38 protein-coding genes, 1 riboswitch and 2 other annotated features (2 of these 41 running past the window's edge) are annotated in these 57,671 nt (G+C 51.8%); of the genes, 8 read left to right on the top strand and 30 right to left on the bottom strand.

Annotated features, from left to right (window positions below):
* On the bottom strand, nt 1-490 hold the 5' portion of the coding sequence (locus ABEA66_RS00935) for an endonuclease/exonuclease/phosphatase family protein (RefSeq protein ID WP_345585190.1). It extends 389 nt beyond the left edge of the window; 490 of the gene's 879 nt are visible here — the first part of the coding sequence; the start codon lies at nt 488-490; its stop codon lies beyond the left edge, outside the window.
* A 267-nt stretch (nt 491-757) separates the two neighbouring features.
* Between ABEA66_RS00935 and ABEA66_RS00930 the strand changes: the two genes are divergently transcribed.
* Nucleotides 758-1,840, top strand: coding sequence for a hypothetical protein (locus tag ABEA66_RS00930; protein WP_345585188.1), 1,083 nt, complete (start codon nt 758-760; stop codon nt 1,838-1,840).
* Between the two features lie 137 nt (nt 1,841-1,977).
* Entirely contained in the window at nt 1,978-2,628 is a 651-nt protein-coding gene (locus ABEA66_RS00925) for a hypothetical protein (protein WP_345585186.1), read from the top strand.
* Between the two features lie 101 nt (nt 2,629-2,729).
* Here ABEA66_RS00925 and ABEA66_RS00920 read toward each other — a convergent pair whose 3' ends face one another.
* Nucleotides 2,730-5,342 carry an Ig-like domain-containing protein gene (locus tag ABEA66_RS00920; protein ID WP_345585184.1) on the bottom strand — a complete coding sequence of 871 codons (2,613 nt, stop codon included), beginning with the start codon at nt 5,340-5,342 and terminating at the stop codon, nt 2,730-2,732.
* 661 nt (nt 5,343-6,003) lie between these two features.
* Between ABEA66_RS00920 and abc-f the strand changes: the two genes are divergently transcribed.
* Nucleotides 6,004-7,950 carry a ribosomal protection-like ABC-F family protein gene (gene abc-f / locus ABEA66_RS00915; RefSeq protein WP_345585182.1) on the top strand — a complete coding sequence of 649 codons (1,947 nt, stop codon included), beginning with the start codon at nt 6,004-6,006 and terminating at the stop codon, nt 7,948-7,950.
* A 22-nt stretch (nt 7,951-7,972) separates the two neighbouring features.
* Here the strand turns inward: abc-f and ABEA66_RS00910 are convergent, their stop codons facing one another.
* The 21 genes from ABEA66_RS00910 to ABEA66_RS00810 form a co-directional block, all read right to left on the bottom strand.
* Nucleotides 7,973-10,537: a hypothetical protein gene (locus ABEA66_RS00910; RefSeq protein ID WP_345585180.1), complete on the bottom strand. Its 2,565-nt coding sequence runs from the start codon at nt 10,535-10,537 to the stop codon at nt 7,973-7,975.
* A gap of 413 nt (nt 10,538-10,950) precedes the next feature.
* A complete protein-coding gene (locus ABEA66_RS00905; RefSeq protein ID WP_345585369.1) occupies nt 10,951-11,766 on the bottom strand; it encodes a class I SAM-dependent methyltransferase in 816 nt (271 codons plus the stop codon).
* A gap of 102 nt (nt 11,767-11,868) precedes the next feature.
* Nucleotides 11,869-13,425, bottom strand: coding sequence for a 2-isopropylmalate synthase (locus ABEA66_RS00900; protein WP_345585367.1), 1,557 nt, complete (start codon nt 13,423-13,425; stop codon nt 11,869-11,871).
* 75 nt (nt 13,426-13,500) lie between these two features.
* Nucleotides 13,501-13,752 (bottom strand): hypothetical protein, encoded by a 252-nt coding sequence (locus ABEA66_RS00895; RefSeq protein ID WP_345585178.1) that lies wholly within the window; start codon nt 13,750-13,752, stop codon nt 13,501-13,503.
* Nucleotides 13,753-13,983: 231 nt separating this feature from the next.
* Nucleotides 13,984-14,250 (bottom strand) — a binding site (T-box leader).
* A 195-nt stretch (nt 14,251-14,445) separates the two neighbouring features.
* Complete coding sequence (locus ABEA66_RS00890) at nt 14,446-15,843, bottom strand: NCS2 family permease (protein ID WP_079913823.1); 1,398 nt, start codon at nt 15,841-15,843, stop codon at nt 14,446-14,448.
* A 173-nt stretch (nt 15,844-16,016) separates the two neighbouring features.
* A riboswitch (purine riboswitch) is annotated at nt 16,017-16,117 on the bottom strand.
* 190 nt (nt 16,118-16,307) lie between these two features.
* A complete protein-coding gene (locus ABEA66_RS00885; RefSeq protein WP_345585175.1) occupies nt 16,308-17,528 on the bottom strand; it encodes a flagellin N-terminal helical domain-containing protein in 1,221 nt (406 codons plus the stop codon).
* A gap of 208 nt (nt 17,529-17,736) precedes the next feature.
* Nucleotides 17,737-19,275: a glutamine-hydrolyzing GMP synthase gene (guaA, locus tag ABEA66_RS00880; RefSeq protein ID WP_192704647.1), complete on the bottom strand. Its 1,539-nt coding sequence runs from the start codon at nt 19,273-19,275 to the stop codon at nt 17,737-17,739.
* A 390-nt stretch (nt 19,276-19,665) separates the two neighbouring features.
* Nucleotides 19,666-22,116, bottom strand: coding sequence for a transglutaminase TgpA family protein (locus ABEA66_RS00875; RefSeq protein ID WP_345585168.1), 2,451 nt, complete (start codon nt 22,114-22,116; stop codon nt 19,666-19,668).
* Nucleotides 22,079-23,314, bottom strand: a complete 1,236-nt coding sequence (locus ABEA66_RS00870; RefSeq protein ID WP_345585166.1) for a DUF58 domain-containing protein — start codon at nt 23,312-23,314, stop codon at nt 22,079-22,081. The genes ABEA66_RS00875 and ABEA66_RS00870 overlap by 38 nt, the downstream gene beginning before the upstream one ends.
* A 12-nt stretch (nt 23,315-23,326) precedes the next feature.
* Nucleotides 23,327-24,304, bottom strand: a complete 978-nt coding sequence (locus ABEA66_RS00865; protein WP_345585164.1) for an AAA family ATPase — start codon at nt 24,302-24,304, stop codon at nt 23,327-23,329.
* Nucleotides 24,305-24,607: 303 nt separating this feature from the next.
* Nucleotides 24,608-25,780: an alpha/beta hydrolase family protein gene (locus tag ABEA66_RS00860; RefSeq protein ID WP_345585162.1), complete on the bottom strand. Its 1,173-nt coding sequence runs from the start codon at nt 25,778-25,780 to the stop codon at nt 24,608-24,610.
* A gap of 145 nt (nt 25,781-25,925) precedes the next feature.
* Entirely contained in the window at nt 25,926-28,307 is a 2,382-nt protein-coding gene (locus ABEA66_RS00855; RefSeq protein WP_345585160.1) for a glycosyl hydrolase family 95 catalytic domain-containing protein, read from the bottom strand.
* 40 nt (nt 28,308-28,347) lie between these two features.
* Nucleotides 28,348-29,658 carry an ABC transporter substrate-binding protein gene (locus tag ABEA66_RS00850; protein ID WP_345585158.1) on the bottom strand — a complete coding sequence of 437 codons (1,311 nt, stop codon included), beginning with the start codon at nt 29,656-29,658 and terminating at the stop codon, nt 28,348-28,350.
* Nucleotides 29,659-29,735: 77 nt separating this feature from the next.
* Nucleotides 29,736-31,349: an extracellular solute-binding protein gene (locus ABEA66_RS00845; protein WP_345585156.1), complete on the bottom strand. Its 1,614-nt coding sequence runs from the start codon at nt 31,347-31,349 to the stop codon at nt 29,736-29,738.
* A gap of 53 nt (nt 31,350-31,402) precedes the next feature.
* Complete coding sequence (locus ABEA66_RS00840; RefSeq protein ID WP_345585154.1) at nt 31,403-32,269, bottom strand: carbohydrate ABC transporter permease; 867 nt, start codon at nt 32,267-32,269, stop codon at nt 31,403-31,405.
* A 32-nt stretch (nt 32,270-32,301) separates the two neighbouring features.
* Nucleotides 32,302-33,258 carry an ABC transporter permease gene (locus tag ABEA66_RS00835; RefSeq protein WP_345585152.1) on the bottom strand — a complete coding sequence of 319 codons (957 nt, stop codon included), beginning with the start codon at nt 33,256-33,258 and terminating at the stop codon, nt 32,302-32,304.
* A gap of 239 nt (nt 33,259-33,497) precedes the next feature.
* On the bottom strand, nt 33,498-35,711 hold the full coding sequence (locus tag ABEA66_RS00830; RefSeq protein ID WP_345585150.1) for a helix-turn-helix domain-containing protein: 2,214 nt from the start codon (nt 35,709-35,711) through the stop codon (nt 33,498-33,500).
* 87 nt (nt 35,712-35,798) lie between these two features.
* The gene (locus ABEA66_RS00825) at nt 35,799-37,130 is read right to left on the bottom strand and encodes a polysaccharide deacetylase family protein (protein WP_345585148.1); all 1,332 of its coding nucleotides are present in this window, start codon (nt 37,128-37,130) and stop codon (nt 35,799-35,801) included.
* A gap of 205 nt (nt 37,131-37,335) precedes the next feature.
* Nucleotides 37,336-37,806, bottom strand: a complete 471-nt coding sequence (gene bcp / locus ABEA66_RS00820; protein WP_345585146.1) for a thioredoxin-dependent thiol peroxidase — start codon at nt 37,804-37,806, stop codon at nt 37,336-37,338.
* A 66-nt stretch (nt 37,807-37,872) separates the two neighbouring features.
* Complete coding sequence (locus tag ABEA66_RS00815; RefSeq protein ID WP_345585144.1) at nt 37,873-39,168, bottom strand: serine hydrolase domain-containing protein; 1,296 nt, start codon at nt 39,166-39,168, stop codon at nt 37,873-37,875.
* A gap of 152 nt (nt 39,169-39,320) precedes the next feature.
* On the bottom strand, nt 39,321-40,001 hold the full coding sequence (locus ABEA66_RS00810) for a hypothetical protein (protein WP_079913808.1): 681 nt from the start codon (nt 39,999-40,001) through the stop codon (nt 39,321-39,323).
* A gap of 231 nt (nt 40,002-40,232) precedes the next feature.
* Nucleotides 40,233-40,523, top strand: a binding site (T-box leader).
* Nucleotides 40,524-40,574: 51 nt separating this feature from the next.
* On the opposite strand from ABEA66_RS00810, the gene metG reads away from it, so the two are divergent.
* The gene (metG, locus tag ABEA66_RS00805; RefSeq protein WP_345585136.1) at nt 40,575-42,212 is read left to right on the top strand and encodes a methionine--tRNA ligase; all 1,638 of its coding nucleotides are present in this window, start codon (nt 40,575-40,577) and stop codon (nt 42,210-42,212) included.
* A gap of 114 nt (nt 42,213-42,326) precedes the next feature.
* Here the strand turns inward: metG and ABEA66_RS00800 are convergent, their stop codons facing one another.
* From ABEA66_RS00800 to ABEA66_RS00790, 3 genes are read right to left on the bottom strand one after another with little or no spacing between them, the layout of a single operon-like run.
* A complete protein-coding gene (locus ABEA66_RS00800; RefSeq protein ID WP_345585134.1) occupies nt 42,327-43,112 on the bottom strand; it encodes an ABC transporter permease in 786 nt (261 codons plus the stop codon).
* Nucleotides 43,113-43,116: 4 nt separating this feature from the next.
* On the bottom strand, nt 43,117-43,911 hold the full coding sequence (locus ABEA66_RS00795) for an ABC transporter permease (RefSeq protein WP_079913805.1): 795 nt from the start codon (nt 43,909-43,911) through the stop codon (nt 43,117-43,119).
* Nucleotides 43,904-44,956: an ABC transporter ATP-binding protein gene (locus tag ABEA66_RS00790; RefSeq protein ID WP_345585130.1), complete on the bottom strand. Its 1,053-nt coding sequence runs from the start codon at nt 44,954-44,956 to the stop codon at nt 43,904-43,906. The genes ABEA66_RS00795 and ABEA66_RS00790 overlap by 8 nt, the downstream gene beginning before the upstream one ends.
* Nucleotides 44,957-45,395: 439 nt before the next feature.
* Here ABEA66_RS00790 and ABEA66_RS00785 point away from each other — a divergent pair, with 439 nt between their 5' ends.
* The 4 genes from ABEA66_RS00785 (at nt 45,396) to ABEA66_RS00770 (ending at nt 54,283) form a co-directional block, all read left to right on the top strand.
* Nucleotides 45,396-46,487 carry an LCP family protein gene (locus tag ABEA66_RS00785; protein WP_345585128.1) on the top strand — a complete coding sequence of 364 codons (1,092 nt, stop codon included), beginning with the start codon at nt 45,396-45,398 and terminating at the stop codon, nt 46,485-46,487.
* Between the two features lie 327 nt (nt 46,488-46,814).
* Nucleotides 46,815-47,612, top strand: a complete 798-nt coding sequence (locus ABEA66_RS00780; protein ID WP_079913801.1) for a PhzF family phenazine biosynthesis protein — start codon at nt 46,815-46,817, stop codon at nt 47,610-47,612.
* A 49-nt stretch (nt 47,613-47,661) separates the two neighbouring features.
* On the top strand, nt 47,662-49,014 hold the full coding sequence (locus ABEA66_RS00775; protein WP_345585125.1) for a glutamate-1-semialdehyde 2,1-aminomutase: 1,353 nt from the start codon (nt 47,662-47,664) through the stop codon (nt 49,012-49,014).
* A 730-nt stretch (nt 49,015-49,744) separates the two neighbouring features.
* Nucleotides 49,745-54,283 (top strand): glutamate synthase-related protein, encoded by a 4,539-nt coding sequence (locus tag ABEA66_RS00770; RefSeq protein WP_345585365.1) that lies wholly within the window; start codon nt 49,745-49,747, stop codon nt 54,281-54,283.
* Between the two features lie 841 nt (nt 54,284-55,124).
* Here ABEA66_RS00770 and ABEA66_RS00765 read toward each other — a convergent pair.
* From ABEA66_RS00765 to kduD, 4 genes are all read right to left on the bottom strand, one after another.
* Nucleotides 55,125-55,604, bottom strand: a complete 480-nt coding sequence (locus tag ABEA66_RS00765) for a hypothetical protein (RefSeq protein ID WP_345585123.1) — start codon at nt 55,602-55,604, stop codon at nt 55,125-55,127.
* A gap of 244 nt (nt 55,605-55,848) precedes the next feature.
* On the bottom strand, nt 55,849-56,514 hold the full coding sequence (locus ABEA66_RS00760) for a bifunctional 2-keto-4-hydroxyglutarate aldolase/2-keto-3-deoxy-6-phosphogluconate aldolase (RefSeq protein WP_079913797.1): 666 nt from the start codon (nt 56,512-56,514) through the stop codon (nt 55,849-55,851).
* Nucleotides 56,515-56,609: 95 nt separating this feature from the next.
* Entirely contained in the window at nt 56,610-57,587 is a 978-nt protein-coding gene (locus tag ABEA66_RS00755; RefSeq protein WP_079913796.1) for a sugar kinase, read from the bottom strand.
* Nucleotides 57,587-57,671 carry the 3' end of a 2-dehydro-3-deoxy-D-gluconate 5-dehydrogenase KduD gene (gene kduD / locus ABEA66_RS00750; RefSeq protein WP_079913795.1) on the bottom strand. Its footprint extends 671 nt past the window's final position, so only the last 85 of its 756 coding nucleotides appear in the window; the start codon falls outside the window, past its right edge; it ends in the stop codon at nt 57,587-57,589. The genes ABEA66_RS00755 and kduD overlap by 1 nt, the downstream gene beginning before the upstream one ends.

Below are 57,671 nucleotides of genomic sequence, written 5' to 3'. Positions count from 1 at the left end.
TTTCGGATGTTAAGATAACGCGCGGCTCCTTCAGGCCGGGAAGCGGATAGCTGTGAGGATTCTTCAACGGGTAACGGCTCAATAGTGCAATCCCATATTGGGAGATGCCCTGCCGATTGGCCGGAGCATAGATCGAGGTCATCTTCAATGATCGGGCCAACGCCTGTGCTTGGTCCTGAAAACCGCTCCGCTCCTGAAAGCGGTCAACCTCCTGAAGTGCAACAAGGTCGGGATTCCCCTGCTGAATGGCGTCCCGAACCGGCTGCAGACGAACTTGACCATCTAAACCTTTAGCATGGCGAATATTAAAAGTCATAATAGTAAGCTTATTCGTAAACGGAACCCATGCACGGCTTCCGGCTGCTTTTGGGGCAGCTAGGGCATCCGTCACCAGGCTGGAAGCTACGGCAAAGGTTAAGCATACAATTAGAAGAGTTGCGTTGAAACGGTTCCTTCCTGTACTCCGCTGTAGGTTGGTCTGCAGCTGCATGATATTCACCCCGATTTCTATAGACAAGCCTAAGCGAATTCTTCTGCCCGGCTGCGACACTTCTACTTATAGGCCCTACTTTAACCCTACTGCTCGAGCATACGATACCGGTTTTGAGTTTGTATACACGGAAACGGATGGTAAATTTCTTTCAGCGCACTTTCAGCTAACATTAATGAGAGGTTAAGCTAAGCTTCATAGGTTTTTCATAAACGCGACCTATACTTCAAAGTGTAAGGAAAATCATTCATAAAGGTGGAGAAACGTATGAAGCAAATCGGCAAAAAAATACTTACAGGCACAATCGCAGCGGGATTCCTGCTTGGCGGCGGATTGACCGCAGTACTTACTCAAGCTAACGCACAGGATACAAGCTCGGCTGTTCAAACTAACACCGATTCCACTGTTAAACAAGATAAATCAGGCTTCTTCAAAAAAGGAATGGAAGGACGCGGCGATCGTCGAGGTTTCGGCGGCGGCAGTGTGCTGAAGGAAGCGGCAACCGTGCTGGGTGTCGAGCAAAGCGTCATTATGGATGAGCTGAAGCAAGGCAAGACTCTGGCTCAAATCGCTCAAGACAAAGCCGGTTTAAGCCAGGACGATTTCCTGCAAAAGCTGGTCGCTGCTGAAACAACCGCTATCGACGCAGCCGTCACCTCCGGCAAGCTGACCCAAGAGCAAGCCGACAAGCAAAAAACGAATCTTACCGACCGCTTGACTAAAGAAATTACGAATACCGGCTTCGGTAAAGGGCCTCAAGATGACAAAGGACTGGGACGCGGCGGCAATATTCTGCAGCAAGCGGCTACTATTCTGGGAGTTGATCAAAGCGTTATCCAGGAAGAGTTAAAGCAGGGCAAAACTTGGGTGCAAATCGCTCAGGATAAAGCAGGCTTAAGCGAGGACGATTTCCTGCAAAAATTGGTGGCGGCCGAAACGACCTCAATCGATGCAGCTGTGACTTCCGGGAAGCTGACTCAAGAGCAAGCCGACAAGCAAAAATCCGGTCTGTCCGATCGCTTGAAGAAAGTCATTGAAAATACTCAAAAGCAAGGCCTGAAGGGCGACGGCTTCAACAGACCTGAGCATTTTGGCGGAGCCTTCGGCAATTATGACACATTGGCCAAAATCCTCGGAATCACCAAAGAAGAGCTGACCAAGCAGCTGCAAGCAGGCAGCTCCCTGGTTGAGATCGCCCAATCCAAGGGCATCACAGAAGACCAGCTCGTAACCCAAATTAAAGACAACATGACAGATTCGATTAAGCAATTTGTCGAAAGCAAAGGGAAGCAGCCTAGGGAGAAAAAGAGCCAGGCAACTACAAATTCTTCTACAGAGGTCTCCCAATAATAGCGATCCTGTGAGGAGGAGCAGTGTTTTCCTTCTATAACTTTCATATAGTGAGAGCTGCCTATTGGAGGCGGCTCTCCTTACTGTGCCGGAAAAACAAACTGATTCGGATTATAAGGGCGAAAGGAAGAAATGATGTGAAATACAAACACGTTCTAGGGACTTGCGCGCTGCTTGCTGTGATTTTGAGCGGGTGCGGCACCGCTTCAAATGGGCAGGCTAACAACACGGCGAATGCCGCCGGTTCAAGCACCAATCCAGCACAGCAGGAGCAAAAGCAGGATCAGGATGCGAAGCAAGCCTCTCAGGATAAGCAGCAGCGGCCGGCAATGAACCAAAGCCAACGCCAAATGATGATGACCTTCTCTTCGTTGGTTCAAATGGATAAGCAAGAGGGACTTGCCATCACGAAGGATCAGGCGGCTCAAATGCTTCCTGTCGTGCAGGAAAGCATTACCAAGGGGGAAATGAGCACCGATAATCAGACCAAGCTGCTTGAGAAGCTGACCGCAGAGCAAAAGAAATTCATCGATGACGCGGCTGCTCGCACGCCTATGAGGCAAGGTAATTCGAATGGTAGCAGCAGCGATACCAAGCAAAAGCAAGCCCTCACCGAGGATCAGAAGAAGCAAATGGAGGAAGCCCGTCAGCAAAGAGAACAGCAAAGAGCGGATGCTGCAGTCAACGGGCAGGACAATAAAGACAAGCAGCCTAGAAACGGCGGTCCAGGCGGAGGCAAAGAGATCGGTCAGCAGCTCGTAGAACTGCTCCAATCCAAGACCAAGTAACGTAGGCTTTTTTCTGAAACCATAACGAAAGGCTGTTGTACATACAAAAGGATCCGCCTGTGCGGATCCTTTTGGCATTACGTATTAGTGCTGCTTGCGAATTAATTAACGATGACATACACTGTCGTTTTCTTTTTAGCATAAGCAACCGTGATGGTAGCCTTCCCTTTGCCTGTTGCTTTAATGATACCGTCCTTTACATCCGCAACGCGAATATTGGAAGATGTCCACAGTGCCGGAATCGTAACATCCTCTTCCGCCAGATCCTCGAAGGTTGCCGTTGCTTTAACCTCCGCCGTGGAGCCCGCTTTGAGTTCGACCGTAACCACGTCGGTCTTCAAGTATTTCAGCTTGTCAATCTCAACAGGAATAGCCACGCTCTTGCCGCCGAACGATGCCGAAATAGTGGCACTGCCCGCAGACACGCCGGTGATCAAGCCCCCGTTGACATCCGCGATTTTATAATTGTTGGACTTCCATTGAGCAACATCGGAAACGTCCTTCTTGCTGTCATCCGAAAGCGTTGCTGTCAAGACGATTTGTACGGAGGAACCGCTCTTCGTCGAAACGTAGCGTTTGTCCACTTCCAACGCCTGAACGACACCGATTTCCACCGCGATGGATACCGACTTGCCGCCGTATTTAGCCGTAATCGTCGCTTTCCCTCTCGAAACCGGAGTTACCACACCGTTCTCTACGGTTGCAACCTGCTGATTGTTGGATGCCCATTCCGCCTGGGAGGTTACATCTATGGCATTTCCGTTGGAATCTGTAGCGCTTAAGGTAATGGTTTTGGTCTCACCCAAATCAAAATTAATGAATGACGGCTTGGCAGTCAGCTTGTCCGCCATATCGACTTGAATGTTGAACGTAACCGCCTTGCTCTCGAACGATGCCGTTACGGTAGCCTCACCGGAGCCTACAGCCGTAACGATACCCTCTTCTACCGTAACTACCTTCGCATTGGAGGTTGTCCATACGGCGTCTTTTTTAAGATTATCCGGCGTTGTGCCGTCTGTATAGGTTGCCGTCAGGTTCAGTTCCTTTTTGTCGCCTTTTTTCAGGGTCACATTCGTGTCTCCGGTTGCCGTCAAGCTTTTCAGGACACCGACGGAGACTTGAACCGTGGCGGTTCTGGTACCATATTTGGCCGTCACCGTCGCTGCACCGGTTCCTACGCCGGTAATAACGCCTTTGCGGACCTCAGCGATCTCGGGAGCGCTGGTCGACCATTCCGCTTGCTCTGTAATATCTACAGTCTTACCATCATTATAAATAGCGTTCAAGGTCACCTTTTCGTAGCCTCCGACCTGGAAGCTTACACTTTTCTTAACCGGCTTAATCACATTCGGAATATCAACAGACACCTTGATCGTTACGCTTTTCTCAGCGTAGGTTGCTGTAATCGTCGCTTCTCCGGCTTTATAAGCGGTGACTTTGCCTTCGTTTACTTTCACGATGGCTTCATTATCTACAGACCATTTTGCTTGCTTGGCGACGTCTTCTTTGGTGTTATCCAAATAAGTAGCCCAGAGAACGATGGTTTCTTCCTTCCCAGTGTTGAGGAACATCGTATCCTGCTCGGCTTCCAGTCGTCTCGGCACTTCTACATCCACCACCGTAGAAACGGTTTTGTTGCCGTATTTGGCCGTAATTGTCACTTCACCGATAGCATTAGCGAACAATTTCCCTTTTACAACACTGACTACAGCGTCATTGCTGGAAGTCCACTCTGCGCGGTCCGTAATGTTTTCCGGATCTCCATCCGCGTAAGAGGCCGTCAGCGTCAATTGCTCCGTACCGTTTTTCTTCATGTAGACATTCTCGGTACCCAGATCCAGCTTCACTGCGTTATCTACATCGACTTTAATCGTAGCCGATTTCGTTCCATAGGTTCCTGTAATGGTCGCTTGACCAGGACCGTAGGCAGTAATTTCCCCTTTAAGCACGTCCGCAACCGCAGGATTATCGGATTCCCACTCCGCCAGGTTCGTTACATCGACCTTGCTGCTGCCGTCCGGATAAGTCGCGTACAAGATGACCGGTTCCGATTTGTTCAATAACAGGGAGATTTGCGATTTACTAGGATCGACCCTTTTCGCGATTTCTACGCTGACCGGGATGGATACGGTTTGATTATTGTATTTGGCGGTCACGATAGCCGTACCGGAGTTTTGCCCCGTCACTTTACCGTCGACTACAGTGGCCACGTCATCTTTATCTACGCTCCACTCCGCCTTGGAGGTAACATCCTCCTTCTTGCCGTCATCATAATAAGCAGTCAGGTTGATTTGCTCCTCGCCGTTTTTGCGCATTTCAATCTTCTGCTTATCCTTCACGAGGGAACGCACATGCTTGATAACCGTAACATTGACAATGACGGTTTTGTCCATGTAGCTGGCCGTCACCGTCGTCGTACCTTCCGCCTTGGCGGTTACAACGCCCGCATAGACAGATGCGACGCCCTTGGCTTCCGGTGCCGGGTTTGAGGTCCAATCAGCCTTGATCGTCACGTTCTCGGTAGCTCCGTTCACATACACGGCGGTAGCCGTCAACGACGCGGTTTCTCCTACTTCCAATTGAAGCTCGTTTTTATTCAAGACGAGGTTGGATATTTCCTGGGTAGCCGCCATAGCGCTCATCACGCCAAAGCTGCTCGTCACGAGACTTAAAATAAGGAACAGAATACAAAGTCTTGTTGCCCGCAAACGCATTGTTTCATCTCCTACTCTATGTACTTTTATTGGACAGCATCCTACGGTAATAGAATCCTGCTTCAAGTGACTCTTGCTGTTCAAAAAGCCGATATGCTATCGATATCGACTATGACTTAAGCTTGCGCCGTCATTCGTTCTTGCACCGCAGTCCTCCTTTTAGGTGATAGTCTTCTCCGCCGGCATACAACGCCATCTAAGCACTATGCAGGGACATCGTACCTGACCCGGGCGGACGAATATACCTTATCGGTACAGTACATCTAGTTTATCGACAAAAAGCATCAAAAACTTTAGTTTTTTTACCTGAAAGAATGCTGAACGTTTGAGGCCCTCTGTCTCCTCATGTGGATAAACCAGCCTGTGGATATGTTGACAGGTATAGCTGAATCTATACACAGACTTTGCTTGAGGATTGTTAATTTGTGCATAAACCTGTGTATAATTGACCTGATTTGGGAGATCAAAGCCTGTTCTTCTATAAAAATCGATAGAATAGGCTCTATCAGATGCTTTCTTACGGGGCGGGCTGAAAATTTGCCGGGAACATGTTACACTAAGGTGATGAGACTATAACCGGAGCTTACGTAAGATAAACCAGTTTTATCCGATTGTAAGCACGTCGGGCGCGAAGGAGCGCACAACCAATAGGAGGCTAATCATGCTGCTGCAAGTATCGGGCATTACCAAAAGCTACGGGATTAATACCGTGCTTTCCAATATATCGCTGCAAATCGAGGCCAGGGAACGGATCGGGCTGGTCGGCGTGAACGGCGCGGGCAAATCGACGCTGCTGCAAATTATTGCGGGAGAAATGTCGTATGATTCAGGAGATATTTTCAAGGCAAAGGAAACGAAAATCGGATATCTGAAGCAAAACAGCGGGCTCGTATCGGACCGTTCGATATGGGATGAAATGAAGAGCGTGTTTGCCCATTTGGAGGAAGCGGAGCAGGAGCTTCGCAAGCTCGAAATGATGATGGCGGATCCGGACGTATTGGCCAGCGACAAGCAGACGGAAGAAACGATGAAACGGTACGCAGCCTTATCGGAATGGTTTAAGGAGCAGGGCGGATATGAGGCGGAGGCGCGCATTCGCGGCATTTTGCACGGAATGGGCTTCGGGGATTTTGCTCCCGAGACACCAATCCACACCTTAAGCGGAGGACAGAAAACAAGGCTTGCCCTGGCGAAAATGCTGCTGCAGGCGCCTGATCTGCTGCTGCTCGACGAGCCTACGAACCATCTGGACATCCCTACTCTCACCTGGCTGGAGGGGTATCTGCGCTCTTATTCCGGAGCGATTCTGGTCGTATCCCATGACCGCTATTTTCTCGACGCTCTCGTTAATGCCATCTACGAAATCGAGCGTACGACGTCCAAGCGATACACGGGCAATTATACCCGGTACGTAGAGACGAAGCAGGCCGAGTATGAAATCCAGATGAAGCAGTTCGAGAAGCAGCAGGAAGAAATCTCGAAAATGGAGGAGTTTGTTCAGCGCAATATTGTTCGCGCCTCCACTACCAAACGGGCGCAAAGCCGCCGCAAAGCGCTCGAAAAAATGGAACGGCTGGACAAGCCGCTAGGCGATTTGAAGCGTGCCAGCTTCGCCTTCGAGGTGGAGCAGCCGTCAGGCAAAGAGGTTCTTCAAGTCAGCGACGTGTCCATCTCCTATGACGGACGCAAGCCGCTGCTGCATAATGTATCGTTCCAGCTTCGCCGCGGAGACACGGCCGCTTTGATCGGACCGAACGGTATCGGCAAATCGACGCTGCTGAAGACGCTGATCGGTTCCCGGCAGCAGGATCAGGGAGAGATTCGCTGGGGAGCAAATGTGCGTATCGGCTACTATGATCAGGAGCAAAAGGGCCTAAATCCTAACAACACCGTTCTCGATGAAGTGTGGAACGAGTTTCCGAATTTGGAGGAGGCCCGGATACGGACCGTGCTCGGCAGCTTTCTGTTCAGCGGTGAGGATGTCTTCAAAAAAATCGCCGCGTTAAGCGGAGGCGAAAAGGCCCGCGTCTCATTGGCCAAGCTGATGCTGCAAAAAGCCAATGTGCTGATCCTTGACGAGCCGACCAACCATTTGGATTTGTTCAGCAAGGAAGTGCTCGAATCGGCTCTTATCGATTATGAGGGCACACTGCTTTTCATCTCCCATGACCGGTATTTCCTGAATAAAATGGCCGAATCCATGCTGGAGCTGAAAAGCGACGGCGTCACCACGTATTTGGGCAACTACGATGATTATGTGGAGAAAAAGCAGGAGCTTGCCGAAATGGAACAGCAGCGGCAGGCGGCGGAAGCAGCCAAGCAAAAAGGCTCCAGCAGCAAGACATCTTCTGCCCCGGCCGCTCAAGATAACAGCTACGAAGCTAACAAAGCGGCCAAGCGTGAGGAACGCACCAAGCAGCGCAAGCTGGAGCAGCTCGAGCAAACGATCGCCAAGCTGGAGGAAGAGCTGGCTCAGCTTGAGGAGGAGCTGGCGCTGCCGGAAGTGTACAACGACTATGTGCTTGTGCAGCAAAAAAACGAAACGATCGAACAGAAAAAAGCCGAATTGGCCGACTGCTACGAGCAGTGGGAGCAATTGGCGGAATAATAGAACGAGGGCGTCTGTGTATTCAGACGCCCTCTAGTTTTAGGAGCAGCAATGGAATGCTGCTGTAGACAATCATCGTTGCCGCGGCGACGATGCCGGAATCATTGAGCAGCAGCGCCGCAATGGCGCCGATGACATTGGCCGCGCACCCGTACATGATGTACGGGTAGCGCCTTTGCCAGCGGCGGAACAGCCCGCGCGGCCGAAGCACGAGCACCGCCATGACGATCAGGCTGGTGAGCAGCACCTTGCTCCAGGCGGAGACGCCGATCAGATGCCAATTCATCTCCAGCTTGCGCATGATGATGACGCCGATCAGATCGAAGCGTCCCTGGAGCAGCGTGTGAAAGGCGCGGCCGATATGGCTCTGCTTATCGGCTGAGCCGACCATGGCTGCGCTGACGTTCAGCAGCCAAAGGCCGGCGAGCGCTGCCGCCAGCAGCAGCGCAAGGGCGGGCACGGCGCGCACCCAGCGGCGACCGCCGGCCAGGCGCGCGCCGAGCGCGCCGAAGGCCACCGCCGCGGACAGCGCTCCGCCGGCGTTGGTGCCGAGCGTCGGCGCCGCGAGGTAGCCGGCGACGGCGGCGCCGACAGCCGCTGCCGGCCAGGTGCGCCACGCGGCACCGGCGCGGGCCGCAAGGCGGCTGCCGCGCAGCGCGCCCGGGGCTGCAGCCGCGCGTGCGGCCAAGCCGCTGCCGGCGCGAAGCAGCGGCGCGAGCCGGCCAGCCGACGGCAGGCGCCAGGCCGTCACGGCGGCGGGCTCGGAGGCCGGGCCGTGCAGCAGCGTGGCGGCGTAGGCATCCGGCGGTAAGGCTCCGGACGAAGCCGCCGGCGGGGCGGCAGAGTCCATGCCTCCCTTCCCCGTTCTGGCGGAGCGGCGTTTTCCTAACCGCAGCGATTGCTGCATGGCGGTAAGTCCAAGCAGGGAAGCCCCAAGCAGCACCCCCATACACTCGTTGCCCATCCCGTAATACCGGGCACCGATCATCGGATCATAACCAAGGACTGACCTCTGCATCGCCTTAGCCCCGTGCATGCCGTCGTACAGCAGCAGCAGCGTAACCACGATGCCTATCCCTGCCAGGCAGACCACGGTCCTCCCCGGCTTGGAAGCGGCATAATACGCGCAGCACACGCTGATGGCAAGTACAGAGCCCAATGCCAGTATAGTGCTGAAAACAGGAAGCTCGCTTGGCAGCCATCCCATAGATAATAACCCGGCAGGCGCCAGCAGCAGTGAAAACAGCAAGCCGATGCACACCACCACAGATCTTCTGCCCATCAATCTGCTCCCGAACATGACCGCGGCCAGTACGGCTAGCATCACGGCGATCTCATAAATAGCGAGGCCATATAAGAGCGGAGGCCTTAAGGCGTAAACACTCTGCATGCTGCGCACCTGCTGAAGCAGCGCCGGAAGCGCCTCCTCCTTCCGTTCGGAATGTATCGGCAGCCCCAGCATCGCTTCGGGCTTTTCGATTCCGAATCTCTCCAGCAGCGTGGGAGCCAGATCAATCAAGGAAACGATCCCCGATCGGCGTGTGGTAGCCGAAGTCAGCAGGGCTTCTTCCGCTTGGACCGACGGAGCATACATCAATAACGGAGCCAAGTAGGCTTTGGCTCTCACCGCATCCGCATTGACTTGCGGACTAAATAGCCACAGCTCGTTGTGCTCGGATGCCGGTGCTTGATTTATCATTCGAACAGCTTCGCCAACAAAGCGGTCCAGCTCCGATAAAACCGCCAGCTTCATTCGTTCAAACGCCGCCCTGGAATAGGCTCCTTTCTCATCGTACAGCCTTGCAAGGTCCCCTATTTCCATTAAGGTAACGGATGATGCAGGCTGCTCGCGCCATCTATCCAGCATCCATCGGGTATCGGTCCGCAGCCCTGCAGGCCAGTAGGGGTCATTCAGCTGACCGCCGCTGACATCCCCGTGGGCTACTTCATTCATGTCATTCATCAGCATTAGCGGGGCGTACCGGCGAAGCGTACGATTCGAGTCGGCGTTCCATCCTCCTGCCGGTCTTGCACGATCCGCGTTGCCCCATACACTTACTTGTACGCCTGCCGCTTCCAGTTTCTGCCCGAGTGTTCCCGGAGCAGCCCGATAATAATTCGTTGCATTCATTCTGCGCATGACTTCGGCATCCTTCACGAGGATAGCACTTTCGGATGGACGGCCGGTAAGCCGCTGAATCCATTGGGCTGCCTCCTGGCCATATATCAGCTCGCTGCGCTGCAAGCCCTGCACCCCCGGCCCTCCTTCGGCGAAATGACCCGCACCTATCGACAAATACACATCCTCCAGTCCTTTTCCCGGAGTCCGAATGTTCAGCGAGCCCCAATGAGCTCCTTCACGAAGACGCATCAAAGAAGGCAGAGCCTCATTCCAGGCAGGCGAAAGCTCCACGAATGAAAGACCAGGGACGGAAAGAATCCATACTTTTTTATGAACTGCCTGATCGGATGAAGGGTACGCTTGAGATAAGGACAACGAAGGTTCTGCCCCGGCGGCAGCTTGTCCGAACGGTAACAGGCAAATGCTCAAAGCAAGAATGATACGAGTTATCCACTGTGGATTCATGCAGCAATCTCCTTTTTCCATGAATAGTCTCCGCAGCCATCAGCCTTGCTGAGGGCAACAACAGTCCCCAGACGTTATCCTGCTTATCCAAGTACATTCCCCCAATTTCCTCCTTTCTATCCAGACTGTGCATATTTCCACTCGCAATTCAACCTATCCACAAGCTTATTCACAACAACAGAAATCATTTTTCCCTAGAAAACCAACGTTTTCCTGTGGTATCCACAAGGATATCCACATTATCCACAAGTTGGCTGTTCATAGTTTATCCACGCTCATTCCTTTCCTTTGGGTATAATGAACGTTGATTTACCGCACCTTTACAAACTTATGCACACTATACACAGAGGCTGTGGATAACTATTATCCACAGCCTGTAGATGTACTCTATTCAGCTCTATAGTTTCAGTCGTCTACTCCCGTCGTTTTCCGATATAGAGCAGGTGCGGTGAAACCCCCAATACATAGGGATTTTCCGCGGTCTGCTTTATCAAATCCAGCACTTTCGAGAATTCCTCCTCGCCTCTGCTTCGCCAATAATTCCACTGCTCCGGTTGAAGCAAGGAAGCTATATTGGAGGAACCGATCATTTTTATCGTCTCGAAGCCGTGAGTCTCCATAAAGGGCTGGATATCCTCAATCGGATAATAGTACGCCCCGGTAAACCGCTTTTCATCCTGATGATCGAACGTGCCTTGCTCCATAAATCGAATGAGGTTATCCGCCGTATCATTAGGCTTCCAGTGCTGAGGCGTCATCAGGGAGGTCAGCAAATGCCTCACCCTAGGCATGAAGGCGACAAAAATGATCCCGCCAGGCTTCGTTACCCGGTACAGCTCCTTCACGGCGGCTATCCGGTCCTGCTCCTGCTGCAAATGGTATAACGGTCCAAGCATGAGGGAGGCGTCGAAGCTGCTATCCTTCAGTTGGTGCAACGATACCGCATTGGCTGTATAGAAGCCTTCGAACCGTTCGGCGATGCCTGACTCCGCCGCCTTCATCCTGGCCGCTTCGACCAGTTTGACCGTTAAATCCGTCAGCGTAACCCGGTAACCGGCCTCCGCCAGCTTCATCGCATATTTGCCGGGACCGGCTCCATTATCTAATACATGCCCTTCCTGGGGGAGATACCTTCGTATGAAATGCCAGTTGATCCAAAATTCAATCGGCTCGCGGTCCAAACGGCCCCACTCATCAAAAGACTCATAATACTCAACGACACGATTCATCATGTCTCACTCCTTTTCCAACTTGGTGAGGGAAAGCTTCTTCGGAGAGTCTTGATGCAAAAAAATACATTAGGTGCTCCACCTATCGGTTAACTGAAGCTCTTAATGACCTGCGGCAGATACTCCCTCTGTCGTCTCACTGAACGCCCCTTGCTCACGAACCGCCTGATTGCATGCCGCCATGAAGGCCTGGGCTACAGCCATCAGCACATCGCGATGCTCCGAGACGCCTCTGTAGCTTTTTCCGCCCGCCTTTACCGTTACGATCGCTTCTCCGCTCGCTTCCTCTCCGGAAGACAAGGAATACAGCTCCAAATCGTCAAATTCGACTTGGATCGGCAGCACTTGCCTCATCCCCGCCACCAAGGCTTCAACAGGAGCCTCTCCTGTTCCCGAACAGATCCGTTGCTCGCCTGTAGCGTTATTGGTAATCGTGCAAGAGGCCATCCGGTGACCTGTCGTTCCGGTAAGCACTTGGGCATGAACCAAGGTATACGGCTCCAGTACCGCATTCACCGTACTGCCAACCAGCCCCATCAGCTGATGATCTTGAACGATCTTTTGCTGATCCGCCAGCTCTTTAAATCGGGTGTACAGAACTTCCATTTGGTCATCCGTCAGCTCCATCCCGAATTGGCTTACGCGATGCTTGATCGCATGACGTCCTGAATGTTTGCCCAGTATGATCATGCTTCGCGGAATCCCCAGCCGGTCAGGATCCATAATTTCATACGTATTGCGGTTTTTCAGCAAGCCGTCCTGATGGATACCCGCTTCATGCTGGAATGCATTGCGTCCTACAACCGGCTTATTGAAGGCGATCGGAAAGCTCATGGCGCGGCTTACCTTCTGAGATACGGAATAAATATGCTCCGTCCGGATTCCGGTCTCCGCTCCCAGCGCTTCTTTGCGCGTTTCAATCGCCATCGCCAGCTCTTCCAAAGAACAGTTGCCGGCACGTTCGCCTACGCCGTTCACGGTGACCTCCACTTGGGTGACTCCCGCGCGAATCGCAGCGAGACTATTAGCTACAGCAAGCCCCAGATCGTTATGGCAGTGGGCGCTGAATTCCACCTGGCTGCTGCCGCGAACGTTCTTCATAACCCGGGTGAACAGGGCGCCGTATTCTTCCGGAAGGGCGTAGCCTACCGTGTCCGGAATATTAATGATCGTGGCTCCTTCCGCAATCACCGCTTCGATTATTTCGAATAAAAATTCGTCTCCGGTTCTCGTCGCATCCATAGGTGAGAATTCTATGCGATCCACAAACCGCTTCGCATACGCCACCATGGAGCGAGCGATTTGAATCACCTGCTCTCTGGATTTACGCAATTGGAAATCCAAATGAATATTCGAGGACGACAAGAACAAGTGCAATCTCCTGCGCTCTGCCGCTTCCGTAGCGCGGACCGCCGCATCGATATCCTCCTTAACCGACCTGGCGAATCCGCAAATTTCTACGCCTTGAACCTCCCGGGAAATCCGCTGAACCGCCATGAAGTCTCCAGGGCTTGAAATCGGGAAGCCCGGCTCGATAATATCGACGCCCAATTGGGCAAGCTGCTTAGCGATCACGATCTTTTGCTCCGGATTCAACGACGCCCCGGGTGCCTGCTCTCCATCTCTCAAGGTCGTGTCAAATAGATGGATCCTTCTCATTTGGCCTGCATGTGCCGCTTGATTATCGTTATGGTTTGCATTATGGTTTGTCATTGGTAACGCCTCCTCTAGGTTTTAAAAAATGCTCATATCGGACTGTGGAACCATTCCCCCAAAGTAACGCGAGCTTTGAGACAGCTTACAGGGACTACCGGTGAAAAATAAAAAACCTGCCGCCTCTACAGAAGAGACGACAGGCCTTCGGCCGCCGCGGTACCACTCTCGTTGACCCTCTCCGTCCGGAAAGGCGTCCACCTCGTTCGCAAAAGGGGCCTGCCGGTAAGCATATGCTGACCGATGACCTGCCTTATCGCGTCCCCCGTTCACGTGGGGCTACTCCGTCGAAACCTAGTTTCCAGCGATTACCTGGATTTCAGTCCCGCCGCTCCCGGGCGAGCTTCATGCATCCGTCGACTGCGTCGCACCACCCCGCAGCTCTCTGTCCTCCGGATTGCTTTACTACTCCCGTTCCTAGCGTTTTCTGGATATCTATTTGTCTTTCCTTCGTTTGTATGAATCGTGTTGTTTTAAAACCAAAAAAGGCCTGCCATCTCCTGTAAAAGAGACGACAGACCTTATCTATCGCGGTACCACTCTTGTTGGTTCGGCTGCACAGCCTAAACCCACCTCGTGTGCTTACGGCATGAATCCCTAAGCACGCCTAATCACGGAGGCATCCGTTGAAACTTACTTGCCGATGCAGCGCTACATCGTTTCAGTTCCACCGCTCCCGGGCGAGTTTCACAGGCTTCACTGACTGCGTTGCACCATCCCGCAGCTCTCTTAACAGTTCGGCCGACTACTGCTCCCGTTCCCAGCGTTTTTGATATTGTTTGCAATTATAGTATGCGCTTTTTGAAAAGTCAATGCATGGTTTGGAATTCTTTTTCCAGCAATATAATTTTACAAAATAGGGTCGCTGCTTTAAAGCTGTTTCATCTCTTTTGCAAGAGGACCTGGATTTTAAAAAAGCCCCGGTCTTCCCAAATAGGAAAACCGAAGCATTTACCACCCGAAGCATTATCCTTCGCTGCCGAAAAATACATAACGCAGCACGATCAAAATAGCAAGAACCCACATCAGCCAGTGAACCTTGTGCGTGTTGTTTCCGCCCAAACGGGAGAAGGTTGCCAGAATCACGTACGTCACAACGCCGAATGAAATTCCGTTGGCGATGTTGTAAGTGAACGGAATGAAAGCGATCGTGAAAAACGCTGGAATCGCGACAACAAAATCTTGAAAATCGATTTCTTTAACCGATTGCATCATCAGCACGCCGACAATGATCAAAGCCGCCGCCGTAGCGGAGCCCGGAATCAGAGCCGCAATTGGAGCCAGGAAGAGAGCAAGCAGGAAGCATACGCCTGTAGTTACAGCGGTCAGGCCCGTACGTCCGCCCTGTGCCACACCTGCAGAGCTTTCGACGAATGCCGTCACGGTGCTTGTACCCACCAATGCGCCGCCGCTGACCGCAAATGCGTCAACCATCATGGCTTTCCCTACTTTTTTGTTGCCTTCTTCTTTATTTTTCATGAACCCTGCACGGTTCGCCGTACCTACCAGCGTACCAAAGGTATCAAACAATTCGACAAAAGTAAAGGTCGCAATGACCGAAATAATCCCTGTATTCAGAACGCCCTGGAAGTCAAAATGGCCAAGAGCCAGCTTGGACAAATCAGGAACCCACGTCGTTTTCGCATCTGTCAAAGTACCCAGGTTGACTTGACCCATGAGCAATCCAACAACCGTGGTCAGCAAAATACCGAACAAAATCGCTCCGCGAACACGAAGCACCATCAGGATGGAAATCAACAAAATCCCGACGATACAAAGAACCACATTCGGATCCTTCAAGCTGCCCATGTGAATAATCGATTCGAACGAAAGCAGATCCGTATATTGATGAGCCTTCACATCGTTGCTCGTTTCTACTGCGATCGTCATCATCCCGCTGTTTTTCAAGCCGACGATCGTAATAAACAATCCGATACCCACTGTAATCGCGTGCTTCAAGCTGTCAGGCACAGCGACCAGCAGCAATTGACGAACCTTCGTTACCGTTAACAAGATAAAAATCAAACCGGAAATAAATACGGCCGCTAATCCCATTTGGTACGTGAATGTACCCTGCGAAGCCAAAATCACCGTAGCGAAATAAGCGTTCAATCCCATACCTGGAGCCAAAGCGACCGGGAAGTTAACGAAAAGTCCCATCGCGATAGTCATTACGCCCGCAGCAATGGCCGTTGCCAAAAATACGGCAGTCCAGTCCATACCGGTAGCGCCCGAGCCAAAGTTACTGAGAATGTTCGGATTTACGGCCAAAATGTACGCCATCGTCATGAACGTGGTCAGACCCGCCATAATTTCCGTGCGGACGTTGGTACCGTTTTCCCTCAGCTTAAACAATCGATCCATTCCCCAAATCCCTCCAATGGTTTTTGGAACAACGAAAAAATCCGGCTTTGATCGATGATCAAACGGCCGGATTCACAAGCAAAGCGGGATCAGGGCTTGTCAATGCCCCCAGAAACCACAGAAAAAGGCTTGCTTTTAAGCCCTCTTGTGTCATTTCAGGGGAGCACTGTGCGCCTTCCGCTTTGTTTGCTCGTAGCCAGATCATTTACGGTGATCTCGTAGAGACTCCCAGGCCAATTCCCGGGATTATACGAAACAGTTATTCCCTAATATTCATCATTTATTCTAAAATTCATGACGAAACTTGTCAATGGATTTTTCCGAACATTAACGAAAGTTTTTTTATTCTCGTTCGTTTATTTTGCTCGAACTCCTCTAAGTGGAATCGCTTTAACCAAATTCGAATGGCTTCTTTATGAAAAAAGAGCCTCTCCTCTTTCATATGGAGAGACTCTTAATCATTTCTATCCTAGTAATCTCAATACATTCTGTGGTAATACATTAGCTTGAGCCAGCATTGTTTGTCCCGCTTCCGCAAGAATTTGACTTTTGGTATATTCCATCATTTCCTTTGCTAAGTCTGTATCTCTTATCCTAGATTCTGCTTTGGAAAGGTTCACTGAATAATTCGTTACGTTGTTCATTGTATGTTCGAGGCGATTTTGATAAGAACCTTGTTTTGCACGCTCTGATGAAACTGTATCGATTGCATTGATTATGGAGTCAATAGCTCCAGTTGCTCCTGTCACAGTCGAAACATCGATATCTGAAACTCCTATATTTGAAGCCGCTACTCTAGGCATATCAAGCGTTAGAAAATCGCTGGCATTAGTGCCTATTTGCAAATTCAAGCCGCTTTGATCACTTTGAGCTGCCTTAAAGGAAAACTTTAACGTATCTCCACCGTATGTGCCCCCGATATCTCCGAGAACTATAAAATCATTCTCATTAATATATTCTGAGAACTTATATACGTAGCTATTTCCGCTGCTTCCCTCAAAGAATAAATTTGGACTTCCCCCACTTAAGGCAAATCCATCACCACTGGTGCAGGTAATGTATAATAAATCGTTTGAAACAGACATGGTGAATTTTTCTGCAACTCTTTTTGAATCCGCATCACCAGTTCTACCGTTTTTTGCTTCGTTAAAGGAAGTAACCAAATTTCTTAAAATTTCTGAGACATCTTTTCCAATTGGTGATGTTATAGTCACAAGCTTATTGTTTGGATGATTATCGATTGATTTAGCAGAGCCGATAACTGACGTGTTGCCATTCAACAAATATATTCCGTTAAAGCTTGTACTTTCTGCGATATTATCGATTTCGATCTTTAATTGCTCAACTTCTTTTTGAATGTTTGCCCTGTCGCTATCATTATATGTTCCATTTGCCGCTTGTATTGCCAGTTCATTCATCCGCTGCAGCATGGAATGAACCTCTTGCATTGCGCCTTCCGCCGTTTGGATAAGAGAAATTCCATCTTGTATATTTCTAGATGCTTGATTTAATCCCCTTATCTGTCCTCTCATCTTTTCGCTAACTGTCAGCCCAGCTGCATTATCAGCGGCTCGATTTATTTTTAGTCCTGATGAGATTTTTTCCATAGACTTTGATTTTTTATCAGTATTGATTCGTAATTTATTTTTAGCATTTATGGCTTGAATATTTGTTCTGATATACATTTTATTACCTCTCTAGGGAAAATGTTGCTTAACTTCTCTATCGGATAATTTAGAATAGTTCTTTAGACATATCGTAAAATTTCTAGCTACCCCCTTGCACTATGCCAAAACGGATATTCAATAGCGTTAGCGTAACGGTAATAAAAAACTCCCTTCTATCTGCTATATATCGCAGATAAAAGAGAGTCATTTTTTCATTCGTTTAGTTCTATTCCCACTCGATCGTTGCAGGCGGCTTGGACGTAATATCGTACACGACGCGGTTGACGTTATCCACTTCGTTGACAATACGAACGGAGATTTTCTCCAGAATGTCCCAAGGAATACGAGCCCAGTCGGCGGTCATGCCGTCGATGGAGGTTACTGCACGAATACCTACGGTGTAGGAGTACGTACGGGCATCGCCCATGACGCCTACGCTCTTCATGTTCGGCAAAGCCGTGAAATACTGCCAAATTTCGCGGTCCAGACCGGCTTTGGCAATCTCGTCGCGCAAGATCGCATCGGATTCACGAACAATCTCCAGCTTCTCTTCGGTTACTTCGCCCAACACACGGATTGCAAGACCCGGGCCTGGGAAAGGCTGACGCCATACGATAGCCTCCGGAAGGCCGCACTCCAGACCTACTTTGCGCACTTCGTCCTTAAACAAAGCTTTCAAAGGCTCTACCAATTCAAACTTCATATCCTCAGGCAGCCCGCCTACGTTATGGTGAGACTTGATCGTATGAGCTGTTGCGGTTCCGCTCTCGACAATGTCAGTATACAAAGTACCTTGAGCAAGGAAAGCAAAATCGTCGAATTGTGTCGATTCTTCCTCAAACACGCGGATGAACTCGTTGCCGATGATTTTACGTTTTTGTTCCGGATCGTCTACGCCGGCTAATTTGCTCATAAAACGTTCGCGAGCGTCTATTTTGACCACTTTCATGTCGAATTTGCCGACAAAGGTGTCCATAACGCCTTCCGCTTCCCCTTTGCGCAGCAAACCATGGTCGATGAACATACATGTCAATTGATCACCGATCGCTTTATGAACCAGCATCGCCACAACAGAGGAATCCACGCCGCCGCTCAGCGCGCAAAGGACCTTCTTGTCGCCCACCTGGTTGCGGATATCGCGGACCGTATCTTCGATAAAGCTTTCCATGCTCCATTGGCCTGCGCATTCGCACACGTTGTATAGGAAGTTTTGGATCATGTCGTTGCCGTATACCGAGTGACGCACTTCCGGATGGAATTGAACCGCGAACATCCGTTTCTCCGGATGGCTCATAGCCGCTACAGGAGCATGCTCCGTGCTGGCATCGATGATAAACCCGGTAGGAGGCTCTACTACCAAATCGCTGTGGCTCATCCACACCGTTTGCTTCTTGTCCAGGTTATGAACCAGTCTGCAGTGGTCGGCAAAATCGACCTCGGCTTTTCCGTACTCGCGCTTCGAGGCTCTTTCCACTTTCCCTTGCAGTTGATGGGCCATCAGCTGCATGCCGTAGCAAATGCCGAGAATAGGCACGCCCAAGTCATAAACCGCAGGGTCTACCAGCGGGGAGTCCTCGCCGTATACGCTGGCCGGTCCTCCGGAGAACACGATCCCTTTGGGTTGAAGCTGCTTCAGCTTCTCCGCTGGCGTGTTGTAAGGCAAAAGCTCGCTGTAAACTCCCAAATCCCGAATCCGGCGGGCGATCAGCTGGTTGTACTGTCCTCCAAAATCGAGCACAACAATAATTTCATTCGGCTTGTCCATAATTTCCTCCTTAGAGTTTTTGAAAAAAACTTACTTCGTAAGCATTGCTTGAGTTTTTGAAAAAAACTTTCTTCGTAAGCGTTGCTGTGTTTTTGAAAAAACTTCCATTAGTAAGCCTTCGCGGGCGCAAAACCAGATTCACACGCAAGCTCCCGCCTTTTTGTTTCACCATCAAGACTTGAAGCTCTGCTCTAAATCAATAGACATTATTATAAGCTTCCATTACAGAAAGGGCAATGCCTCCATCGAAAATGCATAATTAGGCAAAGAATAAAGCGCTTCATAGCTAGTATTTCCCATTGTTTTAAAGATAAATGACGATCATCATGAAGTCTCACGAAGCTGTACTATTTAAACGGCAAAAAAGCCTGCGGCCTTTGCGTTAAAGGCTCACAAGCTTTTGCGTATATTTTGCCATGCTTCATGAAGCTGGTGTCGGGTTACCGAGGATGCACCCGCATGGTATCGAATCCGCTCCTGCAGCCGGATAAACCGAAGGAGCATCTCCCGCTGGGTATCGTTGCTGTAGGAACGGGTCAGCGCATATTCCCGCAGCGTTTGTGACGGTTCGGCACGGCCCCATCGCCGCTGCAGCTTCCTCCAAAGACGTTCGGAAGCACGTTGAACGGCATAAGCACGAACGCCGTGCAGCCTCGCGGCCCTGGATAAGAGCGAGAGTCCGGCTTCCTGTCCTTCCTTCTGGTAGGCGGAGGCTTTTGCCATTCTCTTCATCCACAGGCGGATAAGAAGAGCTGCTAAGCAGCCTGCCGTTATCCAAATGGATAGCGGCAGCCAAGGCCGCATCCCCAGCCATGCATGGCGGGTACGTTCGGGCACATCACGAATCAGGGTGGACAAAGCCTCCAAGAGGCTCCGTCCGGTGTGCATAAGCTGGGTAAAAGAAGGAGCAAGGCCCAAAACCTGCTGCCATAAGGAGGCGTCCGACCCCTTGTCAGGGGATGATGCCGCTGCAGCAGAAGCCGTCCGGGCGTTGCTATCCGCCGAGGCAGCCCCACCGTATCCGGGGGTAGGGTCAAAAGGCACCCACCCCGCGGAAGGGAAATAAACCTCAACCCAGGAATGCGCGTTTTTATTGCGAACCTCCACATGGTACATAAGTGCTCCGTCCGCACCGTTCGTTTCCGTGGAAAGGACCTGCCCGGGAGAAAAGCCCTTGACCCATCGGGCAGGGACGCCGACCGAGCGCAGCATGACCGCCATCGCGGTAGAGAAATGATCGCAATAGCCCATTTGCTGCTCGAACAAAAATTGATCGACGAAATCCTGCCCCTCTCCCGGCGGCCGCGACTGCTCCATACTGTAGGTATAGTGGCTCCTTAAATACTGTTCTATTGCTTGAGCTTTGGCATACGGTGTCGGACTATCCTTCGTGATGCTGTAGGCTAAATCGGTGATCCGCGACGGAAGCTTGTCGGGCAGCTGCAGATAAGCTGCATCTGCTTCAGCTCCCAGGTCATTCTCCTCGACGTGCTTCCCCTGCCCTTGGGAATTCCAGGGCGTTACCTGAACGGTGTAAGACGATAACGGATCTGCCAACGCGGGCAAGAAATACCGGCCGGACCATCGATCTCTCCACACCCAATCCGGAGAAATGCTATCCCCATCCTGGGATATGAGCGAATCGATTCGGGTCAATTCACCGCCCAAAAACAACTGAGTAAACCGCTGTTTAAGAACAATTTGCTGAGTGATGGCCGGTCGAACCGCTACTTCCGGGAGAACTGCCGTTTTTACTTCCGATGGTTCAACCCCGCTTTCCTTGGGCGGAGAGGTTACTCCAGCTTGTACCGGATCGGAATCCGATGCATACCATCCTTTGCCGGTATAAGTTGCCTTGGAATCGCCTCTCCAATAGGTCAGCTTTGGCGTTGTGGCCAAGAAGACGACGGTATCATCCTGGGTTAACGGATACCCGAGACGGGAATCATCCGAGCTGTAGCCTGTTCTGGCAGCGGAGGCCGGCCGGTTGTCCGTACCTTTCCCCTCAAGAAAATGAAGCCGCTCCTGCCATGAGGCAATCGGACCCGACCAATCGATAGGCTTCCCCTGAACCGGATGCTGAAGCGCACCGGCCCATGCTCCCAGCATGAAAAGTGCCGTCAGCACGCAGCTTGCCGCAATGGGAGTCCACAGGACTGACCGGTCCGGATGAGGCGAAGATAAAACGTCGTTATGTACACTCGCGCCATGAGTCCCGATTCGCTTCCAGCGGGTCCAGCGCTCTGCTTGAAGCCATCCCTGGAGCAGCAATCCAGCCCCGGCAGCACTGATCAGCCCGGTTGACATATCCGTGTCAAAAATCAGCTGCAGCGCCACAAGATAAATCAGTGTCATCAAAATAAACCAGAGCAGCTGCTGGCGGTCCGCCACAAAGGACTGCAGCACCCAGATGAAGAAGGCCCATCCCGTTAAAAACAGCATCGTGCGGGTCGTCGGCGAGATGTAGGCCAGCTGCCCCCGGACTGCGTGAACCGCGTCGTTACTCAAATCATGCAGCCAAGATACCCACCATCCGGCTCCCGGCAGCCATTGGCCGCTATGAAGCACCGAGGTTGCCGCCAGAATGATCGCCGCCCTGATTCCCCAGGCAGCCGGTCCCGGCATACGAAGCGTATCTATAGCAAGGAAAAAAGCAAAGGCAATTAAGAATGGCGCGATCCGGTAAACCTCCGTGAATTCGGACAGCTGCTGCAGCGGTACGAGCCAGGCGCGGATCAGCCAGAACAGAAGCAGCGCGTAGCCTATGCGCAGCGCCCAGGGTTGGTCCGGCTCAGCCGCATCGTTAAGCGCCGGCTGCGGCATGCTTGGCTTCGGAGCCATAGCCCTCACCTCCCCCGGCGGCGCGCCGATTCGCTGCGCTGACCGCCGTGAACCGGCAGCCGGCGGCTTCCGCCTGCCGCCGCCACTCTTTCACGGCGTCGGGAGATACGTCCCCGCCGTGAACGTACACCATGTGAACGGCGCGCTCCCGCAGCCGGAACAGGACCCGCAGCAGCTGCTCATCCGGCTGCGCCGTGATGACGGCGATGTCAGCCCCGCGTCCGCCGTGCAGCGCCTCGCGCTGTACAGCGGATGCCAGGGGGCTATCGCCGTCGCACGGCAGCTGCGCAAGCAGCTCGAGCAGCTCCGCGAAGCGCTCGCGGCCGCGCGCTTCGATGGACCGCCCTTGCCGGTCCGTGGCGGCAAGGCGCACGCCCATGCCCAGCTGCAGCGCACGCTGGGCGAGCCCTGCCGCGGCCTCAACCGCCGTCCCGAACGCCGCAGCGTTCGGCACGCCCTTGGCCGCGTCGAGACAGATGAGCAGCCGGTCGCTGCCGGGCTGCTCGGTTTCCTTCGCGCGCAGAGCTCCTGCGCGCGCGGTCGAGCGCCAGTGGATCCGGTTCAGCGGATCCCCCGGCGCATAAGGCCGCGTCCCGTACGCCAGCGTGGACGCGGCCTGCCGCTGCAGCCGAGGCTGCGGCCCCGCGGGCGGGAGCTCCTCTCCCGCCCCTATAGCAGCCGTCTGCAGCTGCAGCGGCCTTGGCAGCACCAGGATGCGGTGCTGGCCGGTTTGGATGCTGCGGCGCCGGATACGCAGCAGCCCGAAGGCGTCGATGATCCCGACGCCGGACTCCTCCAGCCGGTATAAGCCTCGCGGCATACCGGGCAGCCGCAGCACCGCTTCCCCGGTGCCGTTCAGCTGCAAACGCACCGTATCGCGGACGACGATCATTTCACCGGTACCGGTATTCATCCAGCGCTCCTCCACCAGCAGCCAGCCGAGCGGCATGACCATGGCGCCGTATCTCAAGCGCAGCTTCAGCTCCAACGCCTCCCCGCTCCAGCAGCGAATCGGCTCCTTCGTTCGTTCTACACGAACCGGACGCAGCAAGCCCACGGCTCCGGCGCCGATGTACAGCAGCAGGAAGCTTAAGCCGTAAAAGCATATCCATGCCGAACGCCCTCCCAGGGCATTCGCCCAATACCAGGACGCCCCCCAGCTCAAGAACAAGAACAACATCATCAGCACATTGCGCATCGCTGCTCCTCCTTACTGTGCCGGGGCATAGCGCCGTGCCGGAATCGGTGTCGCCGCGGCGATGGATTCCAGAATCGGTTCGCCCTGTTTGTCCGCCAATGAAGCCTCTGCGGTCAGCATCAGGCGATGGGCAATGACTGGAAGCAGCATCTGCTTCACGTCATCTGGAATGACAAAGCTTCTTCCGGACAAAAATGCCCGTCCCTGGGCTGCCCGCATCAGAGCAATAGACGCTCTCGGGCTTGCCCCAAGCGCAATTTCCGGATGTCTCCTCGTCGCGGCCGCCAGCTGAACGATATAGTGCTTTACCGTATCATCCACATGGACCCTTGCCGCTTCCTTTTGCAAAGAAGCGAATTCCTCCGGCAGCATCAGCGGACGAAGCTGACTGATGGGATGCCGCTCCTCCACCCGGTTAAGCAGCTCCACTTCCTCGGCCGCGTCGGGGTACCCCAGACTTAATTTCATCAAAAAACGGTCGAGCTGGGCTTCCGGCAGCAGGAAGGTCCCGGCAAAATCGATAGGATTTTGCGTAGCCAGCAAAAAGAAAGGCTCCGGCAAAGGGTACGTTGCGCCGTCCACCGTAATTTTATTCTCCTCCATGGCTTCTAGAAGCGCCGACTGCGTACGCGGTGTCGCCCGGTTCAGCTCATCGGCCAAAACGAGATTCGCCATCAAGGGACCGGGGCGGAATTCAAACTGCGACGTTTGCTGATTAAAGATGCTGCTTCCCGTCAGATCCGACGGCAGCAGATCCGGTGTGCATTGAATGCGCTGGAAGCTGCAGTCTATCGTCCGGGATAAAGCGCGGACCAGCATCGTCTTGCCGACACCCGGCACATCCTCCAGCAGAACATGCCCTCCGCACAACAGAGCGACCAGCAGCTTTTCTATGACATCCCGCTTTCCAATAATTACTTTCTCCATTTGATAGATAACTCGTTCAAGCATAGCCTGCGGCGGATCAAAGAAAGATGAATGCACCTGCATAATGAACCTGCCTCCTTCAATAGATTGGTTTCTATTGAATCTATTATTTCCAATCTACAAGGCATTTAGACTCTGCTATAAACGGACAAGCCTTGTTTGACCCGCCTTCGAACCGGACATCCATGATCTGCATAACCCAAGTGTGATAGATTGCATGCTGCCAGTTGAACTTTTTTATAAGAGTAGTCCCCAGCCATTATTGAATGCACGCCAAATAAGGGAGTGCTTTTAACAGCACCCCCCTGCTACTTCATACTATAAATCTTTCATCCTATAAATCTCTTCTCCTCTACCTTGGTTGTTCTACCCGAGATGCTGTATGGAAGAACAAACGGTATAATCCCGATCATCCGTAACGAGAATAAAATAAGCCCGGGTCCCCACGGGAATATCGGCTCTAATCTCGCGCTGCAAGGGGTCAACGGCGGCCTCGGCCACCTCCCAATTCATGTGGAACCAGTCCGAAGTATCCAGTGTATAACGCAGCTCCGCTGTTATCAGCGATCCTTCAGCCATGTAACGAGCCAAAGCTTGCCCGTTGCTCTCCACGAGCTCAGTCAATTGAGCAAGCGGCTGCCCACCTCTGACAATCTGATCTGCAAAGGCATAGATCTCCTTGGGACTCCATCCTTTGGCATGAGAATGGCCTAATCCGAATTGAATGCTGAGCAGCGATTCGCTGCGGCGGCTTCGGGATACTTCATATGATTTGCTGGTTAAATGCAGCGGAAAATGCGCATCTGCGTCCCCGTTCACCCACAGCATAGGCATCGTACTATGCGGCAAGTAGGTTGACGGGTCCCACCATCGTTTGATTTGCTCCGCATACGTTTCGGGCATTCTGGCGAAGGCTTCGCCATATCGGTTTGACGCCTCATATAAATAACCGCATCCGTATACGGGGATAGAAAAGGCAAAACGGTGATCCACTCCGGATACTATACTTGTGACAATGCCTCCCCAGGATATTCCGTGAATCCCTACTCTGCCGGAATCCACTTCAGCCAGCGAGCGCAGGAATGAATGCGACTTTATAACGGCAGCAACGGCATGGTACATCCACTGCTCCCCGACGGGAAGAGCGTAATCTCCGAATTCCCCCTGGCGGGAGGGTCCGCTCCAATCGTGCGAAGGGCGTTTGCCCTCACTATCCTTGGCTAGAGGCAGATGCCCCTCCAAGTCCATTGCGATGGCCGCATATCCCCGGTCCGTCCAGAGCTTGATCCATTCCAGAAAGGCCGTCCCTCCGCCTCCATGGACCAGTACGATGGCCGGTACTTTGGTATCAGAGGCCTCTGCAGGGACTCCATAATAAGCGAATACACGAGTCGGCTTCCCCCGGTAAGGCTCACTTTCAAAATAAATCGCTTGGATATCCCCCACGTTCAGCTCCGGGACGGGAATGGCCTCAGGAGCCTGCATCAGCCTGGCAAGGTTCCAGGGATGAGCTAATGGGGTTATAGATTGGCTGGACAAACGGTTCTCCTCCTCATGCACTTGGCTTCGAATTACAGAGATTATAGCACTCTGTCCAAGAGGGGGACATTGCCAATCCTAATGTAAATTTGTATTAAACTAACGTAATTCAAAAGAGGGGTGCACCTCTGCACCCCTCTTTTTCCTAGTTTACATAGTTTAATACAAGCCGAACGGGAACTCCCGCTTCCAGCGCTACACCCCGAATTCGGTTTCCATCGACATGGAGGCCCTGAACGTCCGCAACAGGCCGCGGAAGCTCAAGGTCTACCGTCTGGCTCCGGTTTCTGGAGCAAAGCTCCAGCTGAACCGTGCCCGCATCCTGATCCCAAGCGATGGAAACCTCAACGGCTCCGCGGGCAAGCAGCGGACCGGCATGGCCTTTTCTCCACTTGGATGGCAGCGCCGGCAGCACACGGATCGTGCCGTTCAAGGAGAACAGCAGCATCTCCTGAACCGCCGCGCTCCATCCCATATTGGCGTCGATCTGGAACGGAGCCCAATCCGCATCGACGCCGATGCCCATTTTGCGCCAGTCGTTATGGAATGTGTAGAAATTGTTAATGACGCACGTACGGCTCAGAAGATCCAGACACTCCAGCGCCAAATCGCCTTCCCCCATCCGGGCATAGTGGTTGGACATATGGGCCAGCGACCAGCCCGTCTGCTCCTTCAGCCCGATGACCAGCCGTTTTTTGGCGGCGGTGACGAACGCTTCAAACAGCTCGGGATCCCGGTCCCTGGACACTTCCGTCCCCGGGAATACGGGATATATATGGGACTGGTGGCGATGATGGTAATTATCATGGAAATCCGGATGCATCCATTCGCTTACCGCTCCGTCCTCATTTATCCGGTAAGGTCGAATCTTGCCGAGCATCGTTTTCCATTTGCCGATTTCCTCGGAATAGACTCCGGCCTCTTCTGCGCCTTCGATCAGGTGGGTAAGCACTTCCTTGGCAATGGCAAAATCCATCGTGCTGTTGATCGCTGTCTCGGTCAGCGGCTTTTTCCCCGGTCCTTGCGAGTAGTTCCCAGGGAAATTCTCCGGTGAATTCGAAGGACAGCTTACATAATACCCTTCTTCATCCTCGAAGAAGAAATCCTCGTAGAACAGCGCCGTTTCCCTAAGGAACGGCAGCGCACGCTCCCGCAGAAACTGCAGGTCGCCCGTATACAAGTAATAATCGTAATAATGCTGCGCAATCCATCCGGCCGCTCCGGTCCAATGAATAATGTGCGGCGCCTTATGCTTCAGCAGTCCTGTGTCCGGCGCTGTCGGAGCAGGTATGTAAATTCCCCGGCAGCCGTACAGCCGCTTCGCGTTCGTGCGGAAGTCGTCCAGCAGCCGGTCGAAATAATCGAACATGGCCAGCAAGAGCTCCGGCATATTCCCCGATAATGCCTGCCAATAGATCATTTGGATGTTTTCGTTAGACATGTTAAATGCCCACATGCCCTCGTATTCACCACACCATAGCCCATACAGATGGCATGGCTGGCCCCCGTCGCGGGAGCTCGAGATGAGCAGATAGCGTCCGTACGCCCACATCTTCTCCGTCATTTCAAGCGACGCCTCTCCCTTGTAAGCGTCCAGCAGCAGCTCTTCATTGGAGCGAGCGTGGCTGCCGGCGCCAAGATCAAGACTCACCGCGCGGAAAAGACGGCCGTGCTCCTCTGCGTGAGGCTGCAGCAAGCTTAAGTAGCTCGGCTTCATTTCGGCTAAGGCTCTCTGGGCCAGCGGCCATTCGGCTGCGCGCTCGCCCTTGACGAACAATTGCAGAATAACAAGGACGCTGTCCGCTCCGCTTACATGCAGTCTATCCGCCCCGGACTCTAAAGTACCCCCTTGCGGGATTACCCTGGCCACTGCGCCGAAGTCGGTTCGGTCGTCATTTTCAGCGGCATAGAATAAATATTGTCCATCCGTCTTCTGCTCCACTTTCTCCGGCAGTGTCGCCGACTTGCGAATATCCTTCGGGTCGTGAAGCTCCAGCCGGAACTCGGCCTGAACTTTATCCGGACCCTCCGCACGAATCTCATATACGATGACATCGTCGGGACGGGAGACGAACAACGAACGATAGTACCGGGTTTCACCGTCACGCCAGGTTACTGTCACTTCCCCTGTCTCCATGTTCAATTCGCGTTGATAGGCTTTAAACCCGTGCGGTGAAGACATGATGACCTTAAGATCGGCAAGCGGAAGCGGCCAAGCCATCTTAGGCTTGTAGCCCCGCTCCTCCAGGGCATCCGCCAGAATCCGGTTCGCCTTGGGAGCCTCGCCGCCCAGCATCAGTCTTCTTACTTCCGGCAGCTTATCGCTTACGTCCGGAAGCTCCGGTGTCTGGCTGCCGCGCCACAGCTCCTCGTGGGTAAGCAGAACGGTCTCCTCATATACGCTGCCATAAACCGCAGCACCGAGCTTCCCGTTACCGGATGGAAGCGCCTCGCGCCATTTGGCCCCCCACCACGAGGAAGGGTAGTTCAATATCAGTTTATTTTTCACAGCTTCTTGCGGCTTCATCTCCATCATCCCTTCAGTCTCTATTTCAATAAAGCTATTGCTATTGCTGCTTCATCTGATCTGCAATCGATTTGTTGATCAGTTCCTCGGCTTCCCGCAGCGCTGTATTCACATCGGCTTGGCCCGTTGCCACCTTCTTGAACTGCGAGCGCATGATCGAAAATGCCGCCGCATCATATTTGGTGATGGACGGGAACGGCTTTGCGCTTTTATTCTTGATAAACGCTTCGCGGTTTTTCCCCTTCAATACTTCAATGTCCAGTCCGAAGTCCTTATTGATGTCCGAATTGGCGAGAATGGAGCTGTTGCCATTTCTGGCAATGAGCCGCTGCGCATCCTCGGTCAGCATTGCGCTGAGAGCCAGAAATGCCTGATCCTTATGCTTGGAGGTCGTAGTGATCATACGGGCGCCCCCCTCTACTTGAACGCCGGTATTCGGCGCCTCCGGGAAGCTCGGCAGGCTGACTACGTCGTAGTTCAACCCGTTTTTAACGGCCTCGGGCATCGAGGAGAAGAACGAGCTGGTGGAATACATCGCCAGCGTCTTGTCTTTGGAAAACAAGTTCAAACCTTTTCCATACGTCGTCATGTCCACTTCGTTGCCGGTAATCGTATAGAACCGGGCCCAGTTTTCGAATAGCTTCTTCCATTCGGCATTGTTCACAATCGCTTTATTCGTTTTTTCGTCAATGACCGGTATCGACAGCTGATTGTATTGAACCTGGAACAGATCCTGGAAATCGTAGCCTCGATACGCCACGCCGCCGTCGGTTCTCGTTACTTTTTTCGCAAGCTCATAGACCTGATCCCATGTCATGCCGTCCGTAGGGTAAGGCACACCGAAGCGATCGAAAATATCCTTGTTGTAATACATCGTGACCACGTTACCGGATATCGGAAGCGCATACAGCTTGCCGTCGCCCGAATTTTTACGGACCGTATCCATGACGACCGGATCTATCTTGGCCAAATCCAAGTTAAACGTTTTCACATATAGGGTCAAATCTTCCAGAAGACCAAGAGTCTGGTACTTCCCGATCGCCGAGATGTTATCCCCCAATATATCGGGCACCTCTCCCGAAGCCATCAATTCATCGATTTTTTTGGTCATCGGAACAAGCGTCATATCGATATGCGGATACTTTAATTTGACCGGCGCTACAACCAGCTTCTGGAACAGCTCCTCCGACATATTCCCATAAAAGGTAAGTGTCACCGGATCCGTATTTATTTTCGCTGACGCCGCTCCGTCTTCCTTCTTTCCATCCGTTTTTTCGGAGCAGCCTTGGACAAGAGAAGCTAGCAGCACGAATGCTGACGCCAAGATGAACGTGTTTTTCGCTTTTTTCATACATCGGTCCCCTTTGAATTAAAGTATTTATGAAGAAGAGGGCCCCCTCCTGGCAGACTCCTCTCTCATCATCCTCTCTACTTGAATTGATATAGTTGGTCCCGCAGCAGCGCCTTGTCTTTATTCTCGCTGTACCATTTGGCGTACCAGTCGTCGACCTGTTTGCCGCCCGCTTTGTCCCACAAGCTCTTGGCATCGGCCAATGCCTGCTCCGGCGTATAGGAAGCCCCGCTGACGATAGCTTTGATCCAGATGTCGTCGATCTGCTTTTTGATGCTGCTATCGATCAGCTGAATATCGTCCGGCGGCGTCGGCATATGCTCTCCGTGCGTGATGTCCGCTATCGGCCTCTCCGGGTTCAAATAGTACTCATTCGCTTTTTTCATCATGCTGTAGAACTCTTTTTCCTGAGGGTTATCCTGATTCAAGGTCTCCTCATACTTGCCGCATTTGCCCTCCAGAGCGGGGGAGAACAGCATCCGGAAGTCGCCCGCATAGGATAGCTGCTTTTCCTTCTCCTTGTCGACGAAGACCGGGCAGCCGTTATTCCCCTGCGTATAATGGGTGCCTTCCATACCGTATTTCAAGGTTTTCCCTGTCGTCTCCGAGGAGATGAAGTCGATGTATTTCATAATCGCTTCCGGATGCTTCGCTTCGCTGTTAATCACTGCCGTGATCTGCACCGGGTTTTGAATCGTTGGACTGAACTGGCCGTAAGGGCTCTTGGGAAGCGGAATAACGATCACCTCGGCGGACGGATTGTTTTTCTTCAGCGACTCATAAATTTGCAGCCAAGCGGCCCCGGTCGTCTGGCCTCCCCACATGCCGATCCTCCCGTTGACCCAGTCCTGCTGCGCCTTTTGGCCGCTTTTATCCGTCAGGTAGTCCTTATCCACCAGCCCCTCGTCATACAGGCGCTTCTTGAACGCCGTGGCCGCCTTGGAGCGCTCCCAGTCATGGATCAGCTTACCGTCCTCGACGACCCATTTGACATTCTGGAACATCGCATTGATGATTTGATTCGTAATATAAGCTAGTGATGTGCCGTAGGTGTCCTTCTTGTTATTGCCGTCAGGGTCTTGCTCTGTAAATGCTTTCAAGACTTTGTACAGGTCTTCCGTCGTCTGCGGCGGCTCCAGATTCAGCTTCTTCAGCCAATCGGCCCGGATATACAGCGCATGGTTCGTCTGCAGGCCGTTGATGATGCCGAACCCGTACATTTTGCCGTCCGGCATGGCGGCGACCGTCTTAAGGATCGGATATTTCTCCAGCAGTTGCTTGTAGGTCGAGCTGTATTGATGAATCAAATCGTCGACGGGCTTGATCTGCTTTTGCGTGTAAAGCTGCCCGCGAAGCACATTGGAATAGTCAAAGATAAGATCAGGCGCGCTTCCGGAAGCGAACAGTGTAGTCAGCTTGGCCGTCGCATCATTGCGGGGAATCGCCGTAAATTTCACGTTAACCGGTCCGTTGCTGTTGATCCACTCCGTCCAGCGGTTTTTCTCAATGGTCCCTTCTTCCTGGGGGACAAGGCCCCGGTCGTAGACCGTTGCGGAGATTTCGGGCTTTTTTCCGTCAGCGCCTTGCGATTGAGAGTCCTTGGTGCCGGAGCAGCCGGCAAGCGCCACCGCCGAAGTCAATACAGCCGCCACCCCGGCGTTTATCCATTTGGCATATCGGTTTCTTTTCATTTCATGCTCCTCCAATAATGTACGGTGACTTCCTGTTCCCCATAGCGTACCCCTTATCCCTTGACGGCTCCGATCAACACGCCTTTCATAAAATACTTTTGCAAAAAGGGGTACACCGCGAGCATCGGAATGACCATGACCACGACCCCGGCGGTCTTGATTCCCTCAGGCGTCATCGAAGCCTGCATGTCGTTGGCATTCAGCTCCTGCAATAACGACTGGCTCTGGATCATCTGCTGGACCAGCACCGTCAAATTGTACTTGTCGGTCTGATGAATATAAATCAGCAGGGAGAAGAACGCATTCCAGTAGCCTACGGCGTAAAATACGGACAGCGTTGCGATAACCGGCAGCGATAATGGCAGCACGACCTGCAGCAAATACCTCCATTCCCCGCATCCGTCGATACGCGCAGCATCGTCCAGCTCATCGGGAATTCCGTCGAAATACGTGCGCATCACCAGCATATTAAACGTGCTGATTAAGCCCGGAAGCCATAAGGCGCCATACGTGTTAATGAGTCCGAGCTGCTTCAGAAGCAGATATGTCGGAATTAAGCCCCCGCTGAACAGCATCGTGAAGATAGCTGCCATAGTAAAAAAACGGCGGCAATAAAAGTAACTGCGGGATAGCGGATAGGCGGCCATAATTGTGAATGCCATACTGAGCACGACACCGATTGCCGTGATCGTGATACTGTTCTTTAGTGCAGTAATGATTTTGGAGCCCCGGAATAATAGGGTGTACGATTCCAATGTCCATCCCCGGGGCCACAAAGTAACGATGCCGGAAGTGACGGCATGAGGACTGCTAAGCGAAACCGCCAGCACATGCAGCATCGGAAGCAGACAGCTGACCGCCGCTATGAACAATACGATCCCGGTTATTCCATGATAGAGCTTTTCTCCCGATGTTCTCATGGTTACCTCCCGACCAAATAACGTTTCCGCCGCTACCAGAGGCCCCTGTTGAATTTGCGGGCTATCGCATTGGCCGTAACGATCAGAATAAAGCCTACGACGGATTCGAACAAGCCCATCGCGCTTGTCAGACTGAACTGCCCCTTTTGCAGACCTATCGTGTAGATGTAGGTGCTGATAACCTCCGATACGTTGGATACAACGGAATTTTGGAGGGCATACACCTGGTCGAAGCCGACCTCCATGACCTTGCCCATGGATAGAATGAGCATCAGGACTATAGTAGGCGCAATACCAGGCAGGGTAATATGACGCATCTGCTTCCATTTGCCGGCTCCGTCTATACTGGCCGCCTCGTACAGACTGGTATCAATTGAAGAGAGCGCAGCCAAATAGACGATGGCACTGAAGCCCGCTTCCTTCCATATGCCGGACCCGACGAAAATGAACATCCACGACGCTTGATTGTACAAGAACGGAAACGCGCTGCCTGTCCACTGCCGGAGCCAATGGTTCAAGATGCCGGATTCCTGGGAAAATATCGTGACGACCATGCCGCCGACAATAACCCAGGACAAGAAATGCGGCAAAAAAACAAGCGTCTGCACCGTCTTCTTAAACCAGATCCTTCTAACCTCATGCAGCATGACGGCCAGCATGATAGGGAACGGAAATCCCAGGAGCAGGCTCATCAAGCTCAGCATCAGGGTGTTGCGTATAATGAGCAGCGAATTCGGATTGCTGAACAGGACGTGGAAGTTTTTCAAGCCGACCCAGGGGCTGCCGAATATTCCGTCCGCAAAATTGTAGCTTTTAAAGGCGACGATAACCCCTGCCATCGGGGCATATTTGAAAATCACATAAAAAGCGATAACCGGAATAAACATGATCAGCAGCGGAAGGTTCTGCTTCAGCCTTCTTCTTCTCCGCAGGAAGAGAGAATGTCTCCTGTCGGAAGGTATCGTTATGGCGTCCAGCTGTTGACTCATCGACCCACCTCGGCTTTAAAGTTGTTCGAAAGATGTTGTGAACCCAATGTAGCTGAAAGTGCTGTTGGCTGGCAATGGACAGTATTCCGCCGAGGTCACCGTTTTCCTATCCCTCCCCTGTTTCGGGGCTATGGTCAGTTTTCTGGCAACGGACATTTTTCCGTTAAGCACTTAAAGTCCACGGCCGCCAGCAGCAAAAGACGCTTCCTAGGGAAGCGCCTTAAGCGGATCTCACGCCGTTACTCTCGTTTACGGTATTCGCCCGGCGTAACGCCGGTCAGCTTCTTAAACACCCGCATAAAGGATCTCACGTTGGGATAGCCGACTTGAACCCCGATGTCCTGGACGGAATCCCCACTCTCCAGTAGCAGCCTCTTGGCCTGCTGAATACGGACGTTTCCCAAGTAATCGAGGAAATTCACACCGAACTCTTCCTTGAACATTTGGCTCAAATATTTGGGATTCAATTCAAATTCACCGCTTAAGTAGGTCAATGACAAATCAGGGTTGGCATAATGCTCGTTAAGATACTCCTTGACCTTCAGCAAAGACGGGTGATGCGCCCGCATCGACCTTTGATTATCCATCCAATCGAAGGCGCTCCCCAGGATGAGCATAAATTCATGCTCCAGCTCCTGAATCGTATCCAACCGTTCCAGTGCCTCCTGGAGCTTGGGCAGCGTCTCCTTCGTCCATATTTCATGCAGCTCCGCAGGAAGCTCCATCATTTCGCGCTGCAGGTGGTAGATCAAATAATGCAGGATAGCGACAACGTCATCCCGGGTAAACAATCCTTCTATCAGCTCGCGGAAGAGCTGCTCAAGCTCCTGCTTCCATTCCTTATCGCCAAGCCTGAACTTTTGGCCCATGGAACGCATCAGATGCAGATGCTTATAGACTTCTCCTTGCGATTTGTCCGCCACCTCGCGATACTTAATAATCCGGTTTCCTCCAAGCGGCGATTTATACTGCAAAGCCTCCAACGCTTCTTCATGGGAGCCAGGCACTTCATCTATGGCTTCGACAAGATTTCCGATCCCTACCGTAACCGTAAAGGCGAAATGCTGGTTCACCCACAGTCTGACCTTATCGAGCATTTGAGCGGCCCGCTCCGGGGCTCCCACTTCGGGAGTCAGATGTACCATCATGCCGAGCCGCGCATTCGAGGTCCATTCCATCCAGACCCGTATCCCCTCGTTCTGCGCAATTTCCGTCACAACGCTGCTCAAGGCAAACTTCAGCAAATATTGGTCCCTTGGATTGTATAGGCTGCAAAATTCCGCATATTTATCGATCTCCATGACGGCCATGACTACGAGACCAAAATCCTCCTGCAGTCCGTACAGCCTCATCTCCGCTTCGAACTGATCCTGGCTGACGAGCCGCTCCCCTGCCGCCATTTCCTTGAAGAAATTGCGTTTACGGAATACCATATCCTCCTCAAGCTGCTTTTGAAACGTCATGGTCCTCTCCACCAGGTCGTCCAGCGCCGTTTCGATAAACCGGAACTCATCCTGTCCGGACAACCCCGCCAAGGCACTGCTCCGCTGTGCCGCGTAGGAATCGATCCTGGCTACTATCGCTTCAATCGGCTGATAGTTCCGCCGTGTGACATAAACAATCCAGACCATCCCTATCAGGATCATCAGCAAATTCAATGCCAGCCAGAACGAGGAATAGGACACGATAAACAAAGGCGGATTCTCGTTCAACAGCCCGCTTTGAATGCGCCAGCCCGTGTAATCGGACGTGACCTCCGATAATACCTTCCCTCCGGATTTGCTGTCCAAGATCGGCTGGCCATGACGATCCGTGAGACGGATAAAGTTCACGTTCGATTCCGTCATATCCTTGATCAGGCCTTGTATGGCCGAAGTCTGGACGTTCACCACAATAATGCCCTGTTTGCCTCCAAGCAGCGGCACGTTCTTCACCAGCGTAACGACCTGAGTGGCTCGGATCTGGTCGTCGAACTCCTTGTAAGCCCTTGCATCCGTCCATTTGAAGGAGCCCCCCTGCTGCAGTGCGTTCCTTATAAAATCCCGGTCTCCGAACTCCTCTACAGGGGCCATCAAAGTATTGCTCAGTACCGTATAATCGGATTGACGTACCAGATAGATCGAATCGATCATGGGGGTGCTGGCTATTAATTCTCTTAATTTGCTCGAGACGTCATAGAGCGTCATAGCAGCATTGCCGGTGTAATATTGGGCATAAAACTGATTGATTTTATCATTGGTCTGAATTTCTTTAATGATCTGCTGATCCATGGTTCGCATTGTATGATCGATCATTTGCATAACGTGATCCGCGAACACCTGATTCGCCCGGACCGTTTCTTTTTTGGTCAGCTCACTCGCTGAAAGGGCGGAAAGAAGGATTAGCGCCAAGGCGACAAAGAAAAAAATGGGCAAATAAGATAGCAGCAATCGTTTGAACCAGTTTCTTTTCATGCGGACCCCCGAACGAAGACTTTTGTCTTGCCCCATTATAACCCATATCCTCGCCGGTACGATGGTTCCCAGTGAAAATTTTCGATGCTAAAACCCGAGCCTAGTCATGAAGCCTCCGTTTAATTTTACCCTCACATGCCGTAGAGCGTCCTCTTCATCAAAGGACACAATCTGATTGCCAAGCATCTCTATGGTCTCACGCAAAGGCACATAGACCGATCCGTTCACCAATTTCATCACGGGCAAATGATAGGTTGTCTCCTTGCCCCCCGCCTTCACCCGCAGCTCGTGCCGGGAAAAATCATATTCCGCCGCGTACATCCCGTACCGTACAGTCGCCGTTCTGTTCTGCTGCTGCCATCCGATCTCGCCGCCCATACCCTCAATGAGCAGACGAAGCGGTACCTGGTAGTGCCCGTCGGTCCATTGGTACTGTTCTGGATCCAGATGCAGGATATTATCGCCCAACGCGATTTCCAACGGGATTGGTTCTGGACCCGGGTCCGCGCTTTCATGACGCTCCTCAATAGCGGCCAGATGCTCCGCAGCTTCAGCCGCAAGCGTTTGATGCGTCGATTCGGAGGTGCTGCGGTTCCATTTCAGCTTGCCGATCGGGAAATGTATGGGCGGTACCTGGGGAGTTAACGATGCAAAAGCATAGCCTTTATCCTTAAACAGCCTGATAATGTCCGGCAGCGCCTTGACGGTCTGCTCATGCCCGGTACCGTCATGCATCAATAGAATGACCTCATTCTTGAACGGCCCTTTCTTAACCGTCTGCACAATTTCGCTGGCCGAAACACCCGGTCTAGCCGAATCCCCGCTATCGATGTTCCAGTCATATATTTCATACCCCGCCTGGTCCAAATAATAAAAGTAAAACGCGTCAAAATTGCTGTAGGTGCCTCCCGGCGCCCTTACCAGCCTCGGCCTTATGCCGACCTGCTCGTTCAATATATCCTCAGTCCGCTGAATTTGCTTCCAGAAGTTCTCAACCCCGGAATACAGCTCTTTATATACATGATTGTATGTATGATTGCCAATGGCATGCCCTTCCTCCAAGGCTCTGCGGACCAAATCCGGATGCGACTTTGCCTCGCCTCCCAACACGAAGAAGGTGGCCTTCACATCTTCTTTCTTCAAAATGTCCAATACTTTGCCCGTCAAGGGGCTAGGTCCGTCATCAAAAGTCAAATAAACCGTGGGCTGCTCCGGCGATACGTATTCTTTATCCTTCCATACCATTTTGCCGGACTTGAGTTCATTATACAGAGCGTGGGCGCCTAAGCTTCCTTCATCGCTATCCGCCGCATAAGCTGATGCTTCGGGAACCGGAAATAACACTAGAGAACTAAGCAGCATGATGGCCAGCAGAAAGCCGGCTCCGCGAATAAAAAAAGCTCGCAACGAGTTGAACATGGTGGATCCCTCCGCATAATCTATTAATTTGACTTACTAGACTATATGGGAGACCTCTGCATCATATGCCTCAATAATTGTTATTTATGTGGTAAAAAAAGAGCAGCCTTGCCCGGGACAGGCAGCTGCTCTTAGGAGTTACGCTTGTTTCATGTTTCATAGAAAAGGACATTCTCATAGAAGCCGCCAGACCGCTCCGAAACTATCATGACAAGTTATTCTTGATAAATTCCAGCGCTTCCTCGACATGATGCTTGATTCTTACCTTACGCCACTGCTTTACCAAGATTCCGTCTTTATCGATTATAAATGTGGACCGCTCCACACCCATATATTGTTTGCCGTATAAGGTTTTCAGCTGCCAAACCTCGTACAGCTCGGCAACCCGGTGATCCTCGTCCGATAGCAGCAGGAACGGCAGGCCGTACTTTTCGATGAACTTGGTATGCCGGTTCACCGGATCCGGACTGATCCCTATAATCACCGTGTTCTGTTCCTCGAACAAATCCGCACGGTCCCGCAAATCGCAAGCCTGCGTGGTGCAGGTCGGCGTCATATCCTTCGGATAAAAGTAAAGCAATACATGCTTTCCCCGAAAATCGGATAGCTTGACAGGCTGTCCGCTGGAGGAAGGCAGCTCAAAATCTGGCGCTTGCTGTCCGCATTCCAATGTCATAAGTATTCTCCTTTGTAGCGTATGTCACGTCGAGTATACCGCTATTAAGGATTTTTCACAAACCGCTCAGCGCACAGACGATGTTTCCTTGAATGCTTGTAAGGAGGCCTTCAGCTTAGCCAAGCCTGCATCGTTCGACTCTATCGGCTGGTCGGACCGGACAGCGGCGATAGCTTGGATAAGCATTCGCTCCGGCATGAAATCATCCTCATGATTGGATGCTGTAATAGCCATGATCATTTCCATGTCAGGGACGACGAAAATTCGTTGTCCGCCCGAGCCTGCCGCATAGAATACGTCGTGATGAACCGGTGTCTCCCCGGGAACGACGATAGCCTTCAGCCACCATAAGTACCCAAAGCCGCCCTCCGTACCGTCATCATACATTTCGGCCGCCTGCTGCAGGACGGATGCTTCCACCCATTCTCCACTCACAATCTGATAATTCTCCCATCTGCCATGATGCAGGTACATGAGTCCGAATTTGGCCATATCCCTGCAGGTCATATGGAGTCCCCAGGCCCCTATAAGATTGCCCTGCGGATCCTGCCCCCAGGATACGTTCGTAATGCCCATAGGATCAAATATGTTGATTTTGGCCAGTACGCTGAGCGGAATACCAGTCGATTTCTGTGCAAGAACGGACAGCAGATGGGCATTTCCGTTGCTGTATCTGAACATGGTGCCCGGTTTGGCCGCCATGGGCCGCTCCAGAATATACCGGCCCCAGTCCGGCGAATGGTCCATTTCGTAAGAAGAACGCTCCTGCCTGTTGTCCCAGTCAATACCCGATGTCATGGAGAGCAGCTGCCCGATAGTAATTTTCGATTTCAACGGATCGAGAGGCATTTCGGGAACCAGCTCCTGTAAGGTCTGGTCCTCTCTTAATGTACCTTGATCTACCGCCATACCGATCAGTGCGGATGTAACGCTTTTCGTAACCGAGAACATCGGATGGCGTTGATCTGCGTCCCAGTCACGGTTATACCCCTCAGCCGCCAAATAGCCGTTACGAACCAGAACGAATCCGTCAATCTGCTCGTCCTTAAATTCTTCGACCATCTGCGCAAGAGCGGCTGAATCGAGCCCCAGCTCTTCGGGCGCGGCCGATCTCCATTCTTCTGTCGGCCAATAATCAAGCTGCTTCTCTTTGCGTATATGTTCAATAATTCCTTCCTGTGAGTAAGGAATGCTCTCCTTGGAAGCCTTCGTTACATAAGGAGCATTCCCTTTGCCCGACGATGGAGTTGCGGCAAGCATATTGGATAATAAAAATTTCGAAGCCGAATGACCTTGCATTGCTTTCGCTTTTGCTTTGGCTTGTTGCTGGGATTTATTTTTTTTCTTGTTTCTTTTTAGCATGAATTCCCCTCCAAATCCTATGGATAAATCCGATTAAATGTAGCATCTGTAGCCATTCTCTCTTTTATGTGGCAGCAGCGCTTCCGCCCTTTTTCCGGGCAAATAAGGCAATAGGCCCCCCATTTTTTCACGAGCGGCCTGATGCTGTATGGTTATTTTTTTGTAATAAGGCTTTGAAGAGACGGAGTCAGTTCATCCTTCAGCTTGGCTATAAGCTGTTCGTCCGTTATCCCCTTGCCGGAGGCAATCTCCGAAAGGCTTTTGCCGTCCTTCAGCTCCTTTTTGAGCTCCTGCTTGGTTATTCCCAGTGCTTCGGCCAATTGCTCAGCCTTCAAGGATTTCCCCAACTTTACCGGCAGCTTCGTTTTTTCCGTATGCTCTTTGGCCTGGTAGCCTGCTTCATTGACAATTTTCTGAATCTGCTGAGCCGCCTTCTTGTTCAGTGAATCGGCTTCCTCCTGGGTAATCTGGCTGCTTGCCAGTGCATTGTTAATAATGCCTGACGTCTCTTCCTTCAGCTTGCTTATTAATTCCTCAGGGCTTTTCCCTTGCTCTGTCGCAACACTCGCCAGCGATTTGCCATCCTTGAGCGCCTCGTTCAAGTCTTCATAATCCATGTCCAGAATCCCCGACGCCTTAACGACGATGAGATTCAACTCCAGATTGACGCGCTTGGACAGCGGCACAGAGGTATTAACCGGAGCCGTAATGACCGTATCGGAATCGCTGTCATCGTCGGCATAAGCCGGATGGGTGATCATTCCGCCGAATCCGGTAATAAGCAAAGCTGCGGCTACCGTTCCCGCCATCATTTTTTGTTTCATGGATTTCATCGTTCTCTCCACCTTATCCGTAGAAATGCTTCTCTTTATTTGTGAAAGCTGACTTTCTCTTACAAGGATCATTATAGAGCCCAGTTATGAACTAACTTTTACGCCAACATGAATGCCAGCTTAAAGTTTGCTTAAAATTCCCATTACGGCTTGCGAGATGAGATGAATTTATCCGACAGCCCATTGATAAAAAGCGAATTTCTGGATATAATGGTTCATCAAAGGAATACGACAAAGGCAGCGAAGAGAAAGAGTAGTGGGATTCCCTTCTTTGAACAGAGAGCTCCGGCAGCTGAAAAGGAGTAAAGAAGCATCCGACGAACATGGTCTCTGAGCCGTGCATCGAAATCCGTTCCGCTTGAACTTCAAGCTGGATGGAAGTAGGCTGCACCGGGGGCGCCCGTTAAAGCGCTAGGGTATAATCACCTTAAGTTAAGGTGCCGTACCTGAAGAGGTCCGCTTGCTGTGAGGCGCGGATAAATTGAGGTGGTAACACGTGAGTAGATAGCTCTCGTCCTTTTTGGGGACGGGAGTTTTTTTGTTATTCAACTACTATTAGGGAGGAATAAATTCATGACTATTTTTATTGGAGGCGCTTGGCCGTATGCGAACGGTTCTTTGCACTTGGGGAGAGTGGCAAGCTTGCTGCCGGGAGATATTTTGGCCCGCTATTTCAGACAAAAAGGAGAAAGAGTGCTCTACGTGTCGGGCAGTGACTGTCATGGAGCACCTATATCCATCCGGGCTGGCCAGGAAGGGGTTGAGCCGTCAACCATAACGGACCGGTTCCACGAGGAGTTCACGGAGTGCTTCCGAAAGCTTGGTTTTTCCTACGACCTTTACACACGGACCGACCATCCGTTTCATCACAAGGTGGTGCAAGAGCTGTTCTTGAAGCTGTTGGAGCGAGGGTATCTGTATAAGCAAGCGGTAGAACAAACGTACTGTCCGGGATGCGAGCAATTTTTGCCAGACCGCTATGTGGAAGGGCTTTGTCCGCACTGCGGAAGCCAGGCGAGGGGAGATCAATGCGATGCCTGCTCCGCCCTGCTTGACCCGCTGGAGCTTCGCGAACCGAAGTGCAAGCTATGTAAGCAGTCACCGGACGTAAAGCATACGGATCATTATTTTCTCGCGTTATCCAAGCTACAGGAGCAGCTGCAAGCCTATGTGGAACAAAGCACAGGCTGGCGAGACAACGCCGTTCAGCTGACGAAGCGGTACTTGGAGGAAGGTCTGCACGACCGCGCAGCGACCCGCGACTTGGCATGGGGGATCGATGTTCCTCTCGAAGGCTTCGAGGGTAAAAAAATTTATGTATGGATCGAAGCCGTCAGCGGCTACTTGTCAGCCAGCATGCAGTGGGCGGCAGAGACGAATTCGGACTGGGAGCCGTTCTGGTCGGAGCAAGCGACGGCTTATTATGTGCACGGGAAGGATAACGTCCCTTTCCATTCCTTGATTCTTCCTGCGATCCTGCTCGGTGCAGGCCCTCTGCATCTTCCCGACCGCATCCTGTCGAGCGAATATTTAACGCTGGAAGGCAGGAAGTTCTCCACGAGCCGCAACTGGGCCGTCTGGCTGCCCTATATGCTCGAACGGTACCATCCGGATTCCTTACGATATTTCTTGACGGTGAATGGGCCGGAGCAGCGTGATACGGATTTTTCATGGAACGCCTTCATTCACAGCCACAATGGTGAGCTTCTGGGCGCTTTCGGCAACTTCGTCCATCGCAATCTCATGTTCCTGATGAAATCCTTTCATAGAGAGGTGCCTGATGGGCAAATGGATGAGACGGTTCGCGTGCGGCTGGAGGCATTATATGCGCAAACCGGAGCTCTGCTTGAGGCCGGGAAGTGCAAAGCGGCGCTTGAGAACCTCTTTGCCTTTGTCCGCAGCGCCAACAAATATTTCGATGAGCAGAGGCCCTGGCTTCAAGTCATAGAAGCTCCCGCTGCCGGAGTGAATACCTTATACACCTGCGTACAGATCATCGCCAACCTGTCGAGCTTGCTTGCACCCTTTCTGCCGTTCTCCTGCAGCAGCATCCGTTCGTTCCTTGCCATCAAGGAGCCTTCCTGGAGCTATTTCGAGGCTCCATCCGGTACCCGGCTGCAATCGCCTGAGGCGTTATTCGAAAGAATCGAGACCAGCCGGATCGATGAGGAAATGGAGCGATTACAGAGCGGCCGCCTTCCTGATGCATAACAAAGAGGCTGAACGTACGCTCAGCCGAACCGGTAACCGCTCATCCTCTACAGGATGCCGCGGTTGAAAACCTAAGTTCAGAAGTTGCGTCGTATCAGCCTCTTTAGTGGAGATTTAGGAACCTGCGCCGCGGTACCGCTTGACGCCATAGTTCCAAATGAGCAGGGCGATCGTCAGGAACACCGCTCCGACAACCGGCGTGAGCAGCGCGAAGGTCCCCCAATGGGCCCGGTCCAGAAAATACGCTGCAGGATAAAAGCCGACGAAGCCGAATGGAAGAATCCACGTCAGCAGCAAGCCGATGAGCTTGTTATAAATCGTCATCGGATAGCGGCCATAGTTCTGGATATTCCACAATAAAGGCAATATGCCTGTCGGGGAGTCCGAGAAAAACGACAGCGACGTGAAGAAAACATAGATGCCGCCGTAGATCATGATCGAGCCGGCAACCAGCAGCACGAAGATGAACGGATCGTACCAAGCCAATCCCAGACCCAGATGCGACCAGGAATATACCATAATGAGAAAACCGGTGAGTGCGCTGAACAGCGAGGAAGGGTCCATATTCTCCAGCATCAGCTGAACCAGGTTATAGGCGGGCCGCGTCAGGATGCGGTCCATCTCCCCCTTCACAATGTATCGCTCACTAAAGTTCCACAAATTAAAAAAGGTTATAAAAATACCGTATGGCACCATAAAGTAACCGTAGATAAACAAGATTTGCTGCTCGTTCCAATCCCCGATGAGCTGCGTATGCTGGAATACAACCAGGATAAAAAACAAGTTCAGCCCGTTGAACATCAGATCGGACAGCACTTCAATCCAGAAGTCGGAGCGGTACTCCATTCTTGTTTTCATGTAATTTTTCAAGTAGTCGATAAGCAAGCCGGCATAAAACATCGTCTCAACCTCCCTGCACGAACAGCCGTGCCCGCGCCCCGCGCCATAAAATAACCAGAGGCACGATGAGCAGCACAAACCACAAAAGCTGTACGCCCAGCACTTCATATACGGCACTACCGGTTACTTTGCCTGTGAACACGGCTCCGGGCAAATAAGTAATTGCTTGAAAAGGCAGCAGCTTCAACAGCCCTTCCGCCCACCCCGGGAAGAACGAAACCGGAACGACCAGCCCGGAGAAAAGATCGACGGCAACCCGCTTCATGCGCATCATGCCCTCATTATTTTCAAGAAAGAACGCGAAGAGTCCGGTAATAATATTGATCTGCGAATTGATTAAAAAGCTCATAAACAGCATGAGCAGGAAGATTCCCCACACTCCGGGATCCGTAGGCAGACTAACCGGAAATAAGAACGAAACAATAACCATCCCCGGCGTGGAGAACAACAGCAAACGAAATACGCCTTCGCCCAAGCCCTGCATCATTTTTACAATAATATAGTTATAAGGGCGGATAAATTGGATAGCTACGCTGCCGTCCTTGATTTCATTGGCAATCTCCCGGTCCAGATTGTTGAAATAAAACGCGCGGGCCATCCAGGACACGGCCACATAGGTCGTCATTTGAGCTACGGTCATGCCGCCTAAGGATTCGCTGGCTCCATAAATGGCCTTCCACAAAAAATAATAGGCTCCAATATTTAGGGCATAAATGATAATACCGCTGTAATAGTTAACACGATAAGCAAGCATCATTAAAAAACGGATGCGGATCATATCCAGATAAGCATTAAGCATGAACGTTCACTCCCTGCTCCGCCGCCGCTGTAACGGTCTTGGCTTCAGCCGAGCCGGACTTATAAATTTCTCGCACGATATCATCGGTATTCGTCTCTACGATCTTGATGTCATCAATACTCATCACACCGACAATACGGCTCAGCACCTCGGACACGTTGGCTTTTTCCAGAGGAATCCATACCTTGGCGTTCCGGCTGCTCTCGAGCGTCCATTCCACCTCAAGCCCTCGGGTCAGCTCGCCAAGCTGCTCGAGGGATACCGGATCGGTAAACTGAAGGATGACTTCCTTGCCTTTCCCCCAGGTTGCCTTGAGCTCCTCCAGGCCGCCATCGTAGATGATATTGCCGTCATCGAGCATAATGACTCGGGAGCACAGCGCTTCAATATCCTGAAGATCATGCGTCGTCAACAAAATCGTCGTTTCGTAACGCTGGTTCATCTGCTTCAAAAACTCGCGGATTTCCGTCTTGACCATAATATCGAGACCGATCGTCGGTTCGTCCAGAAACAGAATCTTCGGATTATGCAGCAGCGAGGCCGCCAGCTCACAGCGCATCCGCTGCCCCAGGCTGAGCTTGCGGACCGGACGGGCTAACAGCTCCGACAGCTGAAGACGCTCAACGAGCTCATCCAGACGCTGCTTGAAGTCCGACTCCGAGACCCGGTATACCTTTTTTAACAATTGGAACGATTCAATGACACCGATATCCCACCACAGCTGGCTGCGTTGTCCGAACACGACGCCGATACCGCGCACGAACTTTTCCCGTTCCTGGTACGGAATGTACCCGTTCACGCGGATATCCCCGGCTGTCGGGACCAGAATCCCTGTCAGCATTTTGATTGTTGTCGATTTACCGGCGCCGTTCTCGCCTATATAACCGCAAATTTCTCCCTGGGGAATGGAGAAGCTGATATCCTTTACAGCTCGGACCTGGCTGTATTCCCTGCGGAACAAGTCCTGAACCGCCCCTTTTAGACCTTCGCGGCTTTTCTGGACTTTAAAGTCTTTTCGAAGATTGTGTACTTCTATCGCGTGCATGTTTTCCTCCTGATGACCGTATTCGGTGATGGTGTTCGGGTGTGTATCCTTATCTTAATACAGGTGCTGCAAAGCTTGTCTGAATGTGACGAAACTTGCTATGACGAAACCGATCAAATTATAATGGAAACATCACCTGTCTCGCGAATCCATTACTATCAATGCCCAGGTGCTTAACCGTACTCTTGGTCGCAAGCCGTTTTGCGGTTGCTTCGCTGTCTTTCCGATCATTTCGTCTCGTCCGTTTATGATAGCGATTCGCGTGGTAAGTACGAAGTAACAGGACTTTTTTCCCGTGGGATCGACACATCTTGACGTCACTAAGCTTTCCTGTATCCTCCATGCATGTTCCTGCTGTATTGTCAAAACCTATACGTTATGATACACGAACCCGATGCAAAGGAAAAGCGGCTGACAACTTAAGGAAAGGAAGGATCAGATGGCCAGGAAAATCAAATGGGCGTTACTCACTACAGTGCTTCTGCTCTTCGTAGGGGTCGGATATTATACATACGCATTTTTACATTTTGCCAACAACATTCAATCGAAGCCGGACAATGACAAGCTTTTTAGCGGAATTACGGCAAAGAGTACGACCAAGGTGTCCGAGACGTATACCCCGCCCAAATGGGAAGGCAAGCAGAGAGTCAACGTTCTGCTGCTCGGTGGAGATTCCCGCGGTCTGAAAAAAAATGAAATTCCGCGATCGGATACGCTGATGGTCGCTTCCATCGATCCGGTTACGAAAAAGGCCTCCTTATTTTCTATTCTGAGAGATACGTATGTGAAGATTCCCGGTCAAGGCGAAGACCGCATCAACGCTGCTTTGGCGCTTGGCGGGCCTAACCTGGCTATGAAAACCGTCAGCGATCTTATGGGAATCCCGATTCAATACTATGTTTACACCGATTTTAAAGGCTTCATTGCGCTGGTGGACGCTATTGACGGAATTGATCTGTACGTTGAAAAGGATATGAAATATTCCGATGCCGAGGACGGCCATGAATACGATATTAACTTGAAAAAGGGAATGCAGCATCTGAACGGCAAAACCGCTCTGCAATACGTCCGGTTCCGCCACGATGCCATGAGCGATTTCTCCCGGACGGAGCGGCAGCGCAAATTTATTCAAGCCGTCGTTCAAAAGATGCAGACCACCTCGTCGCTGCTCAAGCTTCCCAAAATTTTGAACAGCATTGATCCTTATATCGAGACCAACTTGACGACAACCGATATGCTGAAGCTCGGATCCCTCGGATACGAAGCAAAGGCCGAAGGCATGAACAGCCAGCAAATCCCTCCCTCCGAGCTGTTAATCGAAAAGCGCGTGGGCGGTGCCGAGGTACTGTCCGTCAACAAGGATAAACTGCAGGCTTATGTCAAAGCCTTATTGGAAGGCCGCGATCCTTCCGCTTCAGACAAGGTGCCCGCCTCCAGCGGAAAAAGCGGCAGCGGTTCGAACGGCAGCAAAACCGGCAGCGGATCGGCCGTATTGTCCGGTACCCCAGGCAGCGGAGCCATTCATAAGTAGCCCATCACAGCATGGTACAAACAGAGGAACTTTGGAGGCTTGCCTCCGGTTCCTTTTTTTACCGCATGAACACCAACTCTTTCAATTTGATTGTACCGCAGCCTTTTTAGCCGATCATACCTTTATGAAAGAGCGCCGATAGACGTTATCTCCCTCTATAGCATAGAAAAAGTTCAATTTCCTCCCTGAGTTCCTTCAAAATGCGCGATTTGTCCCGAATATGAAAACCGGCTGAGGTTTTCATTGGCTTTGAAACTATCTATAATGAAAAGATAGGTATTTCTCGGCAGTCAGTAACTCCCATCATGGTTTAAGGAGATGTTCGGAATGATTCCTATTTATACAGTCGATGCGTTTACCTCTACCCCCTTTGCCGGAAATCCGGCAGCGGTGTGCATTCTTCAGGAATTCCCGTCCGACGATGCATGGCTTAAAAAGATCGCGGCTGAGATGAACTTATCCGAGACCGCCTTTCTCTGTCCGATGGAAGGCTCCGGAAATTACCAGCTGCGTTGGTTTACCCCCGAAAAGGAGGTCGACCTATGCGGCCATGCGACTCTGGCCAGCGCTAAAGTGCTGTGGGAGAGCGGAGTAGCCTACAGGATCGAGCAGCTTCGCTTCCATACCAAGAGCGGCTTATTGACTGCCAAACGGCTGGATGGCGGAATCGAGCTGAACTTTCCCGCAGAGCCGGTCGTTCCTTGCACTGCCCCTCCCCAATTGGAGGAAGCGATCGGCTTCAAACCCCAGGCTGTCTACCGCAATCGGATGGATATGTTGATCGAAGCGGACCATGAACAAGCCTTGCGCGAGCTTAAGCCTGATTTCCGGCTGCTAAAGGAGATCCCTGCGCGAGGATTGATCGTAACGTGCCGCTCCGATAATCCGGACTATGATTTCGTCTCCCGCTGCTTCTACCCTTCCTTAGGCATTAATGAAGATCCGGTTACCGGATCGGCTCACTGCGCACTGGCTCCCTACTGGCAGGAAAAGCTGAATAAAAAACAATTCACGGCCCTTCAGCTCTCGGCAAGAACCGGCGTGTTGAAGCTCCGTCTCACGGATAACCGCGTGCATATCCAGGGACAGGCCGTCATTATGGTCAAGGGACTTCTGCTCCATTAAGCCGAAGCTTCATTCCTTGACCGAAATAAACATAAAAGGAGTATCACCCATGACATCCCCCCATCTGACAACGAACGCAAAACCGCGTTCCGAAGCATTGTATAAAGAAGCTCTGGAACATATCGTAGGCGGCGTCAACAGCCCCTCCCGCTCCTTCAAGGCCGTCGGCGGCGGAGCACCCGTATTTATGAAGCGGGGGCAAGGAGCTTACTTCTGGGACGAGGACGGCAATCGATACATTGATTACCTTGCGGCGTACGGTCCGATTATTCTCGGCCATGCCCATCCTCATGTTACAGCAGCTATCTGCCGCGCGGCAGAGAACGGCACCTTATACGGAACACCGACAGAGCTCGAGATCGAGTTCGCCCGTATGATCAAAGCTGCCATCCCATCGCTCGATAAGGTCCGCTTCGTGAACTCCGGTACCGAAGCGGTTATGACGACGATCCGTGTCGCCAGAGCTTACACGGGACGCAACAAGATTATCAAATTCGCCGGATGTTACCATGGCCACTCTGACCTGGTGCTTGTGGCGGCAGGAAGCGGTCCGTCCACTCTCGGCATTCCGGACAGCGCCGGCATTCCCATGAGCATCGCCAACGAGGTCATTACCGTGCCGTTCAACAACCTCGAAGCGCTCCAGGCAGCGCTTGAGCGCTGGGGTGACGACGTTGCCGCGGTAATGGTGGAGCCGATCGTCGGCAACTTCGGCATGGTGATGCCGAAGCCAGGCTTCCTCGAGGGACTGTGCGCCGCGGCAAGGAACAACGGCTCCCTCGTCATCTATGACGAGGTCATCACGGCGTTCCGCTTCCATTACGGCGCGGCGCAGACGTTCGATGGCTTAGAGGCCCCAAGCCTCGCAGCCATCGAGCCGGACCTGACGGCCCTGGGCAAAATCATCGGCGGGGGACTGCCGATCGGGGCCTACGGGGGCCGCAAGGACATCATGGCGCAGGTAGCGCCTTTAGGCCCGGCTTACCAAGCCGGGACGATGGCAGGCAACCCTGCGTCGATCTCCGCAGGCATCGCATGCCTGCAGGCATTGCAGGAGCCGGGAGTCTACGACCGGCTCGATAAGCTGGCCGCCATGCTGGAGGCCGGCCTGACTGAAGCCGCCGGCAAGCACGGCGTCGCGCTGACGATCAATCGCATCCGGGGCTCCCTGTCCACGCATTTCTGCGATCATCCGGTTACCAATTACGATGAGGCGCAGGATACGGACGGCGAGCAGTTCGCATGCTTCTTCCGGCTGATGCTCGAGCAAGGCATTTGCCTCGCTCCATCCAAATATGAGGCTTGGTTCATGACCACGGCCCATACGGAAGACGATATCGCCTACACGATCCGGGCCGCGGAACATTCCTTTGCAAGAATGGCCGCCGAACGTACCTTATAATAGAACATTAGAGAGAGAAGGACCCCTATTTCCAAAATAGCGGTCCTTCTTTGTAAACTAATCTGACCCGCCCCCTTTTTTCTCAAATATTCAAGCATCGTTCGGGTAATAACTAACGTTAATTAGGCTGATAAAAACCTTTTTTCCTAGATATGGCGTACCTCCTCTTGACCATGCTCAGAAAATTAAATTTTTGTAAAGAAAGCTTCCACGATACAAATATTGGCGATAAAACCGAACTATACATACGTTTCCTTAATTATTCGTTCGTTTTTAGCATTTCGACAGTTTTCGCTCTTTTTTTGCCTTTATTCACCAATTATGCAAAATAGATAGCGCTTTCATCCGATCATTCCATTGATTGTTCTATTGTGCAACCAGCAATTTCGTGATATTCTATTAATACTTTATTTTGTAAGAAAATCGGCTATTTTATAAGGTTTTTGGCATGTTTTCCGTATCGATATGCGCTAATTTCGTCGATGAAGGCAGCTTTATTTTTTTCGCAGCCTCGCACATCAACGCTTCGCAGCGCCTACGGTAAGCAGTAGCAGAATGTGGTTATGCATGAATAATGTATATTTATTCATCGGTATTTTTATCGATGAGTTTGTCCGCTTTCTTATCGCCGCAGTGACATGAACAAACCTTGCTGGATGACGATTTAGGACTCGCATACTTTTATTGGGAGGTGACGGTCAGCCTGCTGACCACAAAAATGAATGAAGTAATGCGCAATGAAGGCCGTTTTCAGAATTTGCTAGGTACCGAGCACGATAGCTGCGGTATCATCTGTATCGTGGAAAAGGACGGTTTCCCATCCCGCGATAACATTCGGAAGACGATTGAAGCTCTTGTCAAAATGGAACATCGTTCGGGATTTATTAACGGCGAAGGAGACGGTTGCGGCATTTTGACCGACATTCCTAGAGCTCTGTGGGAGAAAAAGCTGAATGACGCCGGTCTTGACGGCAAGCTTGCCTACGACGGCCGCTTTTCCGTTGCCCACATTTTTGTTCCGCGCAAGCTGGACATCTCCGTGGCTGACATGCAAAAAGGTATTCGCGAGCTGTTTGCCCAATTTAACGTTTCTATTATATTGGAACAAGAAAATCAAGTAGATAGCAGCGTCCTTGGGGAAAACGGCCGCAATGACGAGCCGACCTTCTGGCAAATCGCTGCACTGTGCGACAAGCAGGAAGTCGTCGTAGCGGATCATTTGTTCGAGTTGCATGTAGCTATTGAAGCACGCTACCATGTTCATGTCGCTACACTGAGCAATGTAACCGCCGCTTATAAAGTGATGGGTGCTGCCAGCATTCTTCCTAAATATTTTAACGATACCCGCGACCCGCTTTTTGCGGCCCAGGTTACGATCGGTCACAACCGTTATTCCACAAACACTCAATCCAGCTTTTTCCGTGTTCAACCGTTCTCTTTGCTCGGCCATAACGGAGAAATTAATACGGTTAAGAAAATGCGTCTCGAAGCAGACATGGTTGGCGTACAGCTTGTTGAGAGCGGCAGCGACTCCCAGGACATGAACCGTACGATCGAGACCTTCATCCACCGCTTCGGCATCAGCTTGTTTGAGGCGATGGAAATTGTATTCCCTCCTATTATTAATGAAATGAAGCAATTCCGTCCTGAATTGCAAGACTTGTATGTTTACTATCGCCAAATCTGGGGTCACTTTGCTCAAGGCCCTGCCGGTATCGTATCCCGTTACGGCAATGAATGTATTTTCAGCGTAGATGCGCTCGGTCTTCGTCCGGTATGGATGGTAGAGAGCGAAACATCGCTGTACTTCTCCTCCGAGCAAGGGGTTATCACCGTAGATGAAATGGTGGCTGATCCAAAACCGATCGCTCCAGGCGAAAAAGTCGGCGTCGTTCTGACACCAGGAGAGCATGTTCAAGTAATTCCTTACTCCGGCGTTCAATCCTTGGTATACGAGCGCGCAATCAAACGCGTTGACTTTACGGGCATGCGTAAGCATTTGAAGGATACGCTGCCGGTGGTAGAAGCTGCTTCCCAAGAGGATGCTGTCGTAACCGACGCTCTGTACAGCGCATTCGGTTGGGACCGTGAAGGCATTCAGATGATCGAGACCATGTCCGAAACCGGTGCGGAGCCGATCCGTTCGCTTGGTCATGACGGCCCGCATGCATGCATCAACTGGGAGCGTCAGAACATTCCGGATTTCATTAAAGAAAGCGTTGCAGTCGTAACGAACCCTGCCATTGACCGTGACCGCGAGATGGAGCACTTCTCCACACGCGTTGTGGTTGGCCCTCGTCCGACCGTGTACGGTCAGCCGGATCAAAGCCTTCGCGTTGAATTGCTGACGCCGCTTGTACTTGAAGGCAGCAACGGTGTTGATTCCTTGGCTGAGCTTGGCCAACCGAGCTTCGAGCAGCTTCGTGCGATGTTCAAGGCACAAGGAGATCAGGCAGTAGCGACCTTGTCTCTTACCTTCGCTCGCGGCACATCCTTGAAGGACGCGCTGGATCAGCTGGCTGCGGACGCGGTAGCTGCTGTTAAGAACGGTGCCGTGTTACTGATTCTTGATGACGCTGCTGCTCATCAGAACGACCGCTTGTTCATGGATCCGCATCTGTCCGTATCCAAGGTCGATATCGCTCTGCGCGCGGAAAAATTGCAGTTCGGCGATAACCTGCGCCGTCATACGACCGTTGTGCTTCGCTCCGCTGCTATCCGCAACCTGCATGATATTGCTGTTGCATGCGGCTTGGGCGTAGATATCGTATCTCCTTACCTGCTGTTTGCAACCTCCGCTGTGAAGAACGGCGCGTCTGCAGCACGTAAAGTCTACACTGCATTAACTAAAGGCTTGGAAAAAGTCATTTCCACTATCGGTACTCACGAGCTTCGCGGCTATACCCGCTTCTTCTCGTCGATCGGCTTGAAGCCGGAAGTATCCGATGTGTTAGATATCGTGAACTACCTGGGCAGCGAGAATGCCGGTACCGGCTTTGCCGAGCTGGAAAAAGACGCGGAAGCCCGCTACAACGACTTTATGAATCCTAAAGCCAAAGCGGCTCGTAACTTCCACTTCTTCCAACGGATGTGGAAAGCGCTCGGAGAGGCAGCTGCCGGAACAGCTCCTTATTCCGACTACCGCGACAAGCTTCGTGAAGAAGAGAAGCGCAACCCGATCTCCATTCGTCACGTTGCCGACTTCAACTATGAGCTGGCTCATAAGGAAGGCCGCAAGCCATTGGATCCATCTCAGGTTGACATCGGTATCGGCGGTCATGATTTGCCTATGCTGATCTCCTCCATGTCGTTCGGTTCCCAGAACGAAACGGCGTTCCGCGCTTATGCAGAAGCCGGTGAGCGTCTGAACATGGTAACCATGAACGGCGAGGGCGGAGAAATTAAAGATATGCTCGGCCGTTACAAAAGAACACGCGGTGCCCAAGTTGCATCCGGTCGTTTTGGTATCAACGTAGAGCTGGCTAACGCCGTAGCTTTCCTTGAAATTAAAATCGGTCAAGGCGCGAAGCCGGGCGAAGGCGGTCACCTGCCGGGCTCCAAGGTTACCGCGAAGATCGCTGCCGCACGTAATGCGACCATCGGTTCCGATTTGATCTCGCCATCCAACAACCACGATATTTACTCTATCGAGGACTTGGCGCAAATCATTTCCGAGCTGAAAGAAGCAAGCGGCCGTAAGGCGAAAATCAACGTCAAGGTTCCTGTCGTACCAGGTATCGGTACAATTGCAGTCGGCGTTGCCAAAGCAGGCGCAGATGTTATCACCCTTTCCGGCTTCGACGGCGGTACAGGTGCTGCACGTATCCACTCCTTGACTCATGTAGGCTTGCCTACAGAAATCGGTACGAAATTGGCTCACGTAGCCTTGATCGAAGCCGGCTTGCGTCACAAAGTCGAGCTCTGGTCTGACGGCGGCTTGAAATCCGGTGCCGATGTAGTGAAAATGATGATGCTCGGTGCAAACCGCTGCGGCTTCGGCAGTATCTCCATGCAGGCTATCGGCTGCACAACATGCCGCGGCTGTCACCTGGATACTTGCCACGTAGGTATTGCAACACAAATTGACTCGATGGAGGAAGCGGAAGAAAAAGGTCTTCGCCGTTTCGTACCTCGTGTATTTGATACAGCAGTAGATTCGCTCGTTCGTCTGTTCGGCGGAATGGGCCAAGAAATTCGCGAAATTATCGCTCAATTAGGCTTCTCCAGCGCCCAAGAGCTTGTCGGCCGTTCCGACCTGCTGCAGCAAATCAGCTGCCTGGATAAAATCGATTTGTCCGACATTTTGCGTCCGGCTCCGCTTTCCTTCGCAGCAGCGCATGAAGCTCAGCTGGAAGCTGCAGCAGCGGTATCCTCCGATATCCGTATTGCAGCAGGCGCTGAAGGTCAAGAATTCTTCCCGGATTCCTTATCCTTCGACGCTCCAATTGCCCGCAGATGGTCCAAGGTGGATGCGGAATCCCGTATTCTCGGAAGCCGCTACTCCAGCCATCGCGTAAGAGACCGTTTTGACGGCAGCTATGATCAATTGCCGCCTGTATCGCTTACTTTGACTGACGGTTCCGTACCAGGTAACGGCTTGGGTGCATTCAACGCACGCGGCGTTGACATTACGGTTCACGGCGGAGCTGAGGACGGCGTAGGTAAAATGTCGTTCGGCGGTAAAGTAGCGATCCTGAAATCGCAAGGCAGCCATGGCCAATTCATCAACGGTTCCGTTGGTAAATCGTTCGGCTACGGCGCTCAAAAAGGTCTGTTCCTGATCCAAGGCAACGCGGATACTCGTGCCTGCATCCGCTTCTCCGGTGCAGACGTCGTATTCGGCGGCGAGATTACTTCTCCGCTTGAAGATGAGCTGGGCGGACTTGCAAGCCGCGCGAACCTGAAAGGCTTCGCCTTCGAATACATGACCAATGGTCGTGCCGTTGTACTTGGCGACCCAGGTCCATGGATTTGTGCAGGGATGACCGGCGGTGTCATCTATCAACGTCTGAACCCGGAAATGGGTATGGACGAAGCGGCTATTCAACGCCGTATCGCGAAAGGCGCGAAAGTGAAAATCGAGAAAGTCGGTCCGCAAAGCATCAAGGATCTGAACGAGCTGCTCGGCGCTTACCGCCAAGAGCTTGCCGCTTCCGGTCAAACTGAAGCAGCCGCGAAAGTCGATCACCTTCTCGCTAATCTCGAAACCAGCTTTGTGCGTATCGCTCCAGTGAACCTGCAAGCCGACCAATCGGTGGCTACAGAGTAATCCTGCGATCATAGGACTCATACGATCCCATCAGAACCTTTGTTCTGGTGGGATTTTTTTATGTCTTAAACTTTCGGGGTCCCCCGCGATTTATCCAAATCACCTTCGCAGTCATCCCTCCATTACCCCGGATGTGTCTCTGATATCCCACTTTTATCACCTATAGCGCCGCGTTAGCGGCTTGGATGGCTTTATAGGGTTATTTGTCATAGATCGAATCTGTCGCTTTTTAATTATTAAAGAGTGTGTGCTATGTGCGGAAATCAGGAGGAGACCAAGAAGATAAGGACGATCCATTGGCGGATCGCAGGTGCGCGGAGTAACTGACGAGTTTAGAGCCTATATCTTAATTAGCGGAGCATTTACTAATCCTGGATTCAAACTGGACAGCCAGGGCTGCCTCCTAGCCTTGTATAACGCTATTATAACTTTCTTCACAAACAAGTATGGCAGCTTTTGCGGCAGCCTGATGATCCCGCCCCTCCATGCCTGGAGAATCGGGCGAACCTGGAACCACCTCTCTATCCAATCATTTACGTGGGCATATCCGTTTAATGTCGGAAAGGAATGAAGCAGCTTAGGAATACTTCCGAATGGAACGTCTCCGATTGCTGCAAATAAGCTACCGCATTTGCTTTTCGACATGCTTAACGAAAAGCTCACCCATGCAGGAAGTCTGACACCATAGAAAACACATCCTGAAGCCTACTTGTTGAATATCTTAAAAATCTTTTGCATTCCGTCAATAAGTTTTCTATTTTAATGGATGCATGCCGGATGCTCAATAAGGGGTTCTCTAAACAACTGGATAGTTGGTTGTTCCCTCCCATTCTATCGCATTTCATTGCCTGCCCCTATGCTTGACAAAGATAATCCCTGCACCAGCTACAACGGCCAACCCCGCTATCACAGCGAGGGCTATTTGTAATCCAACGTTGCTCTTGGAAATAACAACTGTCGTTTCTCCCAGAGTCGTTTCATCGAACGAGCTCGCTAACCCGGTATTGCCGCACAGCTTCGGACGCAGCTTCCCCTCATCTCTGCCTGCGAAAATGATATATTCCTCCCCTGCTTCAAACTCGGTCCAGTGGTTCTGATTTAATGTCACCGTCTCATGGAGATCTCCCTTCCATACGGTAAGCACCTGAAATGTTAGCTTCTCTTTGGTTTCCGACAAAAGCCTTCCTTTGAACACGAGCTCGGAATAGTCCATCTCCTCCTTGGGAGGCCGAGGCGGCGCGCAGGATAGTGCGGAGACCGAAGGAATGGCAATCCCCCATAATAGTACTATCGCTAAGCATAGCCCTACCCATTTCTTCATCTTTTGCATCCCCTTCCTGGATACATTTATTCAAATCTTTTCCTGATGCCATTATAACGTTGAAAGTGCGGTCTTTGTTGCAGATCAGATTTTCGAACAACATATCAAGCCTACATAGATCAACATAGGACCGGAAAAATGCAGTTTTTTTTGAAATTCTCCCCTAGGACAGCATTACAAAAAAAGGAAGCCGGTTTCTCTTGTCAGAGAAGACAGCTTCCTTTTTATGAAAGAATCTTATAATTTAGCCTTGTTTAGCCGCGCGGTAAGCCTCAATGTATTGAGCTGCTTTTTTCGCTACGAGGCTGTAATTGCGTTCTTTTACCGCTTCCGTGGTCAAGTCGGAACCAATACCTACCGCTACAGCACCGGCTTTAATCCAATCAGCCAGATTGCTGAGGGATACACCGCCTGTAGGCATGATGTTAGCCTGCGGCATAGGTCCTTTAATCGCCTTGATCGTCGAAGGCGAGTACAAATTGCCCGGGAACAGCTTCACGATGTCTACGCCAAGCTCCAGAGCTTGCTGGATCTCGTGAACCGTCATAACGCCCGGCATAACAGGCACACGGTACCGGTTGCACAGAGTCACCGTCGCAGGATTCAAAGAGGGGCCTACGACGAACTCGGAGCCGCTGAGGATCGCGGCGCGTGCCGTTTCCGGATCCAGCACGGTACCTACGCCGATGATCGCGTATTTGGACGGATCCTGCGTCGTGCTGGAATATTTTTTGGCAAGCGTCTCAATCGCTTGCAGGGCGAAAGGCACGGTCATCGTTACTTCGATGACCTTAATGCCGCCCTCGATGGCTTGTTCGGCCATCTCTACGACTTCCTCCGGCGTCTCGCCGCGTAGTACGGCAACGACACCTTCCGTAGTAATTTGTTGAAGCAGCTTTATTTTTTTCATATTGGGTTTCTCCGTTCCTTAGCATCTAGTTTGGAGCTGATCAATGAAACAATAAGCTGTTGCAATATAGCCGGACGCCCGGATCGATTCTGTTCTTAGCGCTCTACGTGCTTCACGTTATTCAGAACAGCCTCAACCTGCTCCCAAGTCGGGATACCTTCCCAGTCGCCTTCCATTTGTACAACCATGCTTCCGATCAAATTCCCGAGACGAACGGCTTCCACATGGCTGTAGCCCTTCAATAGACCGACGATAAATCCGGCGCAGAAGCCGTCTCCGGCTCCCACCGTATCTACGACTTGCTCCGCCTTGAAGTAAGGCACAGCGGTAATGCTGCCCTTCTCCACCACGTAGGTTTCGTCGTCTCCGCCTTTGACGATGCTCACCGCATCCAGTTCTCCCAGACGTTGAATGATCTCGTCAAAGCTCTCCGTTTGATACAGCAGCTTCAGCTCATCCAACCCCGGAAGGAAGTAATCAGCTTCCTTCGCCATATCGAGCAGTACTCCGCGTGCCTCTTCAATCGACCACAGCTTGAGGCGGAGGTTTGGATCGAAGCATACCTTCACGCCGTGCTTGCGTGCAAGACGCATAGCCTCTTTGGCCGCCTCACGGCAGGACTCGCTGAGTGCCGGCGTAATGCCGGTAACATGCAGGTATTTAGCCTGTTTAATATATTCCTCGTCCAGATGCTCCGGCTTCAGTGTGCTGGCCGCCGAGTTTTTGCGGTAGTAGTACACCGATGTTTTGCCGGATACGACTTCGCGAAGCATCAGCCCTGTAGGAGCCTCTGTCGTAAGCTCAACACGCGAAACGTCAACGCCTTCGCCGCGGATTTTTTTCAGGATCATCCGTCCGAACGGATCTTTACCCAGGCGGCTGAACCAGCCTACGCGATGACCTAGACGGGCGACACCGATAGCCACGTTGCTCTCCGCACCGCCGAACAGACCTTGAAATTGCGACGAATATTCAATTCCTTTGGTACCTGCAGGCATCATAAGCGCCATTGTTTCCCCAAAGGTAATGATCTCCGGTTGAAACATTTGAGTAGATCCTTGTTGTGCCGTCATTATCGGTTCATCCATCCGCCGTCAACGCAAAGCACGTGACCGTTCATATAGTCCGAAGCTGCGGAAGCCAGGAATACAGCAGGA

Source organism: Paenibacillus vulneris (assembly GCF_039543185.1).
GTDB lineage: Bacteria > Bacillota > Bacilli > Paenibacillales > NBRC-103111 > Paenibacillus_S > Paenibacillus_S vulneris.
The sequence above is the reverse complement of the archived record's forward strand: the minus strand, read 5'-3'. Positions and strand labels throughout refer to the sequence as shown.

Excerpts from the sequence above, each read along its gene's own strand:
- ABEA66_RS00930 (WP_345585188.1), top strand. The coding sequence starts at position 758 with ATGAAGCAAATCGGCAAAAAAATACTTACAGGCACAATCGCAGCGGGA.
- ABEA66_RS00920 (WP_345585184.1), bottom strand. The coding sequence starts at position 5,342 with ATGCGTTTGCGGGCAACAAGACTTTGTATTCTGTTCCTTATTTTAAGT.
- abc-f (WP_345585182.1), top strand. The coding sequence starts at position 6,004 with ATGCTGCTGCAAGTATCGGGCATTACCAAAAGCTACGGGATTAATACC.
- ABEA66_RS00910 (WP_345585180.1), bottom strand. The coding sequence starts at position 10,537 with ATGAATCCACAGTGGATAACTCGTATCATTCTTGCTTTGAGCATTTGC.
- ABEA66_RS00905 (WP_345585369.1), bottom strand. The coding sequence starts at position 11,766 with ATGAATCGTGTCGTTGAGTATTATGAGTCTTTTGATGAGTGGGGCCGT.
- ABEA66_RS00900 (WP_345585367.1), bottom strand. The coding sequence starts at position 13,425 with ATGAGAAGGATCCATCTATTTGACACGACCTTGAGAGATGGAGAGCAG.
- ABEA66_RS00890 (WP_079913823.1), bottom strand. The coding sequence starts at position 15,843 with ATGGATCGATTGTTTAAGCTGAGGGAAAACGGTACCAACGTCCGCACG.
- ABEA66_RS00885 (WP_345585175.1), bottom strand. The coding sequence starts at position 17,528 with ATGTATATCAGAACAAATATTCAAGCCATAAATGCTAAAAATAAATTA.
- guaA (WP_192704647.1), bottom strand. The coding sequence starts at position 19,275 with ATGGACAAGCCGAATGAAATTATTGTTGTGCTCGATTTTGGAGGACAG.
- ABEA66_RS00875 (WP_345585168.1), bottom strand. The coding sequence starts at position 22,116 with ATGGCTCCGAAGCCAAGCATGCCGCAGCCGGCGCTTAACGATGCGGCT.
- ABEA66_RS00870 (WP_345585166.1), bottom strand. The coding sequence starts at position 23,314 with ATGCGCAATGTGCTGATGATGTTGTTCTTGTTCTTGAGCTGGGGGGCG.
- ABEA66_RS00865 (WP_345585164.1), bottom strand. The coding sequence starts at position 24,304 with ATGCAGGTGCATTCATCTTTCTTTGATCCGCCGCAGGCTATGCTTGAA.
- ABEA66_RS00855 (WP_345585160.1), bottom strand. The coding sequence starts at position 28,307 with ATGAAGCCGCAAGAAGCTGTGAAAAATAAACTGATATTGAACTACCCT.
- ABEA66_RS00850 (WP_345585158.1), bottom strand. The coding sequence starts at position 29,658 with ATGAAAAAAGCGAAAAACACGTTCATCTTGGCGTCAGCATTCGTGCTG.
- ABEA66_RS00845 (WP_345585156.1), bottom strand. The coding sequence starts at position 31,349 with ATGAAAAGAAACCGATATGCCAAATGGATAAACGCCGGGGTGGCGGCT.
- ABEA66_RS00840 (WP_345585154.1), bottom strand. The coding sequence starts at position 32,269 with ATGAGAACATCGGGAGAAAAGCTCTATCATGGAATAACCGGGATCGTA.
- ABEA66_RS00835 (WP_345585152.1), bottom strand. The coding sequence starts at position 33,258 with ATGAGTCAACAGCTGGACGCCATAACGATACCTTCCGACAGGAGACAT.
- ABEA66_RS00830 (WP_345585150.1), bottom strand. The coding sequence starts at position 35,711 with ATGAAAAGAAACTGGTTCAAACGATTGCTGCTATCTTATTTGCCCATT.
- ABEA66_RS00825 (WP_345585148.1), bottom strand. The coding sequence starts at position 37,130 with ATGTTCAACTCGTTGCGAGCTTTTTTTATTCGCGGAGCCGGCTTTCTG.
- bcp (WP_345585146.1), bottom strand. The coding sequence starts at position 37,806 with ATGACATTGGAATGCGGACAGCAAGCGCCAGATTTTGAGCTGCCTTCC.
- ABEA66_RS00815 (WP_345585144.1), bottom strand. The coding sequence starts at position 39,168 with ATGCTAAAAAGAAACAAGAAAAAAAATAAATCCCAGCAACAAGCCAAA.
- ABEA66_RS00810 (WP_079913808.1), bottom strand. The coding sequence starts at position 40,001 with ATGAAATCCATGAAACAAAAAATGATGGCGGGAACGGTAGCCGCAGCT.
- metG (WP_345585136.1), top strand. The coding sequence starts at position 40,575 with ATGACTATTTTTATTGGAGGCGCTTGGCCGTATGCGAACGGTTCTTTG.
- ABEA66_RS00800 (WP_345585134.1), bottom strand. The coding sequence starts at position 43,112 with ATGTTTTATGCCGGCTTGCTTATCGACTACTTGAAAAATTACATGAAA.
- ABEA66_RS00795 (WP_079913805.1), bottom strand. The coding sequence starts at position 43,911 with ATGCTTAATGCTTATCTGGATATGATCCGCATCCGTTTTTTAATGATG.
- ABEA66_RS00790 (WP_345585130.1), bottom strand. The coding sequence starts at position 44,956 with ATGCACGCGATAGAAGTACACAATCTTCGAAAAGACTTTAAAGTCCAG.
- ABEA66_RS00785 (WP_345585128.1), top strand. The coding sequence starts at position 45,396 with ATGGCCAGGAAAATCAAATGGGCGTTACTCACTACAGTGCTTCTGCTC.
- ABEA66_RS00780 (WP_079913801.1), top strand. The coding sequence starts at position 46,815 with ATGATTCCTATTTATACAGTCGATGCGTTTACCTCTACCCCCTTTGCC.
- ABEA66_RS00775 (WP_345585125.1), top strand. The coding sequence starts at position 47,662 with ATGACATCCCCCCATCTGACAACGAACGCAAAACCGCGTTCCGAAGCA.
- ABEA66_RS00770 (WP_345585365.1), top strand. The coding sequence starts at position 49,745 with ATGCGCAATGAAGGCCGTTTTCAGAATTTGCTAGGTACCGAGCACGAT.
- ABEA66_RS00765 (WP_345585123.1), bottom strand. The coding sequence starts at position 55,604 with ATGAAGAAATGGGTAGGGCTATGCTTAGCGATAGTACTATTATGGGGG.
- ABEA66_RS00760 (WP_079913797.1), bottom strand. The coding sequence starts at position 56,514 with ATGAAAAAAATAAAGCTGCTTCAACAAATTACTACGGAAGGTGTCGTT.
- ABEA66_RS00755 (WP_079913796.1), bottom strand. The coding sequence starts at position 57,587 with ATGACGGCACAACAAGGATCTACTCAAATGTTTCAACCGGAGATCATT.